Raw genomic sequence first — 53,924 nt, 5'->3', positions numbered from 1 at the left:
TGGCCAGACACGCGTACGCGACCAGGGTCGGGGTGACCCTGTCCTACCTGGAGCACGAGGTCGCGTTGGACGTACGTGACGACGGCAAGGGCTTTGATCCCGCGGGCCTCGAGGCCGGCACGGCCACGGACGGCGGTTCGCCGCCGCCGGCCCGCGGCGGCGGATTCGGCCTGACCATCATGCGTCAGCGCGTCGAAGGACTGTCCGGGACCCTGCAGATCGAGTCCGAGCCCGGCGCCGGCACCGGGATCTCGGCCCGCATCCCCACCCTGCCGGCCGGGAGCCACCCATGACCGACCGCGCGGCCGAGACCCCGATCCGGTTGTTGATCGCGGACGACCATCCCGTCGTCAGGGATGGGCTGACCAGCATGTTCGCCTCCGCGCCCGGATTCGAGGTCCTGGGCGAGGCGGCGGACGGCGCCGCGGCCGTACGGCTCGCGCAGCGGCTCCGGCCCGACGTGATCCTGATGGACCTGCGCATGCCGGGCATGGACGGGCTGGCCGCGATCACCGAGCTGGCCAGGCTCGGCGTCACCGCGCGCGTCCTGGTTCTGACCACCTACGACACCGACACCGACGTGCTGCCGGCCATCGCGGCGGGCGCGACCGGCTACCTGCTCAAGGACTCTCCCCGGGAGGACCTGCTCCGCGGTGCCCGGGCCGCTGCCAAGGGCGAGAGCGTCCTTTCCCCTTCGGTGGCGGCACGGCTGATGAACCGGGTCAGGACACCCGCGCCGCAGCTGCTCAGCCAGCGGGAACTCGAGGTCCTCGGTCTCGTGGCGGCCGGGAACACCAACCGTGAGGCGGCCGCCCGGTTGTTCATCACCGAGGCCACGGTCAAGAGCCACCTTCTGAACATCTACGCCAAGCTGGGCGTCGGAGACCGGGCCGCCGCCGTCACGGAGGCGTTCAACCGAGGTCTGCTCGTCCCGCGGAGCCCGGGACAGTCCTGACCCCCGGCTCGTCAGTTCATGGAGATGTGGACATGGTCGTAGTGGTTCTCGGTGATGCTGCCTCGGTCGGACATCGCGCGCCAGCCGGAGCCCATGTTGATGCGCTGCTTCCAGATCACGTACTTGACGCCTAGTTTGCTCTGGTTCTGCAGGGCCCAGGCGGCGATGCGGTCGCCCAGGGCGTTGTTGGCCGCGCTGGGCATGGTGCCGCCGGAGCTCATCATGAAGTCGCAGGCGCGGCCGAGCGGGTGCTCGCCGCTGGAGCCGGAGCGGAAGCAGCCCACCGAGAACGGCAGGGCGAAGTTCTTCGTCACCTGCTCGCGCATGAGCCGGGTGCGCGCGGTGATGTTGTCCGCGCCGGACGGCAGTTGGGGGGCCCAGCTGCCGTCGGAGTTGCGGCCGGTGCTGTACGGGACCAGGTCGGCCAGCTTGTCCTTGATGTCGTCGATGACGTCCTCGGCCTCGTCGCGCTGCTTCGCGACCGACGCCGCGTCCGCGCGGATCTTGACCGCCAGCGCCTCGGCCTCGGCGGCGGCCTTCTTCTTCTCGTCGCGGGCCGTGGCCACGCCCTGCACGAGCGCCTGCTGCTCGGCGGTGAGCTGGTCGAGCACGGCCGCGCCGGCGGCGTTCGGCATGAAGCCGGGCACCGGGAGGTCGCCGTTCTGGTAGCGGAGGCGGGCGAGCTCGGCGACGCGCTGCTCGGAGGCGGCGAGCGTACGCTCGGCGGTGGCCAGGCGTTCCTTGGCGGTCTTGGCGGTCTCCTGTGCCTTGGCCAGCTCGACGCGCTTGAGGTTGTACTGCTCGATGAGCTTGTCGACCTTGGTGTTGAGCCGCTTGAGCTGGGCGCGCAGCTGTGACTCGGTCGGCTTGGGCGCGGTCGCCTGCGCGGGGGAAGGCGTGGACAGGAGGACTGCGGCGGCGGTGACGAGGCCGATGGCGAAGGGCACGGGGGACGAAGCCGCCACGTACTGGGTTCCTCTCCCTCTGCCGGCCGGGTTAGCTGACGGGTTCGGGCGTGAGAGTGCGTCCCTACCACCGAAGTGGATTCACCCCAGGTGCGTGGGTCCCCGGCTCCCGGGCGACGCGCCCGGGATTAGGCGTGCGACGACTGGTACGGCCGTTGCTTATGGGGATATTAGTGGTAGATCCCAAGTAATGCGACCTTAAGTAGAAATCTATTAGTGATCAAGTTGTGATCGCAGCATGCGTGCCGCCTCCTCCGGCAGCACGTCGTTGACGAAGGCCCCCATCGCCGACTCCGACCCTGCCAGGTACTTCAGCTTCTCCGGCGCCCGCCTGATGCTGAACAGTTCAAGCCGCAGGTGGGCGAGGTCCCGCCCCTCGCGTACGGGCGCCTGGTGCCAGGCCGCGATATAGGGCATCACGGCCCCGAACAACCCGTCGAAGGCCCGCAGCACCAAGGTGTAGAGCGGCGCGAACGCGGCCCGCTCCGCCTCCGTCAGCGCCGGCAGATCAGGCACCTGCCGGTGGGGGTAGACGTGAACCTCGAACGGCCAGCGCGCGGCGGCCGGCACGAACGCCGTCCAGTGCTCGTTGGAGGTCACGACCCGCGTGCCCGCCGCGCGCTCGGCGGCGAGGACGTCGGCGAACAGGTTGCCTGGACCCTTGTGCCGGGAGGCCGCGCCGAGGTTGAGCTTGGTCCGCGGGGTGACGTACGGGTAGGCGTAGATCTGGCCGTGCGGGTGCGCGAGCGTGATGCCGATCTCCGAGCCCCGGTTCTCGAAGCAGAACACCTGCTCCACGCCCTCGATGGCGGACAGCTCTGCGGTGCGGTCGGCCCACGCCTCCATGACCAGCTCGACCCGGTCGTCGGAGAGGCGGGAGAAGCTGGAGTCGTGGTCGGAGGTGAAGCAGACGACCTCGCAGCGGCCGGCGCCGGGGCGGGCCTCGCTCAGGCCGCCCACATCCTCGTACGTACCGAAATTTCGGGAGAAGGATGGGAAACGGTTCTCGAACACCACGACGTCGTAGTCGTACGCGGGGATCTCCGTGTCGCGGCCGGGCGCCGACGGGCACAGCGGGCACTCGGCCGCCGTCCCCTTGGGCTGGAACGTACGCGTCTGGCGGTGCCCCGCGATCGCGATCCACTCCTCCGTCAGCGGGTCGTAGCGCAGCTCGGAGGCCACCGGCCGGGGGCCGAGCTCGCGCCGGTCCGCCGCGCTCCGGTCGGCGTCGTCCCGCCGGTCGAAGTAGATGAGCTCCCGGCCGTCGGCCAGCTGGGTGATGGTGCGCTTCACAGCGTGCCCTCTTCCGCGATGATGAGTTCGCCGGCCCGGTCGGCCAGCTCCGTGCGTGCGTCCTCCGGCAGCCCCGCGTCGCTGATGACCAGGTCGGCCTCGCTCAGCTCGGCGATGGTGCTGATGCCGACCGTGTTCCACTTGGTGTGGTCGGCGGGCACCACCAGGCGGCCGGCGGCGCTCACCAGCTCCCTGTCGGTCTCGGACTCCAGCAGGTTGGGCGTGGTGAAGCCGGCCCGGACGCTCATGCCGTGGACGCCGAGGAAGAGCGTGTCCACGTGCAGGCGGCGGATCGCGGCCACGGCGACAGGGCCCACCAGGGCGTCCGAGGGCGTACGTACGCCGCCGGTCAGCACCACCGTGCGATCGGCGCGCGGGTTGCGGTGGAAGACGTCGGCGACCGGGATCGAGTTGGTGATCACGGTCAGCTCGGGCACGGCGATCAGGTGATGGGCGAGGGCCCACGTGGTGGTGCCCGCCGACAGCGCGACGGCGGTGCCCGGCCGGACGAGCTGCGCGGCGCGGCGCGCGATGGCCTGCTTCTCCGGCTGCTGGCGGGCGGACTTGGCGGTGAAGCCCGGCTCCTCGGTCGAACCGGGGCCGAGGGCGGTCGCGCCGCCGTGCACCTTCTCCAGCAGGCCGCGCTCGGCCAGCACCTCGAGGTCGCGACGGATGGTCATGTCGGAGACCCCGAGCTCGCGCACGAGGTCGGCCACGCGCACGCCGCCGTTGCTGCGTACGCGTTCGAGGATCGCCTGCTGACGCTGCTGTGCGAGCACCCTTGCCCCTTCCAACAGATTCCACCAAATTATGACACGAGAATGTTGGGGAATGTTAGTTCGCGAGGATCACTTGCCTGGTCGGCGCGGTGGGAGGACTGTGGGGATCCATGCCGGACCCCGAACGCGGGAGGCGAGCTTCATGGCCAGACGGGCACGCAAAGGCAAAGCGCGCAAGAAGAAGAAGGCGAACCACGGCAAGCGCCCCACCGCACGCTAGGAACCACCGGGTGGCCGCCTGCCGCGCGGCCACCCGCTCACGTCGTGATCAGGTCGGCAGCTCCGTGAGCGCCTGGTCGATGCGCTCCTGCGGCAGCGTGTAGTCCTCCATCTCGCCGCCCAGGTGCCGGTCGTAGGCCGCGAGGTCGAAGTGCCCGTGCCCGCACAGCGCGGTGAGGATGACCTTCTCCTCGCCGCTCTCCTTGCAGCGCAACGCCTCCGCGATCGTCTCGGCCAGCGCGTGCGTCGGCTCGGGGGCCGGCACGATGCCCTCGGTACGGGCGAAGCGGACGCCGGCCTCGAAACACTCGCTCTGGGCGCGGGTGACTGCCTCGAACAGGCCCAGGTCGTACATGTGGGACAGCAGCGGCGACATGCCGTGATAGCGCAGGCCACCCGCGTGGATCGGGTCCGGCACGAACGAGTGCCCCAGCGTGTGCATCTTGAGCAGCGGCGTCAGGCCGGCGGTGTCGCCGAAGTCGTAGGCGTACACGCCGCGGGTGAACGACGGACAGGCGGCCGGCTCCACCGCGCGGAACACCGTGTCCAGGCGGCCCGCCAGCTTCTCCCGCAGGAACGGGAACATCAGCCCGGCGAAGTTGGAGCCGCCGCCCGTACAGCCGATGACCAGGTCGGGCAGCTCCGGGAGCTGCTCCAGGGCCTCCTCGCCGATGACCGTCTGGTGCATGAGCACGTGGTTGAGCACCGAGCCGAGTGCGTAACGGGCGTCGGGGGTCGCGGCGGCCACCTCGACGGCCTCGCTGATCGCGATGCCGAGGCTGCCCGGCGAGCCGGGGTCGCCGGCCAGGACCTTGCTGCCCGCGCCGGTTACAGGGGACGGGCTGGCGTGCACCGTCGCCCCGTACACCTGCATGAGCGAGCGGCGGTAGGGCTTCTGGTCGTAGGAGGCGCGCACCATCCAGACCTGGCACTCCAGACCGAACTGGGCGCAGGCGAAGGCCAGCGACGATCCCCACTGCCCCGCGCCGGTCTCGGTCGTGAGCAGCCGGACGCCTTCCTTGGCGTTGTAGTACGCCTGCGGAACGGCGGTGTTCGGCTTGTGGGAGCCGGCCGGGGAGACGCCCTCGTACTTGTAGTAGATCCTGGCCGGCGTGCCGAGGGCACGTTCCAGGCGGTGGGCCCGGATCAGCGGCGTCGGCCGCCAGAGCCGGTAGACCTCCATGACCTCCTGCGGGATCGGGACGAACCGCTCGACGCCGACCTCCTGCGCGATCAGCTCCATCGGGAACAGCGGGGCCAGGTCGTCCGGCCCGACGGGCTCGCGGGTGGCTGGGTGCAGCGGTGGCGGCGGAAGAGCGGGCAGGTCGGGAACGATGTTGTACCAGTTGCTCGGGATCACTCTTGCAGTCTGCGCCCGTCACGCACGGCGATCCAGTAACTCTCAGCTACCGATCAGCACCGCCAGCCGATGGGGATGGTCGGCCCTGACGACGACGTCGGCCCGGCGCTGGGGGTGGGCCTCGCGCTCGTAACGCTCGTACGCGGGCAGCCGCCACCGCTCCTCCTCCGGCGTGCCGCGGCTCAGCGCGCCCGGCGACAGCCACAGGTGCACGCTCACGTCGAACGGCAGCCCGTGCCCCAGCAGCAACGTCCCGTCGACCAGCGCCACCCCGCCTGGCGGCAGCTCCTCGTACGGCGACCGGTAGGCGCGGTCCACCCTGCTGTCCCACAGCGCCGGCAGCACCCGGCCCGAACCGCCCGCGTCAAGCGGCTCCAGCACCTCCCGCCGCAACGCCTTGACGTCCAGCCAGTCCTCGTAGAAGGCGTCGGGATCGGTCCTGCCGTGCTCCAGCCGCAGCGACGCGGGACGCAGGAAGTCGCCGACCGACACCCGCAGCACCGGCCTCCCGCGCAACCGCAGCGGCGCGACCAGCTCGTCGGCCAGCGCCTCCGGCCGCGTGGCGGGAGCGCCGTCCACGGCCACCCGCACCCACGCCTCCCGCGGCCGGCCGGCGATCAGCTCGGCCAGCTCCTCGACCAGGACGTCACGGGAGATAGGTCGCGCGCGCATCATCCCTCTCAGCTTACGATCGCCCGCCCGCGAGCCGTGGATCCCGGATCAGGCCGTCCAGGCGGTGATCCGCACTAGCAGCATCCCGCCGAACCAGCAGGCGAACATCAGAATGATCGCCGTACGGAGCTGCCGGCGATCCTGTGCGGTCCTGCCGCGCCGACGCGCTCTCATGATCAGCGTTATGGCCACGGACACGAGGGCAAGCGTCTGCACGATCTCGACCCAGGTCATGAGGCGACGCTACTCCCGGCCGCACAGGCACGTCGATCACGAAAAAGGCGAGGCCAGGCAGCCGCATGCGACTGACCTGGCCTTTCGCCTGTTGGAGCGGACGACGGGAATCGAACCCGCGTAGCTAGTTTGGAAGACTAGGGCTCTACCATTGAGCTACGTCCGCGCGAACCGGTCGAACTCTGGTCTAGACTTCATCCGGTCGTCAGAGCGTAAGCGTACCGGAGTCCCGGGGCGCATGCGCACTCGGCGAAGCGGGGCGTGGCGCAGCTTGGCAGCGCGCTTGCTTTGGGAGCAAGAAGTCGCAGGTTCAAATCCTGTCGCCCCGACCAGCTCGAAGGCCCCTCCCGAATCGGGCGGGGCCTTCTGCGTGACCAAGTGAGTGACTACCGGGTTTCTTCATCCTCCGGTGCAGCGAAGATGCGGTCCATGGCGACGGCGCCGGCCTGGAGGACCGGGCGGATCTGCTTGCGGTAGACGGCTTCGGTCACTGCCGTGCTGCTGTGCCCGACCAGTCGTGAGATCTCCTCCAGCGGGATGCCGTTGTCCGAGAGCAGCGAGACGAAGCTGTGGCGCAGTTCGCGGGGTGTCCACGCGGCGGCGTCCAGCCCTTCGGCGTTCCTGATCACGTTGCGGAACGCTCGTCTCACGTTGGAGGCGTCGAGCGGCGTTCCCGCCGTCGAGGCGAAGACGAGCCCGGCAGCAACCCAGGTCTCCCCCAGCTCTTGACGCTGTCGCTCTCTTTGCGCACGCAGCACGTCCACGCACCGCCGAGGTAGAGCGAGAGTACGCCGGGACTTGCGGGTCTTGGTGTCCCCTCCCGCCCGGACAGAGCGCCACACCGCCACGTGCGGAGGGACGGGCGGGATTGCGCGCGGATTCCCTTCCAGATCCACGTGATCCCAGGTCAGAGCCCTGAGTTCTTCTGTACGGGCACCGGTGAGCAGGGACACCACGACGTAGGCATGCATCCAAGATCCCTCTGCTGCCTTGAGCACGGCGCCGGCTTGGGCGAATGTGAGCGCCTTCGACGGGCGGCCCTTCCTGCCGACCGGGATCGAGCAGAGTTCGACCACATTCCGCTTGACCTTGTCCCGCGCCATTGCCCGCTTGATCGAGCGGTTCAGGCACGACCTGATGATCTGGAGAGTCCGGCTGCTGAGAGTCCTGGACTTGTCGGCGAGCCACTTGTCCACGTCCTCGGCACTGAGGTCGCGGAGTTTCCGCTTGCCCAGGGCCGGGATGACGTGGGTTCGGCACAAAGTCGTGTAGGACGCCACCGTGCCTGCGCTCCGGCCGCTGAGCCCGTAAGTCAGCCAGTCGGAGACGGCCCGCTCGACGGTGTAGTCCGATGGAGCGATGGCGAGCCCGTCTTCGTAGTCCCGGACGATCTGCTTGAGCTTGTCCTTGGCAGCGGTCTTGGTCTTGCCGCTGGCCTTCTTGACGATCCGCTTCCCAGCAGGGGTGTAGCCGACCGTCAACGACGCGATCCAGCGTTGACGGGACTCGTCCCAGTGCAGGCCGCCCTCCCCGCGGCTGCGGCGCTTGGTCATGACGCCTCCCGCTGCAACAGGGCGATGTACTCGGCCAGGGCGCTGGCGGGGATGAGGCGGCAGCGACCCTGCTTGACCGAGCGGAGACGGCCGGAGCGGATCTGCTCGTAGATGACGCTGCGGCTCATGCGGAGCTTGGCCATGGCGTCGGGGACGCGGTAGAGCTGGGTGTCATCGGCCATGGTCATCTCCTTCGTGGATGGAGGCGGCGAGGGCCTGTTCGCCGGGCGTGAAGCCCTGCCCCGCGTACTGCCAATGGCCGAGGACGAAGGTGGTGTCCGGGTCGTAGGGCAGGCGGGCGCGGGTCCAGTCGATGCGGGCCTGGCGGAGGTCGCCGAGGGTGGTGGAGTAGGCGCGGCTCTTGGTGGAGAAGTGGCCCCGGAAGCCGAGCATGTGGGCCCAGTCGCGGAGCCTGAGGTGGGCGAGGTCGGGGTGAGCTGACGGGTTGCCGAGCGTCCAGGCGGTACGGATCAGGCGGGCCGGGTGGTCGGCGATGTCCAGGCGGGCGAGCTGGTGGATGGTGGCGTGCGTGAGCGGCCGGTCGAGGGTGCCCGAGGTCTCGGCGGCCTTGGTGGCGTACTTGGCGATGTAGCCCGCGACCTTCTCCTCGGTCATGTCGCCGTCGTCTGCGGCGGCAGGAGGGATGTGCTTGACGTCGATCTGGTGACCCCAGACCAGGTGGCGGGTGGGCTGGCCGAGGTCGGGCGCGGGCAGACGGACGGCTCGGGCAGCCGAGTGGATGGCGTCGTCCAGGAGTCCGGCGGTCGCCCACGCGGGCGGCGGGACGGGCGTGTTGTCGTCGGTGCGGCTGTCGAGGCGGATGACGGCGTGGAAGTGGACGACGCCTCGGGCCTGGTACTCGGCGACCTTGGCGAAGGAGATGCGGACGGTCTCGTTGAAGGTCTTGCGGGACAGTCCGGCGGCGGCGGCCAGGTGCCGGCGGAGGTAGATGGTGAAGCGGCGCCAGAGGTCTCCGGCGTGGGCGTTCCACAGGACGTGGCCGATGTAGTCGTAGGTGCCCGGGTCGAGTGGTTGGCCGATGGCCGGGTCTCCTTGCTGGTGGCGGGTGAAGCAGGACGGTCCGTTGCGGCGCGGATGGCATATCGGAGCCTTGCCGTCCTTGGCGGGGCCTCGGTGGACCGGGCCGAAGGTGGGCGCGGTGAAGGTGGCCAGCACGCGCGGGTGAGTGCGGACGGTGGACGGGACGCCCTTGTCGCCGCCGAGCAGGCCCGCGCGGATGAGGTGGAAGGTGTCACGGCGGTAGGTCTCAGCGCAGGCCGGGCAGCGGGTGGCGCGGCGGTTGCCACAGCGGACGAGAAGTTGGCCGTGGGGTTCGTCGGCGGTGGTGTAGTGGCTGAGCAGTTCGCCCGTACGGTGGTCAATGGTGGCGGACTCGCCGGACAGGCGGATCGGTTCACGGCAGCCGCGAAGGCGATCCACCTGGCGAAGCCAGCGACTGATGTCGTGGCCGGACCGGCGAGTCAGATCGCGAATGACCGGGCCGAGCAGGTCGGCGGGTGCGGGGCGTTCGGGAGCCTCGGTCATGAGGCGTCCGTTCCGGAGCCTTCGCAGCACGGGCAGTAAATCGTGATCAGTCGGTGGGTACGGACGGAGCGGACGCGGACGGAGCCGTAGCCGGCGCATTCCGGGCAGGGCCGTTGGCGCATACTGGAGTTCCTTCGTTGAGTGCGGAGGGTGACGCCCCACGGGGGCGGCGTGGCTGCCAGGCTTGAGCCGTCCCGTGGTGGCGTCGTTGCTGTTCAGTTGTGGTTGTCGATGCCGGTGCCGGAGCAGTCGCGGCAGGTGTCGTCGTCGTACAGGCCGGTGCCGTTACAGGTGGCGCAGGCGTAGGCGCGGATCTCGTCGGCGTTCACTTGGCGTCTCCGCCGCAGCAGTCCAGGCAGAAGGCCCAGGTGTCGATGCGGACGGCGTTCTTGCCGCGCCCGACGATCTCCCTGGTCTCCACCTGGCCTTCTCCGTGGCAGGTCGAGCAGGTGTCCTTGGTGCGGCGTCGCTTCGTGGTCACCGGATTCGCCTCCTTCGGCAGGTGGTGCAGCTCTCGGCGACGGTTGGGTCGGGACGGGTTGGCGGGTAGTAGCTGGTGACGGTGCCGGAGCCGAGGCAGCGGCGGCAGTAGAGCTGGTTCATGCCGGGCCGCCCTGTACCGGAATCCACGCGGCCCGGTTGCCGTTGGCGTGGCGGACAGCGGCGACGACGTGCCCGAGGTTGATCGCGTCCAGGCAGGTGAGAGCCGGGCTGAGTTCGACGGGCAGCGCGTAGGCGATGCTCAGGGCGATGCGAAGCATGGCGGCCTCTCCGCCGGAGCAGGGCAGGTGGCCCGCGGTGAGCGCGTCGTGGGCGGCCTGCCAGTCGATGACCGCGAACGGTTCCTCCAGGTCCACGGCGAGGGCTTGGAAGTCCGGTCGGCGTAGCCAGGTGCCGTGGTGGATCAGCAGTTCCACGGCGGCTTCCATCGGGTAGGAGCCGTGGGCCCAGGAGCGGGCGGCCTCGATGAGGTCGTGGTGGTTCATGCGACGACGGGTTCCCTTCGGAGTAGGGCAAGCAGGTCGTTGGCCACGTCGGCCGAGACGTGCATGCGGGTGGCGAGTTGATCGCCGGTGATGGGCTTGCGGTGCTTGGTGTGGTGGTCGTCGGCCAGGCGACGGGCGTAGGCCAGCAGGCCGGGGGACACAGCGGACTCGGGCACGGGTTCGGCCGAGGGCAGTTCGACGGGCTCGACCTGGACGACCTCGGGAGTCTCGGTGTCGGTCTCTACGGCATCGGTTTCGGCCGGCACCGGGGGTTGATGGGATGCGCGGCGCTCCAGCATCGACACCGAGACCAGGAACGCCACGGCCGGAGTCGCGGCGGTGATCCAGCCCCACACCGTGGGCCGGGCGGTGGCCAGGTTCGCCGCCAAGGTGAGGACGATGCCGCCGGTCAGCACGAGCGCGGGCCAGGTGACCCGTCCGCGTCGACGGCGGCCGGTGCGTTTGTCGCGCTGCAGTTCGCGGGCGGCCATGACGCACATCAGGTCGATGCACACGGCGACCGCCCAGGACTGCCAGCCGAGTTGGCCGTGCCGCGCGGCCAGCTCGCTGATGTGGGTGAAAGACCCGACAGCGGCGATGACCGCCAGGACGAGTACGGGTGCGGTGTCGCAGATGGTGGAGCGAATGCGGTCCATCCGGAGCCGCCTCCCTTCGGTTTCAGGCATGGGTCGGGTAGGGGCCTGGCGACAATAAGCTCGTGCCAGTCCTTGGGCGGACAGGTGATTAGGTGGGTTCGCCTTCGCGGGCCAGGGCTTCCAGCTCCGCATCGGTCACGGTGAGCAGGTCGGCGGCAGTGAGCAGATCGGCCCACTTCGGGGCGAGGTCGGCGTGCGCCTGGGCGGCGGCCTCAGCGACCTCTTCGCTGACGTACACGGAGCGGGCCCGGTACCAGCGGCCGTCCTCGCCGACGACAATGGCTGTGCCAGGCATGTTGGCCGGGATCTGCCGGGCCGCGTCCAGGGCGGCCGGGTCGCTGTCGCCGAGGGTCATGGTCGCGGTCTCGGGGTCGTTGACTCGGTGACAGACGCGGCCGGAGAGCTGGGAACGCAGGGCGGTGACGCCGGGGCCGAGGTCGGAGCCGACCCGCTGTCCGCAGACGAACAGGTAGACGCCGAACGCGCGGCCGAGCTGGGCCAGCCGCAGGAGTGCGGTGGCGGTGGAGGCGATCTCGTCCTTCTCACCCTTGTGGGCCATCAGGAACAGCTCGGCGACCTCGTCCACCAGGACCACGACCGGCGTCGGCCGCAGGTCTTCCGGCAGCTTCCAGACGTTGCGGGCCTTGTTGGTGCGGCACAGCGCCATCCGGGTCTTGACCAGGCAGATGAGGTCGTCGAGCAGGCCGAGGCATTCGGCCCGTTCGGTGGCGATGGCGGACAGACGCCGGCCGTAGGAGGTCAGCTCGACGCCGCCCTTGAGGTCGAAGCCGACCAGGGCCACCGGCTGTGCGGACAGGCCGGTGATCAGGGCGTTGAGGAGCGTGGACTTGCCGGATTGGGTGGCTCCGGTGTTGAGCCAGTGCGGAACGGTGCGGAAGTCGAGCACCCAGGGCGCGCCGGTCTCCAGCAGACCGACACGTACCCGCAGCAACCCTTCTGACAGGACTGGCGTGGCCACTGTCGCGAGTGGATCGCCGTTCGTGGCCAGCAGGGTGACGCGGCCTGGTTTCCAAGAGATGAGGCGGACGGAGTGCACCCGCCAGGCGTGCGCGAGATTGGACAGGCGTGCGGCATAGTCGTCGGGCGTCTGGCCATCCATCAGCTTGACGTTGACTCGGAAGCCGAGACGGCACGGACGGATGATGCCCAGCCGGGGCGGCTTGTCGATGTCCACGCGGCGGATCTTCCGCTTCCGGGACAGCGTGATGCTTGCATGTCCAAGGACCGGAAGGCCGTCGAGGGTGTAGCGCCAGCGGCGGCGCTTTCGGGTGAGCGTGCAGCCGTGGGCGACGTTGCCCCAGGTGAAGTAAACGTGCAGGGCCTTGAGCGGGTAGCCCACAGCCAGCCAGAGCGAGACGGAGTGCAGCTTGCGCCACGCCAGCAGGACCGTGCAGGCCGTGGCCACGGTGATGGCCAGCGGGATCAGCCAGTCGGACATAATCGGACTGTCCTTTCGAACCCTCGAAGGGAAGGCCCCGGAGCGGGCGGTTAGCTGCCAGGCGATGCGCCCGCTCCAGGGGTGCTACAGGTGCGGCTAGGCCGCCTTGGGGTTGGCCAGGCTGATGGCCTCGGCGCGAAAGCCGAGCCCGGACCGGCCGTTCATCGACCAGAAGAACGCGGCCAGGCCGATCGGCCGGACCTGCACGCCCTCGGGGATCTGCGGGAACGTCTCGCTCGGGAACGTCACCACGATCACCGGGTTGCGTCGGTCGTCGTTCGGCTTGGGCAGGAGCGGGATGGTGTAGAGCTCCCGTCCCTCCGCGTCCCTCTTCACCTCGCCCGTGGCGCGGTCCACGATCTTCGGCTCGGGCTCGCCAGCAACGGTGAAGGCCAGGGCGGAGATGTCGACGGGGATGTTGCGCATGGTGGTCCTCCAGACCTCAGGTCCTCAACTCCTAATGAGGACTTGCAACACGATGATTACCCGCAGTGCTCCTGTCGTCAACTCCTAATGAGGAGTAGAGTTCGTGGCGAGAGCAGTTTTTACTGTTCGGACATCAGCGAGGCGGAACAGTGACATCAGGTCTGGGCGGATTCGCCCCGAAATACCAGCAAATCGCGGAGGCCCTGCGGCGCGACATCCAGGAAGGCCGCTACCAACCTGGAGAACGGCTCCCCGCGGAAACGGCACTGGCAGAGCGCTTCAAGGTCAGCCTGCCGACCATCCGCCAGGCCGTAGGAGTCCTGCGGTCCCAGGGCATCGTGGAGTCCAAGCACGGCATCGGCACCTTCGTACGGCAGGACCACCGGCTCGAACGCCGCTCCCGATGCCGCTACGGCCGAGCCCGCAGCGATGGCAAGCTCCTCACCTCACACCTCCGGCACGACATCGTGTTCGCCGGGACGGAGCAGGCGCCGGCACGCATCGCCGAAGCCATGGGGATCTCCGAAGGCACCGAAGTCATCACTCGCCGCCGCGTGCTCTACGACAAGGAGACCAACACTCCCGAGGAGATCGGCGCCAGCTACATCCCGGCCGACATCGCCCGAGGCACCTTCCTGGAGAAGCGCGACGTCGTACCCAAGGCACTGTTCCTCTGCGTCGAAGACCTCAGCGGCAAGCGGTACCACCATGCTCGCGACCAGTGGATCGCCCGCAGCGCCACACCGGAGGAGATCGTCACCCTCGGCCTGCCGCAAGGCGGCCACGTCATGCACGTCATCCACACCGCCCGCGCCGAAGATGACACGGTGTTGGAGGTGTCGGAGTCGATCTGGCCGGCGGACCGGGTAACCATCATCGATGAGTACCTGATCGACCAGGAAGCGAACGTCCCGGACGTTCCCTCCCAGATCTGAGGTAGGCCGATGACCCTACAGAACGCGGACGAGGTGCGCTCCCACTGGTGGCCACGGGAAGGCTGGCGGCCGGGCCGTCTGGTCTACACCTGGCACCTGACCTTCGAGCATGCACCGCAGCTCCACCGACTCGCCGAGCGCTACCAACAGGCGCTGGCGACGATTAACGGACACAACCCGGTACCCGCCCAATGGCTCCACCTCACCGTGCAAGGCATCGGCTTCGCTGACGAGGTACCCGACGAGAGGCTTGAGGAGATCACCCAGGCCGTGGCCGTACGGCTGGGCAAGCTTGCGCCAGCAGAACTGACCTTTGCCCGGCCGGTCATCCTCAATGAAGCTGTCGTATTGGCGCCTACACCAGCGGAGCCGCTGCACGAGATCTGGGGCGAGATCAGGAACGGCATCGCCGAGGTGACAGGCGAGGCACCTACGGCGGCCGAGCAGGTCAAGGGGTTCCGCCCACACGTGAGCTTGACCTACATCAACACGCCAGGACCCGCGCAGCCCTACGTGACGGCGCTGAGTGGTGTCGAAGCCGAGCCGGTCAAGGTGGAGGTGGATCGCGTCGCCCTAATCGTGCAGAATCGCGTCCTTGAGCCGGAATGGGTGTACCGCTGGAAAACTCAAACGGTTTCACCTCTGGGAGCCAACAGAGGCATCTGAGCAGCGGTAGGGCAGTGCGGTCCGGCCTGGCGGCGGCTGAGTGGTTACAACCTTCTGTACGGGTTCAAGCCGCCGCCCGATGGGCGGCGGGCGGCCGGGCGGTCCGGGCGGGCGTGCGGCCTCTCCGGGCCGGTCCCGCCCGGCCACCCCGCCGCACCAACGAGCGCAGGCAGAAGACGCATGCAGGACGTTCACAAGCACCATGCGAGATGCTGGCTCCCGGACTGAGCCGACAAGGTCAAAGCACGCCTCCGGCGGGAGCACTCCGGCACCGAGGTGATCGCCACACGGCACTGTACGTTGATGGGTGGCTGGGGGCTGATCACCTCGCACACCATCGACTCAGGCAAGCCCAGCAGACCGGCTCCTCCGTATCAAGCCCGGCTCTGACCGCAGGACAACGCATGATCGAGGAACAGCGACCGGTGAACGTACACGCGAAGCCGAGCTTGACACTCCGGCTCCGGCCCGCTGCCGCTACGCGGTGAGTCGACGGCGTACGAGGTGATCAGGGTGGGACGCGCGGGCTGGAACAAGTTCTGCAAACCTCATGCACGGACGCCCGCCATTCGGAATCATTGCCGCCCATGGGCTGGTTTGAGTTCATTGACAAGATCCTTGGCCACCTGCTGTCTTGGCCAGTCCTGGCCCTGATCGCGGTCTTCCTCTTCAGGAAGCCTCTCACTGACCTGATCAAGCGGATCAAGACGTACGAGGGTCTAGGCCAAACGATCACCTTTGGTGAGGAACTGGCTCAGCTCGAGCAGGAAGCAGAGTCTCTCGGCGAGGTACCCGCCCTTGGTGATGGCCGAACTCCTGAGGAGGCCGATGACGAGGCAGAGCCTGTGTCAGGTATCCCCGCCGAGGAGAGGGCGGCTATCGACCGCTTCGTGATGCTGGCCGAGCAGGCGCCGTCCGCTGCGATCATCGATGCTTGGTTGAAGATCGAGCTATCGCTACATCGACTGGTCAAACTCGCTGGCCTTCCCAGCGATGGACGGAATCGAAGCGCACAGGCTGCTGCTCGGGCGTTGGTCGGTGCTGATGTTCTGCCCAGGGACATCTTGCGACAACTGGATAGCTTCAGGAGTCTTCGAAATCGTGTGGCGCATGGTGACCACGTGCCGACTCCTGGCGAAGCCCTCGCCTATGCGGATGCTGCTTATAGCGTCTGGAAATTCCTGGAGCATGTCGGTGACGAGTGGGAACAGCGCCGCTAGAAGTGCTGGATCGGCGCCGCATCTGAGTGACTAACTGGGTGGCAACCGGAGTGGATGCGGCGGGACGTTCGCGGACGCCAGAGCACTCCCGCCGCTGGCCGTAGCCGGAGAGTCGCTGCTGAGACGCGCCCCGCTCAGGATTTGGGAGCAAGAAGTCGCAGGTTCAAATCCTGTCGCCCCGACCAGCTCAGAAGGCCCCTTCCGATTCCGAAGGGGCCTTCTGCGTGACCAAGGCTCGGAGCCGCACCATCAGCCGCGAGATCGAGCTATCACCACCGGGGCTTGTGCAGCGGTGCCACCGCGGTCGGCCGGCCAGCCGCACCTAAGATCACGTCATGCCCAGCTCCGGCGCTCTGCTCTCCGCCGTCTTCGTGGGGAGCTTCGTCCTGATCTTCTTCTCGTTATGGATCCTCTTCTTCGTGAAACTGGTCCAGTCCTTCCGGCAGCGTCGCGTACTCAAGTACACCGACGCTGTGAGGGCCACGGAACTCGTGGGCTGCGTTCGCCAGCTCAAGGTGCGCGGTCACGAAGAGCAGGCGATCCAGCTCGTCCAGGACGAACTCGCCATGCCGCCCAAGGCGGCTCGCTCTTGGGTGAAGTCCATCTAGTGCAGTGACCGTAAACGATCATCGGCGCACAAGAACCGGCGCATCCGCGGCTGGGCCACCAAGAACAAGGACCGTTGCGCCAGTCCACCCTGGCCAACTCCGACCATCGAGGCGCTGCACGCCTACGATCACCATCGCGGACACACCGCGCTGAACGGCTTGGCACCCTCCAGCCGCGTGCCCAACCTCATGGGACAGAACAACTAGCCTTCCAGCAGTCTGAGGCCCACCACGCCAATGAGGATGAGGAGGAGGCAGACCAGACGCGCCGCGGACGCGCTCTCGCCCAAGATGAGGATTCCGGCGAGCGCGACGCCGAGGGCGCCGAGCCCGACCCAGACCGCGTACGCGGTGCCTACCGGGAGCACGCGAAGCGCGAAGGCCAGCAGGACGAAGCTGAGCGCGGCGGCGATCACGCCGACCGCCGCGGGGCCGGGTCTGGTGAATCCGTCGGACCTGGCGAGGGCTAAGCCCACACGATCTCCAGCAGGGCGGCGGCAATCACTAGCAGCCATGCCATCGCGGTCAGGCCGTGGTCCCGGCGTCCACGGTGATGGACGTCCCGGTGATGTTGCGCGCGCCCGGTCCGGCCAGGTGCGCCACGGTCGCGGCGATGTCGTCAGGATCGCAGTAGCGATCCAGCGCCGTGTAGGAGCGTTCCTGAGGCGCGTCCGGCCCGTCGGCCGGGTTCATATCGGTATCGGTCGAACCGGGGTGGACGAGGTTGGCGGTGATGCCCCGAGAGCCGAGATCGCGGGCCAGCCCTTTGGTGAGCCCGATGAGCGCGGACTTGCTCATCGAGTACAGGGCCCAGCCCGGTGATGGCACGCGCTCGGCCAGGCTGCTGCCGATGCTGATGATCCGCCCGCCGTCTCCCATGTGCCGCGCGGCGGCTTGGGCGAGCACGAAAGCCGCCCTGGCATGGATGGCCAGCGTTCGGTCCACGTCCTCCAATGTGACGTCCTCGATCGGGCCGTATGGGGCGATGCCGGCATTGTTGATCAGAATGTCCAGCCCTCCCAGCGCGGCTACGGTGCGCTCGACCGCCTCGGTCAGTGCTGCAGCGTCAGTCGCTTCTGCCTGTATGGCGAGCCCGCGGGCGCCCATCGTCTCGATCTCCGTCACCACGGCCCTCGCCTGTTCGGGGGAGCGTGCGTAAGTGATGGCGACGTGCGCGCCCTCGCCTGCCAGCCGGCGTGCGATCGCCGCGCCGATGCCGCGGCTGCCTCCGGTGACGAGCGCCACCCGTCCATAGAGCATGGTGTTCATCCTTCCACTTATGCGGAACCGATTCCGGATAGAAAGTAACGGAACCGATTCCGGATAGCAACTCGATAAGATTGCGGCGTGACGCAGAGCCGGCGACCCTCGACACAGGACGGCGCGGGCGACCAGGCCGTTGATCAGCGCAGTGACGAGCGCGCGGACGCGGCTCGCAACCGCGCGAAGATCCTCGCCGCGGCGGAGGAGATCATGGCCGCCCGTGGCGTGGAAGCGCTGGCCATGGCGGACGTGGCAGCCGCGGCGGGCGTGGGGGTCGGCACGCTGTACCGCCGATTCGGCGACCGGGCCGGGCTCGCCCACGCGCTCATCGATCGGCGCGAGCGCGAGTTCCAGGCGGCATATCTGAACGGGCCGCCGCCACTCGGTCCTGGCGCGCCTGCCGCCGAGCGGATCCGCGCGTTCTTGCACGCGCTGGCCAGCCGTACCGTGGACCAGCTCGATCTACTGCTCGTAGCGGAGACCGCAGGGCCGTTCGCCCGCTTCGGCGGGGCCTATCACGCCTACCACCGCCACCTGGCAATCCTGGTCGCCGAGGCCCGGCCGGGCCGCGAGGCGTCCTACCTGGCCGACGCCTTGCTCGCCCCACTGGCCGCGAACCTGCTGGCCTACCGGATCGGCGGGGAGCAGGAGCTCGCCTTGGACGCCATCCGGGCAGGGCTCGACGATCTTCTGACCGGCGTGACAGGGCCGGGCGGGCGACTCGCCGACGGCGAAGGGTGACGCGCGGGCCGCGCCGAAGTTGGCCACCGGCCGGCCCATCACCCGTCATTGATCGCCTACGACCACCGACACGTACTCGTCCAGTGCGTGAACAGCGGCCTGACCTTGTTCTCGGCGGCCCTGCCATGGACGCCGACCCAGTGATCGTTTCCGGTCACAGCACCAGGAACGACCACGCCGGGAGGGGTCAGCCGGTCAGGGTGAGCGGGTTGACCAGGTCGGCGTAGACCAGGAGCCCGGCCATCACCATCATGACGAGCGCGATCGCGTACGTCAGCGGCAGCACCTTCGCGATGTCCACGTACTTCGGCTCCGGCCGCCGCATGATCTTCGCGTACGCCCGCTTGATGCCCTCCCAGATCCCGCCGGCGATGTGGCCGCCGTCCAGGGGCAGCAGCGGGATGAGGTTGAACATGCCGATCGCCAGGTTGAAGCCGGCCAGCAGGTTGACGAAGATGGCGATCTTCTTCTCGTTGGTCAGGTCGCTGGCCAGGATCTCGCCGCCCATGCGGCCCGCGCCCACGACGCCGACCGGGCCCTCGGGGTCGCGCTTCTCGCCGGAGAAGGCCGCGTGCCAGACGCCGACCATCTTGTCCGGCAGGTTGAGCAGGGAGCCCGCCACGCGGCCGGTCAGCTCGCCCATGTAGCCGACGACCTGGCCCATGCTCTGGCGCTGCATGACCTCGGTGGGCAGGACGCCGAGGAAGCCGACGTTCCTGTCGATCTTGTTCGGGTCCTGGAGGTTGGGGCGGTCCTGGGCGATGAGGGTGACGTCGAGCGTCAGCGGCTTGCCGTCGCGTACGACGCCGAGCTCGACCGGGCCGGGGCCGTGCGAGCGGATGAGCCGGGTGGCGTCCTCCCACGTGGTGATCTTCTGGCCGTCGAAGGTGACCATCCGGTCGCCGGGCTTGAGCCCGGCCTGCGCGGCCGGGGTGGGCTGGTCGCCGGCCTGGCAGGTCTTGCGCTGCTCGGTGACCGGGATCACGCAGGTGGAGGTCTCGGGCGAGACGACCGGGGCCCAGGCGGGCAGGCCGATGCCGACCAGCAGGATGCTGAAGAAGACGAACGCGAGCACGAAGTTCATCAGCGGCCCGCCGGACATGATGATGATCTTCTGCCACCACTTCTTGCGGTAGAAGACGCGGTCCTCGTCGCCGGGCCGCACCTCCTCCTGTGCGGCGTCCCTGGCCGACTCGATGAGGCCCTGCCAGGGGCCGGTGGCGGTGTTGCGCAGTTTGTTGGGGTCGTCACCGGGGCGCGGCGGCAACATGCCGATCATGCGGATGTAGCCGCCGAACGGGATCCACTTGATGCCGTATTCGGTCTCGCCTTTGCGCCTGGACCAGGCGGTCGATCCGAAGCCGACCATGTATTGGGTGACCTTGACGCCGAAGAGCTTGGCGGGGATGAGGTGACCGATCTCGTGCAGCGCGATGGAGAACATCAACCCGAGTAGGAAGAGGATGATTCCCACCAGATAGAGCCAGTTCATCTATGCGCGCTCCAGGGCAAGGCGGACGGTCCAGACAGATTCAGGGTAGTCGACTTCCCCGGTCCTCAAGGGCTTGTGGCATTTTGGGCAGGCATTGACAGTGCGCGCGGACCTGCCGGGCCTGGGCGTGGCGGCGGAGCTGGCGGTGGCCGCGTTGCGACGGGAACGCGACCCGCTCACCCGGCGGGAGCTCGACGTGCTGCGCGCATCGCGGCCGAGGGCGCAGATGCAGGACGGGGGCGCGCAACCGGGTCGGTGCCGTCATTCAGAGGATCGCAGCAGGCCCGCGCCGCCTGCCGGTGACCCTTCTCACGACCTGACCCGTGTCGGTCGTCACGGTCACGGCCGCCAGATGAGCACCAGCGCGCAGTCGTCGTTGTGCCCCGAGGCCATGGCGTTGACCAGCGCGCGGGCGCCGTCGCGGAACCCCGAGGGCAGCAGCCGCTCGGCCTCGCCGAGCAGCCGGTCGAGCCCGGCGTCGATGTCGCGGCCGGGCTGCTCGATGAGCCCGTCGGTGAACAGCAGCAGCGCGTCGCCCTTGCGCAGGGTGCCGCTGTCGGGCTCGCAGTGCAGGTCGGGCACCACGCCGAGCACGACGCCTTTGGCCGAGGCGACCTGCCAGCTCCCGGTGCCCGCGTCGAACTTCACCACCGGCGGATGCCCGGCCGAGGTGATCGTGTAGTCGCCGGTCGCGAGGTCGAGGCGCAGGTGGACGGCGGTCACGAAGCCCTCGTCGCCCCGCTGGCGGTGGAGGTAGGCGTTGCAGGCGGGCAGGAAGTCGTCGACCGAGCCGAGCAGGCCGCCGAACGTCCCCGACAGCAGCAGCGCTCTGGTGCCCGCGTCCACGCCCTTGCCGGAGACGTCGACCAGGGCGATCTCGACGCTGTCGCCGTCACGCATGGACACGAGGAAGTCGCCGCCGAAGGAGGACCCGCCGGCCTGCTTGAGCACCACCTTGGCGCCCCAGTCCTTGGGCAGCGGCGGCAGCTCGCCCTGTCTCTTGAGCCGGTCGCGCAGCTCCAGCAGCATCGCGTCACCGCGCAGCCCCTGTACGCCGAGCTTGCCGCGGGTGCGCGCCATGAGCACGGCGAGCACGGTGGTGAACCCGATCGTCACCAGGAGCCCCACCCCGACCCGGCCCGCGCCGAGCGTGATCGCGACGTAGCCGAGCGCCGCGCCCACGGCCACGAGCAGCGTGACCAGGCTGCGCAGCCGCAACTGCAGCCCGCCGACCAGCGTGACGAGGATGAGCAGCGACGGCGAGAACCACTCGGTGGAGACCTCGGCGGCCAGCACGCCGATGAGCAGCGCGAGCACGGCGAGGGTGATGAGCAGGTTGCGGTCGCGGGCGAGCGGCCCTCTGCGGACGAAGCGGACGACGGACACGAGGAAGGGCACCCGCGCCAGCGCGGCGCGGACCCGTGGCGGGATCAGCGGCGCCGGACGGGAACTCATGATGGGCCTGACTGTATCGGTCCGCATCCCGTTTGGGCAGTCCACTTGACCAAGGCCTTGATCATTACGTGCGGATATTCGGTAGCTCCCCCCCTTTGCCCGCTCCTACCGTGGACGGATGAGCTTCCCCATCCGTCCGATCGCCGAGCCCGAGTGGGCGGCGTACGTCAACGTCATGAACGAGGGCTTCGGCTGGACAGCGCCGCCCGAGTTGACCGAGCGGTTCAAGGCCGAGACCGAGTTCGACCGGACGCTGGCCGTCTTCGACGGCGAGGTCATGGTGGGCACCACCGGTGTGTTCAGCCTCAGCATGGCCGTTCCTGGCGGACGGCTGCTGCCCGTGGGCGGGGTGACGTCCGTGAGCGTGCTGCCCTCGCACCGGCGCCGCGGCGTGTTGTCGCAGATGATGCGCCGCCAGCTCGCCGACATCCGCGAGCGCGGGGAGGCGGTGGCCGCGCTGTACGCCTCCGAGTCCGGCATCTACGGCCGCTTCGGCTACGGCCGGGCCGCGAGCCAGCTGTCCTTCCGCGTCACCAAGCGCGCCGCGGCGTTCGTGGCGGACGCGCCCGCGGACCCGTCGCTGCGGATCAGGGTGGCGCCGCCGGCCGAGGTGCGGGCCGAGCTGGAGGCCCTGTTCGCGTCCGTGGTGACCGCCCGGCCCGGCCGCTACGCGCGGCACGCCGCCTTCTGGGACGGCAACCTCGCCGACGACGAGTTCGACCGGGGCGGGATGGGCGCCCTGCGCTGCGTGCTGGCGGAGGACGACGGTGGCGTGCGCGGCTACGCGCTGTTCCGGGTCAGCTCGTCCTGGGGCGACGACGGGCTGCCGAAGGGCGAGGTGCGGCTCCACGAGCTGGAGGCGGCGGATCCGGCGGCGTACGCGCTGCTGTGGCGCCACCTGCTGGACCGGGACCTGACGGACACGCTGCGGGCGGGCAGCCGTCCGGTGGACGACCCGCTGCAGGCGCTCCTCGCCGACCCGCGCCAGCTCCGCGCGACCTATGGTGACGAGCTGTGGGTACGCCTGGTCGAGGTGGACCGCGCGCTGACCGCCCGCGCCTACGCGGCCCCGGTGGACCTGGTGATCGAGGTGGCCGACGACGTGTGCCCGTGGAACGCGGGCCGCTGGCGGCTCACCGCGGACCCGTCGGGCGCGGAGTGCAAGCAGGTCGAGGACGAGCCGGACCTCACGGTGCCGGTGGCGGCCCTGGGATCGGCGTATATGGGCGACGGGCAGCTCGGCCCGATGCTCGGCGCGGGGCTGCTGCGCGAGCACACCCCGGGCGCGGTGCGCGGGCTCGCCACCGCGATGTCCTGGAGCCCCAGGCCGTGGGCCGGCCGGGTCTTCTAGGGCCCGGTCGTCCTTGCCCCGAGCTTCTGGAGCCGGGGCTCCGGACGTACGCTCGGGGCATGGCCTTGCAGAGCTTGCAGATCACCGCGACGATCGCGATGCGCGCCCGCGACGTGTCGCGGCCGGCGAAGGAGCAGCAGGAGGCCGCCGACCGGCGGCCCCTGCGTGACGAGATGCCGAAGCGCGAGACCCGGCGCAAGGGACAGAACGGCTAGCCAGGGGCCTGGCGGCCGTCAGGGCAGCGGCGGGAGCTGGCCGATCGTCTCGTACGAGGCCAGCTGCGCGATGCGCCGGCTGTGGCGCTCGCTGCCGGAGAAGGGCGTGCCCAGGAAGACCTCGACGAAGCGGGTGGCCTCGTCGAGGGAGTGCATGCGCGCCCCGATGCTGACGACGTTGGCGTTGTTGTGCTCGCGGGCCAGGCGCGCGGTGTCCTCGCTCCAGGCCAGGGCCGCGCGGATGCCGCGCACCTTGTTGGCGGCGATCTGCTCGCCGTTGCCCGAGCCGCCGATGACGATGCCGAGGCTCGCCGGGTCGCCCGCGACGCCCTCGGCGGCGCGCAGCACGAACGCCGGATAGTCGTCCTCGGCGTCGTAGACGAAGGGACCGCAGTCGGTCACCTCGTGCCCGTGGTCCTTCAGCCAGGACACGAGATGGTTCTTGAGCTCATAGCCGGCATGGTCGGCACCGATGTAGACACGCACCTGCCCAGTCTTCCACAGCCCCGGGGTGGCGGCTCGCGCACTAGAGTAAGGATCACTTCTGAGCACCAGTCCTTACGGAGGCAGGGATCATGCGAGAGATCCGCGTCATCGGCGACCCCGTGCTGCGCACGCCCGCCGAGCCGGTCACGGACTTCGACCGCGAGCTGCGCCGCCTGATCGAGGAGATGTTCGAGGCGATGTACGCGGTCGACGGGGTGGGCCTGGCGGCCCCGCAGATCGGCGTGTCGCGGCGGCTGTTCGTCTACGACATCAACAAGCGCAAAGGCCACGTGATCAACCCCGTGCTGACGGTGGACGACCCGGAGGAGATCGCCGACGAGGAGGGCTGCCTGTCGGTGCCCGACCGGGGCACCGGACGGCCGATCTACGCCTCCGTCGCGCGGGCGGCGGGCGTGACCGTGGAGGGGGTGGACCGGCTGCGGCGGCCGGTGCGCGTGCGCGCCCGGGGCTCGCTGGCGCGCTGCTTCCAGCACGAGACCGAGCACCTCGACGGCCGCCTGTACGTCGACCGCCTGCCGCGCGACGAGGCCCGCGGGATCATGTCGCGCGCCTGACCCGGGGGCGTAGCTTGGCGGCATGACTGTGCTTTCCGGCAAAGGGCTTTCCGGCAAGGGCGCGTTGGTCACGGGAGGCTCCCGCGGCATCGGCAGGGCGATCGTGGAGCGGTTGCGGCAGGACGGCGCGGAGGTCGTCTTCTGCTACGAGCGGTCGGAGGAGGCCGCGCTGCGGGTCGCCGAGGAGACGGGCGCGACGGCGGTGCGCGCGGACCTCGGCGTCAAGGAGGACCTGGAGCGGCTGTTCGCCGAGGCGGAGGCCCGGCTGCCCGGGGTGGACATCCTCGTCAACAACGCGGCCACCACCACCGGGCAGAAGCTGCTCACGGACCTCACCGACGACGACTTCGAGCGCTCGTTCGCGGTGAACGTGCGCGCCGTCCTGCTCGCCATGCGCTGGGCCGCCGGGGTGATGCGCGACGGCGGGCGCATCGTCACCGTCTCCTCGCTCAACACCCGGGTGCCCGCCCCGACGCTCACGCTCTACTGCGGCGGCAAGGGCGCGGTCGAGCAGTTCGCCAAGGTGGCGGCGCGGGAGCTGGGCGGGCGCGGCATCACCGTCAACGTCGTCTCCTCGGGCGCGACCGACACCGACATGCTGCGCGGCGCCAACCCGCCCGAGGCGCTGGAGCGCACGCTCGGGTTCACGGCGCTCGGGCGGCTGGGGCGGCCGGACGACATCGCCTCGGTGGTGGCGTTCCTGGCCGGGCCCGACGGGCGGTGGATCACCGGCCAGAACCTGATCGCCAGCGGGGGCCTGCTGGTCTGAGCCACCAGGCCCACGCGAAGGCGTCAGAGCTGGAGCGACTTGATCTCCAGGTATTCCTCCAGGCCGTACTCGCCGAGCTCGCGGCCGACGCCCGACTGCTTGTAGCCGCCGAACGGGGCCAGCGGGTTGAACCGGCCGCCGTTGACGGCGACCTGGCCGGTGCGCAGGCGCCGGGCCAGCCCCAGGGCGCGCTCCTCGGTGCCCGCCCAGACGGCGCCGGCCAGGCCGTAGCGGGTGCCGTTGGCGATGGAGACGGCCTGGTCCTCGGTGGTGTAGGGGATCACGGACAGCACCGGCCCGAAGATCTCCTCCTGCTCGATCGCCATGCCGGGCTCGACGCCCGCGAACACCGTGGGCTCGACGTAGAAGCCGCGCTCGTGCGGCCGCTCGGTGCCGCCGGCCACCAGCCGGGCGCCCTCCTCCTGGCCGCGGTTGATGTAGCGGATCACCCGGTCGCGCTGGACCTGCGAGACCAGCGGGCCGATGCGGGTGGACTCGTCGAAGGGGTCGCCGACGGTGTAGCCGCGGGCGGCCTCGACGGCCAGGCGGACGGCCTCGTCGTACTGGTCGCGGTGGACGATCATGCGGGTCCAGGCCGAGCAGGTCTGCCCGGCGTTGACGAAGCAGTTGGCCACGCCGACCTTGACGGCGAGCTTGAGGTCGGCGTCGGGGAGGATGACGTTGGCGGACTTGCCGCCGAGTTCGAGCGCCACCCGCTTGACGGTCTCGGCGGCGAGCGCGGCCACCCGGCGACCGGCGGCGGTGGAGCCGGTGAAGGAGACCATGTCGACCTCGGGGTGGGCGGCCATGGCCTCGCCGACGACCGGCCCGCGCCCGCTGACGAGGTTGAACACGCCCGGCGGCAGGCCCACCTCGTCGAGGATGGCGGCCAGTTCGTACGCCGCCAGCGGCGCGACCTCGCTCGGCTTGAGCACGACGGTGCACCCGGCGGCCAGCGCCGCGCCCACCTTGCAGACGATCTGGTGCAGCGGGTAGTTCCAAGGCGTGATGGCCGCGACCACCCCGATGGGCTCCTTGACGACCAGGGAGCTGCCGACGCGCTGCTCGCGCGGGTGGCTCTCGGCCAGCTGGGCGAAGGAGGCGAGGACCCCCGCGGGCATCAGGGTCTGCACCTTGAGCGCGAAGCCCAGCGGCGATCCCATGTCGGTGGCGATCGCCGCGGCGACGTCGTCGGCGCGCTGCCGCAGGAGCTCGGCCGCGGCGGCGAGCAGCTTGCCGCGTTCGGCCGGCGCGGTGCGCGACCAGGACGGGAACGCTCTTCGCGCCGCGGCCACGGCCGACTCCACGTCGTCCGGGGAGCCGGCGGGCACGTGGTCGATGACCTCTTCGGTGGCCGGGTTGACGACCTCTATGGACTCGTCGGACGCTGAGGCGGTCCAGGAGCCGCCGATGTACAGCTGACGCATGTCCCCATCCTGACAGCGCATCCCGACGTTCGCGAGGGAGCTTCACGGAGCCGGGGATAAGGATTCTCCACCGCGATCAGGGTGTTTCCTCCCCGCGGGGTATCCGAAATGCGCTGACGGCGGGTTTTCAGGTGAATTGCGGGCGGCGGGTGCGCGTGCGCTTCAGCTCGAAGAAGTCGTCGAACTCCGTCACCGCGACGACGCCGTCCCAGAGGCGACCGGCGTCCTCGCCCCTGATGATCCTGGTGATGACCGGCCCGAAGAAGGCGTTGGCGCCGACGCGGATGATCGGCGTGCCGACCTCCTGGCCGACGAGCGTGATGCCCTCGTCGTGCGAGGCCCGGATGCCGGCGTCCCACTCGTCCGACTCCATGGCGTCGGCGAGCTGCGGGTCGAGTCCCACGGCCTCCAGGGCGGCCTCGTTGATCCCGCGCAGCTCGCCGGGGTCCTTGCCGAGTCCCTCGTTGTGCAGGCGGGTGCCGAGCTCGGTGTAGAGCCGGCCGATGTACTCCTCGCCGTGCTTGGCTGCGGCGGCCGCCACGACCCGGACCGATCCGTGCGCCTTGAGTGCCCGCTCCTTGTATTCGGCGGGCACGTCCTTGTCCTCATTGAGGTAGTGGAGCGACATGAAGCGGAAGCGGGGCTCGATGGGCCGAACCTTCTCGACTTCGAGCAGCCATCGTGACGTTACCCATGCGAAGGGACAGGAAGGATCGAACCAGAGGTCCACGGGAATCTTCTCAGCCATGTGGGGCCATAACCTGAGGTGGCTCGGATCCTATTCCCGCCGTGACAGGATACCGACAACCCCGACGAAGCGGTTGAAAAGGAGCGGAACTTGGCAGGCAACCTGACCAGGGACGAAGCGCGCGAACGCGCCCGACTGTTGAAGGTCGAGTCGTACGAGGTCGCCCTCGATCTGACGGAAGGTGAGGAGCGCTTCGAAAGCGTCACCACGGTCCGCTTCTCCGGCCTGGTCCCCGGTTCGTCCACCTTCATCGACCTGCACGGCGCGCACCTCCGCCAGGTCACCCTGAACGGCGAGGACCTCGACGTGTCGGCCTACGACGCGGAGAAGGGCCGCTTCCCGCTCCCCTCCATCGCCGGGTCGAACGAGCTGCGCGTGGACGCCGACTGCTCCTACATGCGCACCGGCGAGGGCCTGCACCGTTTCGTCGACCCGGTCGACCAGGGCGTCTACCTGCACTCGCAGTTCGAGACGGCCGACGCCCACCGGATGTACGCATGCTTCGACCAGCCCGACCTCAAGGCCACCTTCCAGCTCACCGTGCTGGCCCCGGCCGACTGGGAGGTCGTCTCCAACGCCGCCCCCACGAACGTCGAGGACCTGCCCGAGCAGGCCGGGCGGCACGGCACCGTGCAGGCGGCCAAGCGGTGGACGTTCGACACCACTCCGGTCATGTCCACCTACATCACCGCGCTCGTGGCCGGGCCATATCACAAGGCGACCTCCGAGCACGACGGCATCCCGCTCGGGATCTACTGCCGCGCCTCGCTCGCCGAGCACCTCGACGCGGACAACATCTTCGAGGTCACCCGGCAGGGCTTCGACTTCTTCCACAAGGTCTTCGGGGTGCGCTACCCCTTCGGCAAGTACGACCAGCTCTTCGTGCCCGAGTTCAACGCCGGCGCGATGGAGAACGCGGGCTGCGTGACGTTCCTGGAGGACTACGTCTTCCGCTCCCGCGTCACCGACGCCCTGGTCGAGCGGCGCGCCGAGACGATCCTGCACGAGATGGCGCACATGTGGTTCGGCGACCTCGTCACCATGCGCTGGTGGGACGACCTGTGGCTCAACGAGTCGTTCGCCACCTACATGTCGGTGCTCTGCCAGGCCGAGGCCACGCGGTGGGGCACGGGGGCCTGGACGACGTTCGCGAACGTGGAGAAGGCCTGGGCCTACCGCCAGGACCAGCTCCCCTCCACCCACCCCATCGCCGCCGACATCCCGGACATGCAGGCGGTCGAGGTCAACTTCGACGGCATCACGTACGCCAAGGGCGCCTCGGTGCTCAAGCAGCTCGTCGCGTACGTGGGGCTGGAGAACTTCCTCGCCGGCGTGCGCGACTACTTCGCCGACCACGCCTGGGGCAACACCGAGCTGAAGGACCTGCTCGACGCCCTGGAGCGCACCTCGGGCCGGGACCTGTCCGCCTGGTCGAAGGACTGGCTGGAGACCGCCTGGGTCAACACGCTGCGCCCGTCGTTCGACGTCGAGGACGGCCGTTTCACCCGCTTCGAGGTGCTGCAGGAGGCTCCCGCCGACTACCCGACGCTGCGCTCGCACCGCATCGCCGTCGGCCTGTACTCGCTGGTGGACGGGGCGCTGACCCGTACCAAGCGGGTCGAGCTGGACGTCGTCGGCGCCCGGACGCCCGTGGCCGAGCTCGTCGGCGCGGAGCGGCCCGACCTGGTGCTGCTCAACGACGACGACCTCACCTACGCCAAGATCCGCCTGGACGACGACTCGCTGCGGACGCTGGTCAACGGCGGCATCGCCGCGTTCACCGACTCGCTGCCGCGGGCGCTGTGCTGGTCGGCGGCCTGGGACATGACCCGCGACGGCGAGCTGCCGGCCCGCGACTACGTCCGGCTGGTCATCTCGGGCGCGAGCGTGGTCACCGACATCACCGTGCTCCAGGCGATCCTGCGGCAGGCCCGCCAGTCCGTCCAGCAGTACGCCGACCCGGCCTGGCGGGCCGAGGGCCTGCGACTGCTGGCCGACGAGCTGCGCTCGCTGCTCGCCGCCGCCGCGCCCGGCTCGGACCAGCAGCTCGCCTACCTGCACGCGTTCGCGCCGGCGGCCACCTCCGCCGAGGACCTCGACCTGCTGGCCGGCATCCTCGACGGCACCGCCGTGCCCGAGGGCCTGACCGTGGACGCCGACCTGCGCTGGAGCCTGGTGCACGCACTGGTCGTCGGCGGCCGGATCGACGAGGCGGGCATCGCGGCCGAGCTGGAGCGCGACCCCACGGCGACCGGCGAGCGCTCGGCCGCGCAGTGCCGGGCCTCGCTGCCGACCGCCGAGGCCAAGGCGGCGGCGTGGGGGCGCATCCTGGGCGGCGAGCTCGCCAACCACATCGCCCGCGCCACGATCGGCGGGTTCCAGGACCCGCACCACCCCGAGCTGCTCGCGCCGTACCGGGAGAAGTACTTCGACGAGGTCGGGCGCGTCTACAAGGAGTGGACGTTCGACCAGGCGTCGTCGTTCGCGGTGGGCTGCTTCCCCGCGCTGCTCATCGAGGAGGCGACCGTACGGGCCGCCGAGGACTACCTCGCGGCCGAGCAGCCGCCGCAGGCGCTGCGCCGGCTGATCCTGGAGGGCGCCGACGGCGTCCGCCGCGCCCTGCGCAACCAGGAGAAGGACGCGGCGGCCTCCTGACCCCGCGCGCCGGGCGGAGGACCGCTCCGCCCGGCGCACCATAGCCATGGGGTGACAGTTCTCTACCGGGGCGGGCGGCGCGCCGCCCGGACCCGCCGGGGCGCCCGACACCTGCGCCGACTTGGCCTTGCCACCTCGGAGCCGGTGTTAGCCTCGACTACGTGCTAGGCGCCGGGACCACGCTCAACGACCGCTACGTGCTGGCCGGTCGCCTCGGCGGCGGCGGCATGGGCGAGGTCTGGCGTGCCGAGGACAACGTGCTCGGCCGCTCCGTCGCGGTGAAGGTGATGACGCCCGCGCTGACCGAGAACGCCACCTTCGCCCAGCGCTTCCAGAACGAAGCCAGGGCCATGGCCACGCTCACCCACCCCGGCGTGGTCGACGTCTACGACTACGGCACCTGCGAGATCTCAGGCCGCCAGGTCACCTTCCTCGTCATGGAGCACGTGCGGGGCGAGTCGCTCGACCGGGTGCTGCGCCGCGGCCCGCTCGACCCGGCCGCCGCCATGCGGCTGGTCGCCGAGGTCGGCGACGCGCTCGCCGCCGCGCACGCGCAGGGGATCGTGCACCGTGACGTCAAGCCGGCCAACCTCATGGTCCGCGAGGGCGGCGGGGTGGCGCTCACCGACTTCGGCATCGCGCACTCGGTCTCGGCCGGGCACCTCACGGCGACCGGGCAGATGTTGTGCTCGGCGGGCTACTGCGCGCCGGAGATGGCGACCTCCAGCGAGGTCACCCCGGCGGTCGACGTCTACGCGCTCGGCGTGGTGGCGTACGAGTGCCTGACCGGGAAGCCGCCCTTCCAGGGCGAGACGCCCGTACAGATCATCTTCAAGCACCTCAACTCGCCGGTGCCGGAGCTGCCCGGCGAGGTGCCCGCGGGACCGCGGGCCGTGGTGACGCGGGCGCTGCAGAAGACGCCCGAGCAGCGCTGGGAGTCGGCCGCCGCCATGGCCGCCGCCGCCCGCCAGGCCCTGGCCTCCCCGGGCGTCGCGCCGCACGGGGCCGGCGACACCGGGCCCACGGCGGCGCCGGGCACCGGCGTCGCGGGCACGGTCACGGCCGGCCCTTCAACCGGCCCAGTGACCGGCCCTGCAGGTTTTCCCGGCGTCGACGGGACCGCTTCCGGAGCGCTGCCCGGCGCGGCGGACGCGACTGCCGCGGGAACGGCCGCCGGCACTCTGCCCGCGCGTCCCGAGCGGCGCGGGCGGCGTACGGCGCGGGTGGCGCTCACCGTCGCCGCCGCGGTGCTGGTGTCGGCCGGCGTCGCCGGAGCGGTGTGGCTGCGCCCTGATCAGTCGTCGGGCGAGGCCACCGTGGCGCCGACCAGCGTGGCCGACACCACGGCCACCACCGGCCCCAAGACCCCGCCCACCTCGCGGCAGCAGAACGTGCCCCCGGTCCGGCAGAGTCCCACCGCCGTGCCGACGAAGGGCGTCACCCCGCGGCCCACCCCCTCGGTGACGGTCACGCCCACCGCGCCGGTCACGCAGACGCCCACCGCCGCGCCGACCACGCCCGAGCCGAGCAAGGAGCCGACGAAGGAGCCCACCCCCGAGCCCACGCAGCCCGGCCCCGAGCCGCCCGCGACGGAGCCGCCGAGCGACCCGCCGGGCGACATCCAGTGCGTCCGCGAGCCGTGCCCGTAGCCGGGTGCCCGTAATCGGCTGCCCGCGCGTTTTGCTGGTGTACGCGAACACTCGGCGATCGTGAGAAGGTCGTCCCGTGGATACGACTCGTGACCTGCTCATCGCCCTGGCCCGCCGCTACGCCTTCGCCGACCTCGGCGCGCTCGCGCCGGCGGCGGAGATCGCGGAGGTGTGCGAGTTCGGGCAGCGGCTGCTCTCCCTCGACGCGGAGGACTTCGCGGCCGAGGCCAGGGTGGTGCCCGCCGAGCTGAGGCGCCGGGCGCGGGCCTGCCACATGCCGCAGACGCCGCGCGAGCAGCCGAGGGGGGCGCTGGAGTCGCTGCGGCCGGCGTACGGGCTGCTGCTGGAGGCCATCGCGGTGCGGTGGCACCGGCGGGAGCTGAGCCCCATGATCGCCGCCGTGCACATCGCCAGCGAATACCTGCCGCTGCTGGCATTCGAGCCGCATCTCGGCCACGCCGGCGATCCGGCCCGCTGGCCCGCAGGGCTGAGCGCGCCGGGGAGCCGGTTCGGGGTGATCGGCGACCGGGAGTGCGACCACACCAAGTCCGAGCAGTCCGCCACCAACCGCACCCTGCGGGTGTCGGTGGAGCCGGCGGAGGGCTGGCGGGCCTACTTCGACCGGCAGCACAGCCAGGTCGCCGGGGCTCTGGCGGTGTGCGCGGCCACCTGCCGCAACCCCTGCACGTCGATGGACTGGATCGATCCCGAGCCCCGGGCCGACCTGCAACTGCGCGCCCGTACGGCGCTGGCCTTCGCCGAGACCCCGCTGGTGCGGCTGCGGCACGCCGCGCCCGTGGGGCACGGGTTCGGGGTGCCGTCGCCGGAGGAGGTGCTCGACGCCTGGGAGCGCAGCCGCCTCGCGCTGGACAAGAACGCCGTCGGCGCCGCGGCCTCCAAGGACGACGGGTTCCCGCTGCCGGGGCTGCCCTCCCTGTTCGCCGCCATCGCCGACGCCCCCATCGAGCCCTCCACGCTCCTGCGCGGCGTCAGCGAGCACGTCGTACGGCTGCTCGAACGGCACGAGGCCGCCTGACCCCCCGCTCGCGCCGCGTCAGCGGCGGGCGGTCGCCTGCTCGCCGAGGGCGTTGACGCCGTAGAGCAGGCCGCCGATGAGGTCGCCGGCGCTGAAGGCCGTCGCCATGGACATCGCGGTCAGCCGGCAGGCGGCGTCGGTGAGGCGAGGGCGGGCGCTCTCGCCGGTGACGATCTCGATGCCGCGCCCGCGCGGGTCCACCAGCACCACCACCGCGTGGGCGGCCTCCGCGCCGAGCGCGGCGTGCAGGCGTTCGGCGAAGTGCCGCCGGCCGCCGGCGGCGGGCTCGCCGAGGAAGAGGCCGAAGCGCAGCCCGCTCCGCCGTTCGGCGATGCGCAGGGCCTGGCGGAGGTCGTCGGCCTGGGCGCTGGTCAGTGCGCTCATCCCGGTGCTCCCATCGTCACCTCACCACCCGGCGGAGGCGCCGCCGACGTGCCGGCTCGGCTCCGCCGTCTCGGCCGCGGCCACCCAGTCGTTCTCGGGGACCTCCGCCCAGTGCGCCACCCGGTCGGCGAGGACGAGCCCCGACGTGCTCACGCCGCGCTCGCTGCGGGACGGCCCGCCGAGCCACACCGGCCCCGCCTCCGCGCGCCGCTGGGCGCCGCGACCAGGCACCATCACCAGCAGGCTGATCAGTACGAACAGCCCCAAGGACACCCCGAAGAGGTAAAGCAGGATCTCTGCCGCGCTGTTCACACCACGAACGTAGACCTCGTGCGCGAGTCCGGCCAGACCCGGGCGCGGGCGGGAGTTATGATCATGGGAGAGCCGTGCACATCTCTAGAGAAGAACATAGTTAATACCCCGAAAACGGGCGTGGAACACGATGAGCTGGGCCATAAAACTATGGACAGGGCAACACTAGGATTCGGCAAGATTTCCGGGCTACGGTGAGTCACGTGGACACCGACAACCAGCGAGAAGACGGTCACAACGCGTCACCGATCTGGGTGAGCGACCGGCCGGAGAGCGAGCAGACCGCCGCCTCGACGCCATCGGCGCCCACCTCCACGTACGCGCCCGTGCCACGCGCGTCCGTGCGCGATCTGCTGGCACAACCGCGTTTCCGCCGGCTGCGCACGCGCCTGCTGGTGGGCGTCGCCGCGGCGATCGTGGTGGGTTTCCTGGCGCAGGACTGGCGCATCGGCGTGACCGCGGGCGTGGTCGCGGCCATTCTGGAGGCGGCCTACCGGGCACGTTCCAACTCGTCCGTGCCCGCGTGGCGGCGCGCCTCCGTGGCGGAGCGGCGCACCGAGGCACAACTACGCAAGCTGGAACGCCTGGGCTACCGCACGTTGCACGCCCGCGCGATCCCCGACACCGAGCAGCAGATCGACCACCTCGTGGTCGGCCCGACCGGCGTCTACGCCGTCGACTCCGAGAAGTGGGACAAACGCCTTCCGGTCCGCGTGCAGATGGCCAAGAAGCTCTACCACGGGCCGTTCGACCAGAAGGAGCGGCTGACCCACGCCAAGTTCGAGGCGTCGAGGGCGAGCGAGCTGATCAGCGCGGCGTTCGGGCGCGAGGTGCCTGTCGTGCCCTCGCTCGCGATCTACGGGCCGCCCGTGCCGTGGAAGATCATGACGATCCGGGGCGTGGACGTCTACCAGGGCGACCGGGCCCGTAAGTGGATCACCAAGCGGGAGCGGGCGCTGACCGACGCCGAGATCGAGAAGATCTTCGAGATCGCCGGCAAGGTGCTGCCGCCCCGCTACGGCGAGGGCTGACGGACGACCGGTAGCGCCGCACGCCGCCTCATTCGGGCGGGCGTGCGGCGCTTTCGCGCGCTCTCCCGCCGGGTCGTCGCCTCGTCCGAGGCGTGGACGTTTGTCTCAGCAACCGGGCGGTGGCCGTACGATGTGAAGACTCGACAGCGATGGGAGAAGCGCGATGCCCGCCCTCAGGTCACGTACGGTCACCCACGGCAGGAACATGGTCGGTGCCCGGGCCCTGCTCCGGGCGACCGGCGTAGCCGGGAGCGATTTCGGCAAGCCGATCGTGGCCATTGCCAACAGCTTCACGCAGTTCGTCCCCGGTCACGTGCACCTGCGCGAGGTCGGCGACGTCGTCGCCGGCGCGGTGCGCGAGGCGGGCGCCATCCCCCGCGAGTTCAACACGATCGCGGTCGACGACGGCATCGCGATGGGCCACGGCGGCATGCTCTACTCGCTGCCGTCCCGCGAGCTGATCGCCGACGCGGTCGAATACATGGTCAACGCCCACTGCGCGGACGCGCTCATCTGCGTCTCCAACTGTGACAAGATCACGCCGGGCATGCTGCTCGCCGCCTTCCGGCTCAACATCCCGACGGTCTTCGTCTCCGGCGGCCCGATGGAGGCCGGCAAGACCCCGGGCCGCAAGCTCGACCTCATCGACCCGATGATCGCCTCCGCCGACGCGTCGGTCTCCGACGAGGAGCTGCTGGAGATGGAGGAGAGCGCCTGCCCGACCTGCGGCTCGTGCTCCGGCATGTTCACCGCCAACTCCATGAACTGCCTGACCGAGGCGATGGGCCTGGCGCTGCCCGGCAACGGCACCACCCTGGCCACGCACAAGGCGCGCAAGCAGCTCTTCGAGGACGCCGGCCGCGCGCTGGTCGAGATCACCCGCCGCTACTACGAGGAGGGCGACGAGTCGGTGCTGCCGCGCTCGATCGCCACCCGCGAGGCGTTCGAGAACGCCATGGCGCTCGACGTCGCCATGGGCGGCTCCACCAACACGATCCTGCACATCCTGGCCGCGGCCCGTGAGGCCGAGGTCGACTTCGGCCTCAAGGAGATCAACGAGATCTCGCTGCGGGTGCCGTGCCTGTGCAAGGTCGCCCCGGCGACCAGCAAATACCATGTCGAGGACGTCCACCGGGCCGGCGGCATCCCCGCCATCCTGGGCGAGCTCGACCGAGCCGGGCTGCTGCACCGCGACGTGCCCACGGTCAACGGCGGCACGCTGGCCGACCTGCTGGCCGGCTGGGACGTCAAGTCGCCCGCCGTCCGGCCGGAGGCCGTCGAGCTCTGGCACGCCGCGCCCGGCAACGTGCGCACGGTCAAGGCGTACTCCCAGGGCAACCGCTGGGACGACCTCGACCTCGACCGGGCCGAGGGCTGCATCCGCGACCTGGAGCACGCCTACACCGCCGACGGCGGCCTCGCGGTGCTCTACGGCAACATCTCGCGCGACGGCGCCGTGGTGAAGACCGCCGGGGTTGACGAGTCGATCTGGCGTTTCAGCGGCCCGGCGGTGGTGTTCGAGTCGCAGGAGGAGGCCGTCGAGGGCATCCTCGGCGGGCGGGTCAAGGAGGGCGACGTCGTCGTCATCCGCTACGAGGGCCCCAAGGGCGGTCCCGGCATGCAGGAGATGCTCTACCCGACCTCGTTCCTCAAGGGCAAGGGCCTCGGCAAGGCGTGCGCGCTGGTCACCGACGGCCGCTTCTCCGGCGGCACCTCGGGCCTGTCCATCGGCCACGCCTCCCCCGAGGCGGCCGAGGGCGGCACGATCGCGCTGGTCGAGGACGGCGACCTCATCGAGATCGACATCCCCGGCCGGTCGATGGAGCTGCGGGTCCCCGAGGCGGAGCTGGCGGCGCGGCGCGAGCGGCTGCTGGCCGACCTGGGCGGCTACCGGCCGCGCGAGCGCAACCGGCCGGTGAGCGTGGCGTTGCAGGCCTACGCCGCGATGACGACCTCCGCCTCGACGGGGGCCTCGCGGGACCTGTCACAACTGTCGAAGTAGCGCGGCTTCCCGGGGCGGCGGCGGCGGGGTTTCCCTCCGCCGCTCCGGCGCTTTCCGGCACCTGTCCTTCCGGACAGGTTTTCGAAAAATGTCGGTCGCGGTCCGTATTCTTTGGGTATGACGACAGTCGTGAAGCACGATACTCGCCCGCTGACGACCGCCGAGATCGCCGCCCTCGCACTCTCCCTCGCCCACCTCGGCGCGGGGCCCCAGGCCGTCACCGCCCGGCGCGGCCTGCAGCACGCGCTCCAGCACCTGGAGCTCGACGACGACGTCATCGCCGCCACGCTCACCACCCTGACCGAGCCGCTGCCCCTGGAGATCGCCTCCCGGGCCAGGCTGATGGCCGACGCCATCACCAGCCGGCTCATGATCCGCCTGCACTATCGCGACGCCGGGGGCAACGTCACCGTCCGCGACGTCGAGCCGGTGACCTGCCTGGTGCACCGCGAATACTGGTATCTCGTCGGCGTGTGCCGGATGCGCCGCGGGATCAGGGCCTTCCGGTTCGACCGCATCCTCGCGGTCGAGCCCACGCTCACGCCTGCGCGGCCGCATCTGGCCGACCGGTTCCTGCCGTTCCAGCGCCGCAAGCGGGTCAGGGCCGGAGCGGCGTAGGACTCCGGGGCGGCCGGCTCACCGCCGCCCCGGCCTGACACCCGGCGGGGTCAGGAGGAGCAGCAGCCCCCGCCGCAGCAGCCGCCGCCACCACCGCTGGGGCGGGGTGCGGCGGCGCCGCCGGTCATGGCGACGGTGGACAGCAGCTTGACCGTGTCCTCGTGGCCCTCGGGGCAGGCCGCCGGCGCGTCGGAGGCCGACATCGGGCGGGACACCTCGAACGTGGAGCCGCACGCGCGGCAGCGGAAGTCGTAACGGGGCATGGCCTAAGCGTAGGTGATGTGCGCGTAGTCGGACACGGGCTCGTACCCGATGGCCTGGTAGATGGCGTTGCTGGTGGGGTTGGCCAGGTCGGTGAAGAGCACGACCTCCTCGCCCCGCTCCGCGAGTGCGGCCTGGCTGACGTGGGCGGTGATCGCGGAGCCGTAGCCGCGACGGCGGCGCGAGGGCGGCGTGTAGACCGGCCCGACCCGGCAGACCCCGCCCGCCGCCTGCGACAGCGCCGCGAGGGCGACCGGCGCGCCGCCGTCCTCCCACACGAACAGCTCGCGCCTGGTCAGCCGCTGGGCCACTCGCTCGGCCGGGTCGCCCTCGCCGAGCCCGGCCTCCTCGCCGAACGCGTGGTACCAGCTCACCAGCAGCGGGAAGTCGGCGGGCGCGGCGAGCCTGCCCCGCCCCGGCACCTCGGGGACGCTCAGTGTGCCGAGCCGGTAGAGCCGCTCGGCGACGGTCCGCGCGGGCGGCCCCATCAGGCGGACGACCTCGTCGGTCAGCTCGACCCGGCCGACCATCGCGGGGATGCTCCTGCCGAGCGCCTCGACCAGGGGCGCGACCGCCTCCACCGGCATGACGGCGAGCCCGATCGGATAGGGCGGCGTACGGAAGGCCGCCCCGCGCACCTGCCCGTCCACCGTCCACCAGCCGAACCGCGGGTCCTTCGCCGGCGTGCCCGCGCGCAGGTCGGCCAGCACGGTCAGCGGGACGGTGTTGCCCACCGGGTCGCCGAGCAGGAAGGGCTCGGCGACCGCGGCGTACTCCTCGGGGTCCGAGGTGAAGGTCCACATGCCTGGCATGGTGCCAGGCACCGGCCTGCCCGGACAAAGCAGGCGGTCAGGCCGCCGCCTCCAGGTAGGGCGCCCATTGGGGGTCGCCGACGAGGGAGGCGCCGATCAGCCGCCAGTGTGCCCCGCGCGGCACCGCCGGGAGGACGCGGAGCGTCCACCCCAGCTCTTCCAGGTATTTGTCGGCCTTGCTGTGGTTGCAGGGGGTGCAGGACGCCACGCAGTTCTCCCACGTGTGCGTGCCGCCCCGCGAGCGCGGGATTACGTGGTCGATGGTCTCGGCCCGCTGGCCGCAGTAGGCGCAGCGGTAGTTGTCACGGCGCATGAGCGCCGCCCTGGTCAGGGGGATGCGCGACCGGTAGGGGATGCGGACATATCTGCGGAGCCTGATCACCGAGGGCACGTCGAGCGTGCAGCTGGCGGAGCGCAGCACGGCGCCCCTGCCGTCGCGGTGCACGACGTCGGCCTTCCCCCGGAGCACCAGCACGACGGCGCGGTGCAGGGAGAGGGTGGTGAGCGGCTCGTAAGTGGCGTTCAGCAGCAGGACCTGGCGCGTCATCGGGCCGCTCCCCGCTGCTTGCGTATGAGAGGGGACATGCCGTGGCATGTCCCGGCTATCGGCCCCTCCTGGGGCACTCGTGCTTCCGTCACGTGGACCTCCGCCGGACGGCCCAGCGGATGGTCACCACGGCACCGTCCTGTCAGCAAGTCTGGCGTTAGCCGCGCTGTCCCCGCCACCCCATAACCACTCACCGGACTGACCAAAGGGACGCACGGTACGTTTTATGCCCGCTTCACCTGCGTTTTACGCCTGCTCCGTGGCAGTAGGGTTCCCTGCATGACCCGAGAGCCGTACCCGACCGCGCGCCGCGAAGACATCATCGACGAACTGCACGGAACGCCCGTGCCGGACCCTTATCGATGGCTGGAGGATCCCGACAGTCCAGAGACGAAGGGGTGGCTGCTCGCGCAGGGCGAGCTGTTCAGCCGGAGCAGGGGCCCGCAACGGTTCAAGAGCCGCATCGCCGAGCTGCTGCGGTCCGGTTCGGTCGGCGTGCCCGCCTGGCGCGGCGAGCGCTACTTCTTCAGCCGCCGCACGCCCGACCAGGAGCACGCGGTCTACTACGTCGTCGAGGCCGACGGCACCGAGCGGGCGCTGATCGACCCGATGGCCATCGACCCGTCCGGGCTGACCACGCTCGACGCCGTCCAGCCCGACAAGGAAGGGCGACTGCTGGCCTACCAGCTCTCGGTGGGCGGCAACGAGGAGTCCGTCCTCTACATCATGGACGTGGCGACGGGTGTCCGGGTCGAGGGGCCGATCGACCGCTGCCGCTACTCCCCCGTCGCCTGGCTGCCCGGCGGCGAGGCGTTCTACTACGTACGCCGGCTGCCGAGCACCGAGGTGCCGGAGAACGAGAGCCAGTTCCACCGCCGCGTCTACCTGCACCGCGTCGGCACCTCCACGGAGGACGACGTCATGATCTTCGGCCAGGGGCTGAAGATGACCAACTACTACGGCGTCGGGGTCTCCCGCGACGGCCGCTGGCTGCAGGTCTCGGCGCACGAGGGCACCGCGCCGCGCAACGACCTCTGGGTGGCCGACCTGACGGCCTCCCCGGCAGACCGCCCCGACCTCAGGGTCGTCCAGGAGGGCGTGGACGCGCAGGTGGGGCTGGTCTTCGGCCGCGACGGCCGGCTGTACGTCCACACCGACCGCGACGCCTCCCGCGGCCGGGTGTGCGTCACCGACCCGGCCGAGCCCGGCTACGACACCTGGCGCGACCTGATCCCCGAGGACCCCGAGGCGGTGCTCAACGACTTCGCCATCCTCGACGACCTGGAGCGCCCGGTGCTGCTGGTGGGCTGGACCCGCCACGCGATCAGCGAGATCAGCCTGCACGACCTGGAGACCGGCGAGCGCCTCGGCGAGGTGCCCACGCCCGGCCTGGGCTCGATCGGCGGGATCGCCGAGCGCCCCGAGGGCGGCCACGAGGCCTGGTTCGGCTACACCGACAACACCACCCCGCCCACCATCCAGCGCTACGACGCCCGCACCGGCGAGACCACGCTGTGGGCGGCCTCGCCGGGCGCCGTCGAGGTGCCGGACGTACGCACCGAGCAGGTCGTCTACCGCTCCGCGGACGGCACCGACGTCCGGATGCTGGTCATCTCGCCGCCCGGCGAGGCGAGCGGCCCCCGCCCGACGATCCTCTACGGCTACGGCGGCTTCGGCATCTCCATGACCCCCGGCTACTCCGCCTCGATCCTCGCGTGGGTGGAGGCTGGCGGCGTCTACGCCATCGCCAACCTGCGCGGCGGCGGCGAGGAGGGCGAGCAGTGGCACCGCGACGGCATGCTGGCCAACAAGCAGAACGTCTTCGACGACTTCCACGCCGCGGCCGAGCACCTGATCGCCACCGGGGTGACCACGGCCGGTCAGCTCGGCATCTCCGGAGGCTCCAACGGCGGCCTGCTCGTGGGCGCGGCGCTCACCCAGCGGCCCGACCTGTACGCCGCCGTGGTCTGCTCGGCCCCGCTGCTCGACATGGTCAGGTACGAGCTGTTCGGCCTGGGCGCGACCTGGAACGTCGAGTACGGCTCCGCCGAGGACCCCGAGCAGTTCGGCTGGCTCTGGGGCTACTCGCCCTATCACCACGTCAAGGAGGGCGTCGCATACCCGGCGACGCTGTTCACCGTCTTCCAGTCCGACACCCGGGTGCACCCGCTGCACGCCTGGAAGATGTGCGCGGCGCTGCAGCACGCGACGGCCTCCGACCGGCCGGTGCTGCTGCGCAACGAGACCGAGGTGGGCCACGGCGCCCGCTCGGTCAGCCGCTCGGTCGACCTGTCGGCCGACACGCTGACCTTCCTCGCCGCCTACACCGGGCTCTAGAGTCGGGAGAGTGAGCGCGCTGGGGCTGGCCATGGTCGAGGCCGTCCCCAGCGCTGCCCTGCGCCCCTACGTCACCCGCCTGACCGCCTACCGCGAGCGCCCCGGCGCGCCGGTGACGCGGGCGGAGCCGGCGATGCCCGGGGCCGTGCTCATCCTCGCCTTCGGCACGCCGATGGAGGTGGACGGGCAGCGGCTCACGGCGTTCGCCGGCGGGCTCGGCGACCGGTTCACCGTCACCCGCACGGCGGGGCCGACGGAGGGCGTGCAGGTGTTCCTCACGCCGTTCGGCGCCCGGCGGCTGCACGGGCTGCCGATGCGTCATCTGACCAACCGGGTCCTGCCGGCCGGCGAGCTGCTGGGTCCGTGGGCGGAGGCCGCCGTGGAGCGGCTGGCCGCCACGCCGTCCTGGCGGGATCGGCTGGCGCTGGCCGACCGGCTGCTGCTGGCCCGGCTCCGGCAGGGGCCCGAGGTGGGTCCGGAGGTGCCGTGGGCGTGGGCGCGGCTGCTGGAGTCGGGCGGGCGGGTCCGCGCGCCCGAGCTCGCCGCCGCGCTCGGCTGGAGCCACCGGCACCTGGTGGCGCGGTTCCAGGACCAGGTGGGGCTGCCGCCGAAGACGGCGGCCCGGGTGATCAGGTTCGGGCGGGCGGCGCGGCTGCTGCGCTCGGGCGCGGCTCCGGCGCTGGTGGCCGCCGAGTGCGGCTTCTACGACCAGGCGCACCTCAACAGGGAGTTCCGGGCGCTCGGCGGCGTCACGCCCGGTCAGATTTCTCCAAGACCCCGGGGCGGCCGGGCGGCATCCTGAGCCCATGCGAACCGTGTACGCGCTCGCCCGCTACCAGGACTGCGGGGCGGCGCTCGACTTCCTGACGGAGGCGTTCGGATTCCGGGCGCACGAGGTGTCCAAGAACGACGAGGGCGTGGTCCACCACGCCGAGCTGCTGGTGGGCGACGACCTCGTCATGATCGGCCAGGGCCGGCCGGGCGGGCCGGGGATCTACGTCGCGGTGGACGACGTGGACGCCCACCACGACCGCGCGGTGGCGGCGGGGGCCCGGGTCACCATGGCGCTGGTGGACCAGCCGTACGGGTCCAGGGAGTACGGCTGCGCGGACCCCGAGGGCAACACCTGGTGGTTCGGGACCTACCGTCCCTGACCGGCAGGGCCCTGACCCCGCGCGGGTTCAGCGCGGGAACACCACCGTCTTGTGGCCGTCGAGCAGGACCCGCTGCTCGGCGTGCCACTTGACCGCCCGCGCCAGCGTCACGCACTCGACGTCGCGCCCGATGGCAACGAGGTCCTCGGGCGAGTGACTGTGGTTGACCCTGGCCACCTCCTGCTCGATGATCGGCCCCTCGTCGAGGTCGGAGGTGACGTAGTGGGCGGTGGCGCCGATCAGCTTGACGCCGCGGTCGTGCGCCTGGTGGTAGGGCTTGGCGCCCTTGAACGACGGCAGGAACGAGTGGTGGATGTTGATCGCCCGTCCGGCCAGCTTCTCGCAGAGGTCCTGGGAGAGCACCTGCATGTAGCGGGCGAGCACCACGAGGTCGACCTGGTAGTGCTCGACCAGGGCCAGCACCTCGGCCTCCTGCCTGGGCTTGGTCTCCGGGGTGACCGGCAGGTGGTGGTAGTCGATGCCGTGCGACTGGGTGAGCGGGCGCAAGTCGGGGTGGTTGGAGACGACGGCGGCCACGTCGATGTCGAGCGTCCTGGCCTTGACCCGGTAGAGCAGGTCGTTGAGGCAGTGGTCGAACTTGCTGACCATGATCAGCACGCGTGGCTTGCGCGCGACGTCCCGCACCGTGAACTCCATGGCGAAGTCGGGGGCGAGCGCGGCGAAGGCCGCCTTGATGTCGTCCTCGGCCGGCTCCCCGGCGAACTGCACGCGCATGAAGAAGCGCTCCGCCTCCCGGTCGCCGAACTGCTGGCTCTCGATGATGTTGCATCCGTGGCGGGCGAGCAGGCCGGAGACGGCGGCCACGACGCCGGGGCGGTCGGGGCAGGAGAGCGTCAGGATGTATTCGGCTGGGCTGGTCATGCGGTCACTCTCGCGCTTAGGGTCGTGGACGTGGATCGGGCGTCACGTCGAGCGTACCGGCGTGAGGAGTGTCGCCGGGGACACGCTGGGCGATCGAATATGGGGTAGTTATCCACCATTACGGACGATTTGGATAACACGGCCGGGTCCCGCCTCATCGTCCTGAGCCGACGGGGGTGGAGCACGTGCCTTTGGACGCCGTCGTCCTGGTCGTGGTCGCGGCGTTGTTCGCGATCGTGTCCGGGATCAACGACGGCGGCGCGCTGCTCGCCACCGGGCTCAAGCTGCCCACGGTGCGGCCGGCGGCCGGTGTCCTCGGGCTGATCGTCACGGTGGCGGCCGTGCCGCTGCTGTCCTACCAGGTGGCGCTGACGTTCGTGGACCGGCTGGCGCACTTCGACCAGCCCGGCGGGCGGATCGCGACGTCGGCGGCCGTGCTCGCGGCGCTCGGCGTGGTCGTCACGCTCAGCGTCAAGGGCCGCCCGACCAGCCTCACCCTCGCCGTCGTGGGCGGGCTCACCGGGGCGGGCCTCGGCTGGGGGCTGCCGGTGTCGGGGGCGACGGTGGCGCAGGTGCTCGCGTTCGGCGTCGCCGCCCCGATCGCGGGCGGGCTGCTGGCGTGGGTGATCATCCGGCTGCTCACGCTGGTCGTGGGCTCCCGGGGGCTCGGGCGGTGGCACCGGCTGGGCTACCTGCTGCAGACCGTCGCCTACGCCGCCAACGACGCCCAGAAGATGCTCGCCCTCTTCATGATCGCCATCGGCTTCCGTGGCGCGCCGGTCGCGTACACGTCGCTGGTGGCCGTGCTCTTCGGGGTCGGCGTCCTCTACGGACTGCCGAGGGCCGGCCGCACGCTGAGCCGGGAGATCATCGTCTCCAGGCCCGCGCACGGCGTGGCCGCCGAGCTGGCGTCGGGGCTGGCGGTCATCGGCTGCGCGGCCGTCGGGATGCCGGTGAGCATGACCCAGGCCATCGCGGGCGGCCTGATCGGCGCGGGCGTCGCGCGGGGCAGCAGCCGGGTGCGCTGGTACGCGGCGATCAAGATCGCGACGGCCTGGCTGCTGACCCTGCCGGCCAGCGCGCTGGCGGGATGGGTCCTGGCCCTGGCGGTGAAAGGACTGAGAGCGTTGTGAAGCGGCTGCGGAGGATCAGGGACCTCATCTCCGGGCGGATGGACGCCGGGGTGACCGAGGCGCTGCTCGGCCAGCTCGAGGCCACCAAGGAGGGCGCCTGGCTGGCCATGGCCATGATCGGCGGCGAGGTCGGGCGCACGGGGGCGCACGAGCGGATGCGCTCCATCGAGCACCTGGGCGACGAGGAGCGGGCCCGCCTCGTGGACGAGCTCCAGTCCGCCCTGGTGACGCCGATCGACAGGGAGGACCTGTTCCGGCTGTCGCGCTCGATCGACGACGTGCTGGACTCGCTGCGGGACTTCGTGCGCGAGTCCCATCTGTACCGGGTGCCGGAGCAGATCCGCTTCACGCCCATGCTGGACCAGGTCATCGTCGGCATCGACGCCCTTGAGCAGGCCGTACGCGACCTGGCCGCGAGCCCATCGGCGGTCGAGGTGGACGCGCTGGAGGCGAAGAAGGCGGGCGGGGCGATCCGGCGGATGTACCAGTACGAGATCTCGCGCATCTTCTCCGGCGACGAGCTGACCCCGGAGAAGATGAAGGAGCGGGAGCTGGTGCGGCGGCTGGAGATCGTCGGGGTGGCGATCGGCGAGGCGGCGGACGCCATCGCGGACGGCGCCATGAAGCGCTGACCGGCTCGCCTGCCAGCCTTGAATGAGAACATGGAGGTCATGGCGGGGCGAATGGGGCGGGCGGCCGCGGTGTGCGCCGTCCTCGGGGTGCTGTGGTGGGCCACCGTCCGCGTCGCCTGGCTCGGCGTGGGCTGCGAGGACTGGGGGTGCCTCGCGCCGTCCGTCGGCCTGCTCGTGGTGATCAGCCTGGCGCTGCTCGCCGGGTCCGTACGGGTGCTGGAGCGGGTGGACGTACGGCCCGCGCGGCGGGTGGCGCTGGTGGCCGCCGGGGCGCTGGTGGTGTTCCGGCTGGCCGGGGAGGCGCTGCCCTCGTGGACGTCGCGGTGGGCGGATCTGGCGGCGGCCGGGGCGGCGTTCGCGGTGGCGGGGGCCGTGGCGGCGTTCGTGACCGAGTCGCGGGTCCACCGGGGGTGGCGGGTGGCGGCGGCGCTGACGCTGGTCGCGCTGCCGCCGCTCGCCCTGGCGCTGGCCCTGGCCAGGTCACCGGTCTGAGAGCCCGTTGTCTGAGAGCCCGGTCAGGGCACCAGCAGGGTCTTGCCGACGACCGTCCTCGCCTCGATGGCCGCGTGGGCGGACGCCGCGGACTCCAGGGGGACGACCGCGCCGATCACCGGGCGGAGGCGACCGGCCGCGGCCTCGGCCAGCGCCGCCCTGGACAGCTCGCGCAGGTCCGTGTCCGGCCAGGCGACGGCCTTGACGCGCGGGTCGGGGGTGGTCATGGGGCCGCCGGCCATGCCGTACACGCTGATCCGGCCACCGTCCTTCAGCAGCCCCTGCGCCGCCGCGCCGACGTCGCCGCCCACGCCGTCGAAGACGAGGTCGAGCCCGCCGGTCGCGGCGCGCACCTCGGCGGTCCAGCCCGGCCGCGTGTAGTCCACGGTCAGCTCGGCACCCAGGCTCGCGGCCAGCTCACGCTTGGCGGCGGATCCCGCCGCCACCACGCGCGCCCCCGCGGCGCTCGCGAGCTGCACGAGCAGGCTGCCCACGCCGCCGCCCGCGGCCTCCACGAGCACCCACTCCCCCGGCGCCGGGGCGGCGGCGCTCACCAGGCCGAGCGCGGTGCGCCCGTCGGCCAGCAGCGCGACGGCGTGCTCGGGTGACAGCCCCTCGGGCACGGGGATGACGTCCGCGGCGCGGGCCACCGCCAGCTCCGCGTAGCCGCCCTGGCCGCCGAGGGTGGTGACGACGAGCGTGCCGGTCAGCGCCTGGTCCACGCCCTCCCCCACCGCGAGCACGGTGCCCGCCACCCCGTTGCCGAGGACGACGGGCAGCTCGGCCCGCCGGGGGCCCCGGTCGGCGCGCACCTGCGTCTCCACGAACGTCACGCCCGCCACCGCGACCCGCACCAGCACCTGCCCGGGCCCGGCGACCGGGTCCGGCACCTCCTCGGCGACCAGTTCCTCCGGCCCGCCGTACCGCCTCAGGACCACCGCGCGCATGTCCCAGCCTTTCCGTTATTCGGAGCGCTACGCTCCGAAATCTATATCGGAGCGCAGCGCTCCGCAATTCGGCTATCGTGGTCCCCATGTCCGGACGCGGCAGGCAGGCCGAGGCGGCGCGCAACGATCTGCGCCTGCTGCGGGCGGCCCACGAGGTGTTCACCACGCAGGGGTTCGACGCGCCGGTCTCGGCGATCGCCCGGCAGGCGGGCGTGGGCATGGGCAGCCTCTACCGCCGCTACCGCACCAAGGAGGAGCTGCTCCAGCGGCTGTGCCTCATCGCCATGGAACGCGTCGCCGAGGCCGCCGAGACGGCCCTGGCCGACGACGACCCCTGGTCCGGCCTGGAGGCGTACGTACGCGCCTGCGTGGACCTGCGCTCCGGCGCGCTCGCCCCCGTCGCGGGCACCATCGAGGTCACCCCCGAGATGTGGCGCGCCTCGCAGCGCGCCACCGAGCTGGCCGGCCGGCTCGTCGCGCGGGCGCACGCGGCCGGCGTGCTCAGGCAGGACGTGACCACCCTCGACCTCCCGCTGCTCATCGAGCAGTTCAGCCGCCCCGCGCCCGGCCCGCCCGACCCCGTGCACGAGCACGTCAGGCGGCGGCTGCTCGCCATCGCGCTCGACGGCCTGCGCGCCCCGGGCCGCACCCCGCTGCCCGGCGATCCACCGGGCGCCGAGTGGTACGAAGGCCGCTGGGGAGAGCGCCCCTAGGGTCTACGGTGGGGTGCGTGGCGTTCAACGACCTGCTCGACGACCTTGACCCAAGCGCCGCGGCCCAGGCCGCCGGGATCCGGCGCGGCTACGGCGGGCCGCCGCCCCGCACGGTGTCCGCGTGCGCCGGCTTCACCCGGCTGCGCTGCGCGTCGCTGCTGAAACCCCTCTACGCGTGGGTGGCCGCGGACCGCATCCCCGACCGGGAGCGCTGGCGCCGGCACGCCGAGCCCGCGGTCGTGGTCTCCTCCAACTCCGACACGCTCAACCTGTGGCTCGGCGTCGGGCCGGGCGTCATCCTCGACGACCTGCGCGAGCGCACCGGCGTGTCCTGGGCCCCGCCCAACGGCGACCCCTCGCGCTTCGGCTCGGTCGAGGTCGCCGCCGAGGAGGTCGCGACCGCGTACGCGGTGCTCGCCCAGTCCGCCGCGGCCGGCGACCCGGTGGCCGCCGAGGTGCTCGAATGGATGCGGCAGGTGGAGGGCGAGCAGACGTTCGGGATCCGGGAGGCGCTCGGCTCGGCCGAGGCGGCGATCAAGTGCGGCTGGTACGGCGCCCCCGACGAGACCTGCCTGCGCACCCACGCCGTCGCCCTGCTGCCGCGCGGCGGCACCCGGGTGAGCGTCGTCGTCGGCATGACCGCGCTGCCCTTCCCCGACCCCGCCGCCCGCGAGGACTACCGCAAGCGGGTGGGCAAGGGCCTGCCGGTGGAGCAGGTGCACGACCAGCTGTCCGGCGCGCTGCTGCGCGAGCTGATGGCGACGACGCTGACCGAGCTGGGCGGCGCGAAGCCCCGCCGGGCTACCGTCCCGGGTCGGTGAGGCGGCGGACGACCTCCGCCAGGCCCGGCGGCTCCAGCCCCAGGACGGGCAGCTCCTCGGCCCAGATGTATCCGAGGTACGCCTCCCGCTCCTCCTGCGTCAGCCCGTCCGGCCTGACCACCGGCCGGGCCCCGGCGAACCTGGCAAGGTAGAACGACTCGTCCTTGACGTAGCGGACGCCCAGCCAGAAGAAGTCGCGGGCCACCTCGACCCGCCGGTCGAGCACCGCCGAGCCGGGCAAACCGGTCTCCTCGGTCAGCTCGCGCCGGGCGGCGTCGAGGGCCGTCTCTCCCGGGTCGATGCCGCCCCCGGGCGGCTCCCACACGTCGGCGTGGGCGACGCGGTCGTACCAGTGCAGCAGCAGGACCCGGCCGTCGCCGTCGAGGCAGACGACGCGGGCGGCGGGGCGGGCGCTCACGTGCTCCATCCCACCGAGGCTAGCTACCCGGGAGCCGGCACGTGGTTGCGCAACCGCAGGTCGTCCGGGTAGGGCGAGAAGTAGGTCTGGTCGCGGACGTACTCGGCCGCCTCGCCCCGCGCGTGATGGCGCAGCAGCGTCGTCGGGACGCTCAGCGGCACCAGGCCGGCCCGGTACGACTCGATCACCTCGACCAGGTCGGCGCGCCGGGTCGGGTCGAGGGCGAGCATGCCCATGGCGTGCTGCAGCACGTTGACGTTCCTGCCCAGCGTGGCCTTGCTCGCCAGCGCCTCGCGGAAGATCGCGGCGTAGGCGGCGGCCACCTCCTCATGAGGCCGGACGCCCGCCTCGGCGACCACCCGCCCGGCCTGCCGGTAGCGGAGCGGGTCGTGGGCGAGGAGCTGCATCTTGTGCCGGGCGTGGAAGGCGACCAGGTCACGTGGCCGCCAGTCGCCGGCGAGCAGCGCCCGCAGCCGGGCGTGCGCGAACACCCGCTCCACGAAGCTCTCGCGCAGCAGCGCGTCGTGCAGGCGGCCCTCGTCCTCGACGGGCAGCAGCGGATGGGTCGCGATGATCGTCTCGGCGAACAGGCCCCGGTTGCGCCGGTCGGCCGGCATCCCGTCGGCGCGGTGGACGGGCACGCCGTGGATGCCGCAGGTGGGGCTCTTGGCCTTGAAGACGTACCCGTCGACGTCGAGCGTGGCGGCCCGCTCGGCGGCGAGCGCGCGCATCCGGTCGGTCAGGTCGGCGTGGGTGGTGCGGGTCATCAGCCGGGGGCCGTCGTCGGCTGCCTCCAGCCGCAGGGTCTCGCGGGGCGTGCCGAGGCCCGCCTCCATCTCGGGGCAGATGCGGACCCAGTCGACGTACGGGTCGAGCGCGTCGGTGAGGAAGCGGTCGCGGCTGTGGCCTCCGTTGTATCTGACCAGCTCGCCCAGCAGGCAGCTCGACACCGCCACCCGCGGTCGCGCGTCCGTCCTGCCCGTGATCATCTTTCCATCCAATCCCGTGCGGGCGAGCGCGGGCAACCAAGGCCGGGGAGATCAGTCGCAAGGCCGCCCGTACTGCTGCGAGGGCTCAGGAGAACGCGCCGGCGCGCCGCTCGTCGGCCTCGGCCTCGGCGGTACGGCCCAGGGCGCGCAGCGCGACCGCGCGGTTGCCGAACAGGTCGGGCTGGGGCTGGAGGTCGATGGCCCGGCTCAGGTCCTCGACCGCGCCTTCGAGGTCGCCGGTCGCGTACCGCAGCACTCCGCGGTTCCCCCACGCCGCCGCCAGGCCGGGCGCGGCCGACACGGCCTCGTCCAGCGCCGCCGCGGCCGTGGCGAACCGGCCCGCCGACGTCTCCAGCTGCCCCAGCACGGTCAGCAGGTGCGGGTTGCCCGGCGCGAGGGCTAGCCCGGCGGCCACGTCGGCCGCGGCCTCCTCGTCGCGGCCCCAGGCGGCCAGCAGCCCGGCCCGGTTGATGCGGGCGTCCAGGTGGCCGGGGTCGAGCTCGATGACCCGGGCGAGGTCGGCGAGCGCGCCCGCGGTGTCGCCGCGCGTCACGCGCAGCTCGGCCCGGTTGTAGTACGCCTCCGGCAGCGGCGGCCCGGCCCGCATGGCCCGCTCGTAGTCGGCCAGCGCCTCCTCGTGCTGCCCGAGCCTGAGCAGCAGGTTGCCGCGGTCCAGGTAGTGGTCGGGGAAGGCGGGGTCGAGGGCGATGGCGGCCCCGTAGTCGTCCAGGGCCTCCTTGTCGCGGCCGAGCGCGGCGAGGAGCTGGGCCCGGTTGGCCAGCAGCACCATGCGGTGCAGCGGATGCCGCTCCCCCAGCTCGCGGGCCAGCTCGATGGCCGACTCCACCAGCGCCAGCGCGGCCTCGGGCCGCTGCCTGCGCAGCTCGATCAGGGCCAGGCCGTTGCGGTCGAAGCCGAGCTTGAAGGCCCGTTCGGCGGGGTCGGGCAGGAGGGAGGAGACGGCGATGGCCAGGTTGATCCAGCGCTGGGCGCGGCCGAGGTCGCGGCGGGCGGGGTCGGGGTGGCGGGCGTCCAGCATGGCGGTGCCGTACGCCGCCGCCGCGTGCATCTTCGGGTCCTGGCTGACCTCGCGCACCCGGTCCCAGAGCGCCCGCGCCTCGGCGGTGCGGCCGAGCCCGCCGAGCGCGGTCGCGGTGCGCTGCGCGAAACGCCACCACGAGGCGCCGCCCGGCTCGGTTTTGGCGAGGCCGCGCTCCCCCAGCTCGGCGACGGTGTGCAGGAAGCCCTCGCGCATGGAGCGGTCCACGACGGCCCAGAGCGCGGCGGCGTCCCGCGTGTCGGGAGGGGGCTCCGGGCCGCCGGTGCAGAGGAGGAGGGTGAGCGTGCCGGGCGGTACGCGGCGGGCCAGGACGTCGAGCAGTTCGAGGTCGGTGGGGTCGGCCTCGGCGAGGTTGCACACGGCCAGCGCCCGTCCTGGCGGCACGGCGTCGCGGACGAACTCGGCGAGACCGTTGGCCAGCCGCAGCGTGCGGCGCGGCGCGGGCACGAGGATGCGCTCGTCGTCGCTCAGCCCGGCGTCGATCGTCACCCGCCGGGCCGGGACCAGCTCGGCGAGCTCGGGAGCCGCCGCCCGGATCTCGATGTCGTGGGCCGCCACCAGCTCCGCCGAGCGGTCGAGGGTCTCCGGCACCAGCCGGCGCAGCAGCGCCGCCGCCACGGTGTAGGGGCCGCGCGCCCGCCGGTGCGCGTCGATCATCGGCCTCAGCAGCCGCGCGGCCCGCCAGCTCTCGGGCGGTGGACCCTCGACCTTGAGGTGGGACCCGCCCTCGGTCACCCCTTGTGGATGACGCTGGAGGTCCCGGCCAGCCTCACGGGTCCAGGCTTGCGGACGACGATGCGTTTCATGACGTGCCTCTCCACTCGCGGGGGGTGATGCCCTATCAGTAGGGCAACCCCACGAATATCAAGGTTCGCGGTGAATAAGCCGGAGGGGCGGGGATAAGAAGTAGTTGCCTTTTGACTGGTTTCTCTAACCTATTTGGTGCCGAACCACCGGGGACTCGACTCCATGCGCCTGCGTTCGGATTCTTCCATCAGCTCGCACAGGCAGCGGCCCAGCAGCGTGACCGATCGGCAGCAGCCGGGGCCGGGGAGGCTCCTGGCGCGCACGATGAGGGTGGCGCGCTCGATGAGGCGTTCGAGGCTGGGCTCGCCACCGCCCTTGAGCGACCGGGTGTGCCAGGGGCAGGAGGCGGTGTCCACGCAGGCGCTCTTGGCGATGATCGGCGTCGGCCCGGCACAGGGGGGCGGTGACTCATCGCGCTTGACGCGGAGGTCGCTCAGCACCCTCGCGGCCCTGCGGGACAGGTCGAGCAGCTCGCGGCGGCCCGGCCCACGCCGCTTGTCCGGCGCGTCGGCCCGCTCCGGCGCGTCGGCCCGCTTGTCCGCTGTGGCGCGCGCGGGGACGGCGAGCAGCATCGCGGCCGCCATGAGCCCGCCGCCCACCACCATGCTCCAGCCGACCTGCTCGTGGAACCAGATCACCGCGATGAGGGCGACGAAGACGGGCTGCGACGACATGAGGACGGCGCTCGGGATGGCCGGCACGTGCGCCTGGCCGTACGAGCGGGCGAGGAACCCCAGCGCGCACGACACCACCGACAGGTGCGCCAGCAGCAGCCAGTCGGGCCCGCTCGACGGGAGCGTGATGCCGTCCCTGGCGCCGGCGACGCCCGTGGTCAGCCCGATGGTGGCGAGCTGGATCGCGGTCAGCGCGTACGGCTGGAAGACCCGATGCTTGGAGATCTGCCCGAGCATGAGCGTGTGGCCGGAGTAGAGCGCCGCCGCGGCGAGGGTGGCCGCGAGTGCGATCAGCGAGATCTCGTGCTCCTCGACCCCGCGCATCAGCGTGAACGCGGTCATCCCGGCGAGCGCGAAGACGACTCCGTACCAGATGCGGGTCTGCACCCGGGCCTTGTGGATCAGGAGCGCCAGGATGGGCGTGATCACCACGCTGCACCCCACGGCGAACCCCGACACCGCCGACGGCAGCCCGTGCAGCGCCACGGCCTGCGCGGTCTGCCCGACGCCGAACATGATGCCCAGGATCACTCCGTTGATCCACGTCTCGCGCGGCAGCCCCCGAAGGCAGCGCGGCCGGATCAGGAGGAGCGTCAGCGCAGCGAGCAGATAGCGCTCGGCGAGGAGGTCCTCGACCGGTAACCGATGGATGAGGTCCTTCATCAGCGGGAACGCCGACCCCCAAGCGGCGCTGACGAACAACAGAAGCACGGCTCCCAGGAGGGGTCGGGGAGCGGGCACGCCTGCCATGTCAGAAGCATCTCACTACTATTTGCAGCCACAGATGTACAGGCAGCGAGCCAGGCAGGTTCCTCTACCACTTGGAGTGAAGACACTCACCCGCGGGTTCGTACATCCCTACCTCGCCCGCACCGGAGGTCGCCTCATCTCCTCACTTATCCCGTTTCACGGAAATGGCGGGGTCCTGTCCGCAACAAGGCGAAAATTCGGGAGGATCGGCGGAGCGGTCACGCCGGACGAGGCCGGAGGGGGATGGCCTCAGGAGGGGGAAACGCGACCGGGCCGCGCTAGAGCGCGCCGGACGCCGCGTCGAGGACCGCGGGAGGCTCCAGGCGTTTCTCGCCGTAGACGACGGTCAGGTCGCCCACGCGTTCCCTGGACAGCTCTTGCCAACCCTGACGCCGGTAGAGGGACAGCGCCGCGCCCTGGTTGAGCGTGGTGTCTCCTCGGACGCGGCGGAACCCGAGCTCCGCCGCGCGCTGTTCGAGCGCGCGCAGCATGGCCGCGCCGAAGCCGCGCCGCTGGAACTCGGGATGGACGCGCAACCGGCAGACCTCGGCCGTGCCGGTGTCGACGGGTCTCAGCCCGCCCATCGCGATGACCCGCCCGCCGGTCTCCCCGACGAGGAAGTCACCTCCGCAGGCCAGGTAGAGCTCCTGGATGCGGGGGAAGTCGTCGTCGTAGTAGACGCCGTCGCCGGGGAACAGGCCCACCTGGGCGAGGCAGATCTGGTGGAGCGCGAGAATGGTGTCGAGATCGGACCAGCGATAGCGCCGAATCGTCAGCTTCACGCACCGCCCCCTTTCAGCTTCGCCCTCGGACGCCGCAGCGCGGCCCTGAACTCCTCCAGCCCGGGGGCGTGCGGGTCCTGGGCCACGATCGCCTGCTCCAGCGCCGTGGCCGGGCGCACGATGAAGTCGGTCAGATATTCGTTGCCCACCAGGTGGAGCGCCTTGGTCGCGACGGACACCGCCTCGGCGACGTCGCCGTCGATCAGCCGGCACTGCGCCTGGTCCAGCCGGATCAGCGTCTGGTCGAGTATGTGGTCCTCGTAGGCGCTGAGCGCCTGGTCGAGCACCACCTCGGCCTCCAGCGTCTGGCCGAGCTTGGTGAGCACGTCGCCTTGGTAGAAGTAGAGCTGCTTCTCGGTGTAGCCGAAGGCGAGGTCCTCCTTGTCCCCCTCCTGCATGTGGGTGAAGGCGTTCCTGGCCCGCGCGAGCGCCCGCTTGGCCTGGTCGACGATCTCCTTCTTGCTGTCGATGCCCGACATCATGGCGAGCGCCCTGGCCTCGACGACCGGGGCCATGGCCTGGGCCACGCACGGGGTGTTGCCGGCCAGGTCGCGGCTCTTCTTCGCGAGGTGGAGGGCCTCGCGGGCGTCGCCGAAGTAGAGGGGGACGAGGGACTCGCGGGCGCAGATCCAGGCCCGCAGCGCGCGGTCGCCGGTCTCGTCGGCCGCCACCCGCCCGGTGCGGAAGAACGCGCGGGCCAGGCGGTGGTCGCCGAGGTTGATGAGGATCATGCCGCTCAGCCCGGAGAGCTGGGCGGCCATCCGGCACAACCGCTCCGTCAGGTCGATGGGCTGGCGGCGGGACATCGCCGTGCGCACCGCGCTCAGCTCCAGCAGCACGTCGCACAGCAGCCGCAGCGGGGCCGTCGTGGTGTATTGGCGGCCGAAACTGACCGTCGCCTCCTCCCACTGGTCGAGCATCTGGGCGGAGACGGTGGCCGACACGAGCGTCTCGTCCATGCGGCGCCTGATGC

The 53,924-nt window shown here is 71.2% G+C and carries 60 protein-coding genes, 2 tRNA genes and 1 riboswitch (2 of these 63 running past the window's edge); of the genes, 27 read left to right on the top strand and 35 right to left on the bottom strand.

Annotated features, from left to right (window positions below; all coding sequences use genetic code 11):
- Positions 1 to 293 carry the 3' end of a sensor histidine kinase gene (locus tag BMW85_RS45455; protein ID WP_091093947.1) on the top strand. It extends 988 nt beyond the left edge of the window, so the window shows 293 of its 1,281 coding nt (coding positions 989-1,281); its start codon lies beyond the left edge, outside the window; the stop codon is at positions 291 to 293.
- Positions 290 to 955: a response regulator transcription factor gene (locus tag BMW85_RS45450; protein WP_091093945.1), complete on the top strand. Its 666-nt coding sequence runs from the start codon at positions 290 to 292 to the stop codon at positions 953 to 955. Before BMW85_RS45455 ends, BMW85_RS45450 begins: the two co-directional genes overlap by 4 nt.
- 11 nt (positions 956 to 966) lie before the next feature.
- On the opposite strand, the gene BMW85_RS45445 is transcribed toward BMW85_RS45450, so the two are convergent.
- The 3 genes from BMW85_RS45445 to BMW85_RS45435 all read right to left on the bottom strand — a co-directional run bounded on the left by BMW85_RS45445 (position 967) and on the right by BMW85_RS45435 (position 3,992).
- Entirely contained in the window at positions 967 to 1,920 is a 954-nt protein-coding gene (locus BMW85_RS45445; protein ID WP_091093943.1) for a coiled-coil domain-containing protein, read from the bottom strand.
- Positions 1,921 to 1,926: 6 nt separating this feature from the next.
- Positions 1,927 to 2,065, bottom strand: a riboswitch (cyclic di-AMP (ydaO/yuaA leader).
- Positions 2,066 to 2,133: 68 nt separating this feature from the next.
- Positions 2,134 to 3,213, bottom strand: a complete 1,080-nt coding sequence (gene galT, locus BMW85_RS45440) for a galactose-1-phosphate uridylyltransferase (RefSeq protein WP_091093942.1) — start codon at positions 3,211 to 3,213, stop codon at positions 2,134 to 2,136.
- On the bottom strand, positions 3,210 to 3,992 hold the full coding sequence (locus BMW85_RS45435; protein ID WP_091093940.1) for a DeoR/GlpR family DNA-binding transcription regulator: 783 nt from the start codon (positions 3,990 to 3,992) through the stop codon (positions 3,210 to 3,212). The genes galT and BMW85_RS45435 overlap by 4 nt, the downstream gene beginning before the upstream one ends.
- Positions 3,993 to 4,134: 142 nt before the next feature.
- Between BMW85_RS45435 and BMW85_RS52735 the strand changes: the two genes are divergently transcribed.
- Complete coding sequence (locus BMW85_RS52735) at positions 4,135 to 4,212, top strand: 50S ribosomal protein bL37 (RefSeq protein WP_371252575.1); 78 nt, start codon at positions 4,135 to 4,137, stop codon at positions 4,210 to 4,212.
- 48 nt (positions 4,213 to 4,260) lie between these two features.
- On the opposite strand, the gene BMW85_RS45430 is transcribed toward BMW85_RS52735, so the two are convergent.
- The 4 genes from BMW85_RS45430 to BMW85_RS45415 form a co-directional block, all read right to left on the bottom strand.
- Positions 4,261 to 5,571 carry a TrpB-like pyridoxal phosphate-dependent enzyme gene (locus BMW85_RS45430; RefSeq protein ID WP_091093939.1) on the bottom strand — a complete coding sequence of 437 codons (1,311 nt, stop codon included), beginning with the start codon at positions 5,569 to 5,571 and terminating at the stop codon, positions 4,261 to 4,263.
- Positions 5,572 to 5,613: 42 nt separating this feature from the next.
- Positions 5,614 to 6,246, bottom strand: coding sequence for a nucleoside/nucleotide kinase family protein (locus tag BMW85_RS45425; RefSeq protein ID WP_218156225.1), 633 nt, complete (start codon positions 6,244 to 6,246; stop codon positions 5,614 to 5,616).
- Between the two features lie 45 nt (positions 6,247 to 6,291).
- Complete coding sequence (locus BMW85_RS45420) at positions 6,292 to 6,477, bottom strand: hypothetical protein (protein ID WP_091093937.1); 186 nt, start codon at positions 6,475 to 6,477, stop codon at positions 6,292 to 6,294.
- Positions 6,478 to 6,569: 92 nt separating this feature from the next.
- Positions 6,570 to 6,643 (bottom strand) — tRNA-Gly (locus BMW85_RS45415).
- An 89-nt stretch (positions 6,644 to 6,732) separates the two neighbouring features.
- Here BMW85_RS45415 and BMW85_RS45410 point away from each other — a divergent pair.
- Positions 6,733 to 6,809: transfer RNA gene (locus BMW85_RS45410), tRNA-Pro, on the top strand.
- Between the two features lie 54 nt (positions 6,810 to 6,863).
- Here the strand turns inward: BMW85_RS45410 and BMW85_RS45405 are convergent.
- From BMW85_RS45405 to BMW85_RS45375, 8 genes are all read right to left on the bottom strand, one after another.
- A complete protein-coding gene (locus BMW85_RS45405) occupies positions 6,864 to 8,030 on the bottom strand; it encodes a tyrosine-type recombinase/integrase (RefSeq protein ID WP_091093936.1) in 1,167 nt (388 codons plus the stop codon).
- On the bottom strand, positions 8,027 to 8,212 hold the full coding sequence (locus BMW85_RS45400; RefSeq protein ID WP_245775469.1) for a helix-turn-helix domain-containing protein: 186 nt from the start codon (positions 8,210 to 8,212) through the stop codon (positions 8,027 to 8,029). The genes BMW85_RS45405 and BMW85_RS45400 overlap by 4 nt, the downstream gene beginning before the upstream one ends.
- Entirely contained in the window at positions 8,202 to 9,575 is a 1,374-nt protein-coding gene (locus BMW85_RS45395) for a replication initiator (RefSeq protein WP_091093933.1), read from the bottom strand. The genes BMW85_RS45400 and BMW85_RS45395 overlap by 11 nt, the downstream gene beginning before the upstream one ends.
- Before the next feature lie 325 nt (positions 9,576 to 9,900).
- Positions 9,901 to 10,056 carry a hypothetical protein gene (locus BMW85_RS50130; RefSeq protein WP_177241220.1) on the bottom strand — a complete coding sequence of 52 codons (156 nt, stop codon included), beginning with the start codon at positions 10,054 to 10,056 and terminating at the stop codon, positions 9,901 to 9,903.
- Positions 10,057 to 10,174: 118 nt separating this feature from the next.
- Positions 10,175 to 10,561 carry a hypothetical protein gene (locus BMW85_RS45390; protein ID WP_091093931.1) on the bottom strand — a complete coding sequence of 129 codons (387 nt, stop codon included), beginning with the start codon at positions 10,559 to 10,561 and terminating at the stop codon, positions 10,175 to 10,177.
- Positions 10,558 to 11,217: a DUF2637 domain-containing protein gene (locus BMW85_RS45385; protein ID WP_091093930.1), complete on the bottom strand. Its 660-nt coding sequence runs from the start codon at positions 11,215 to 11,217 to the stop codon at positions 10,558 to 10,560. Before BMW85_RS45385 ends, BMW85_RS45390 begins: the two co-directional genes overlap by 4 nt.
- Before the next feature lie 88 nt (positions 11,218 to 11,305).
- The gene (locus BMW85_RS45380) at positions 11,306 to 12,676 is read right to left on the bottom strand and encodes an FtsK/SpoIIIE domain-containing protein (protein ID WP_091093928.1); all 1,371 of its coding nucleotides are present in this window, start codon (positions 12,674 to 12,676) and stop codon (positions 11,306 to 11,308) included.
- A gap of 96 nt (positions 12,677 to 12,772) precedes the next feature.
- Positions 12,773 to 13,102, bottom strand: a complete 330-nt coding sequence (locus tag BMW85_RS45375) for an SCO3933 family regulatory protein (protein WP_091093926.1) — start codon at positions 13,100 to 13,102, stop codon at positions 12,773 to 12,775.
- A 149-nt stretch (positions 13,103 to 13,251) separates the two neighbouring features.
- Here BMW85_RS45375 and BMW85_RS45370 point away from each other — a divergent pair, with 149 nt between their 5' ends.
- From BMW85_RS45370 to BMW85_RS45355, 4 genes are all read left to right on the top strand, one after another.
- Entirely contained in the window at positions 13,252 to 14,037 is a 786-nt protein-coding gene (locus BMW85_RS45370; protein ID WP_091093925.1) for a GntR family transcriptional regulator, read from the top strand.
- Between the two features lie 9 nt (positions 14,038 to 14,046).
- Positions 14,047 to 14,703 carry a 2'-5' RNA ligase family protein gene (locus BMW85_RS45365; RefSeq protein WP_091093923.1) on the top strand — a complete coding sequence of 219 codons (657 nt, stop codon included), beginning with the start codon at positions 14,047 to 14,049 and terminating at the stop codon, positions 14,701 to 14,703.
- A gap of 587 nt (positions 14,704 to 15,290) precedes the next feature.
- Positions 15,291 to 15,923 (top strand): hypothetical protein, encoded by a 633-nt coding sequence (locus BMW85_RS45360; protein ID WP_091093922.1) that lies wholly within the window; start codon positions 15,291 to 15,293, stop codon positions 15,921 to 15,923.
- A gap of 335 nt (positions 15,924 to 16,258) precedes the next feature.
- Positions 16,259 to 16,531 (top strand): hypothetical protein, encoded by a 273-nt coding sequence (locus BMW85_RS45355; protein WP_091093920.1) that lies wholly within the window; start codon positions 16,259 to 16,261, stop codon positions 16,529 to 16,531.
- Positions 16,532 to 16,734: 203 nt separating this feature from the next.
- Here BMW85_RS45355 and BMW85_RS45350 read toward each other — a convergent pair whose 3' ends face one another.
- Both BMW85_RS45350 and BMW85_RS45345 read right to left on the bottom strand, forming a co-directional pair.
- The gene (locus BMW85_RS45350; protein ID WP_342743509.1) at positions 16,735 to 17,007 is read right to left on the bottom strand and encodes a DMT family transporter; all 273 of its coding nucleotides are present in this window, start codon (positions 17,005 to 17,007) and stop codon (positions 16,735 to 16,737) included.
- Between the two features lie 49 nt (positions 17,008 to 17,056).
- Positions 17,057 to 17,800, bottom strand: a complete 744-nt coding sequence (locus tag BMW85_RS45345; protein ID WP_091093919.1) for an SDR family NAD(P)-dependent oxidoreductase — start codon at positions 17,798 to 17,800, stop codon at positions 17,057 to 17,059.
- 78 nt (positions 17,801 to 17,878) lie between these two features.
- Between BMW85_RS45345 and BMW85_RS45340 the strand changes: the two genes are divergently transcribed.
- Positions 17,879 to 18,535, top strand: a complete 657-nt coding sequence (locus BMW85_RS45340) for a TetR family transcriptional regulator (RefSeq protein ID WP_091093917.1) — start codon at positions 17,879 to 17,881, stop codon at positions 18,533 to 18,535.
- A 187-nt stretch (positions 18,536 to 18,722) separates the two neighbouring features.
- On the opposite strand, the gene BMW85_RS45335 is transcribed toward BMW85_RS45340, so the two are convergent.
- Both BMW85_RS45335 and BMW85_RS45330 read right to left on the bottom strand, forming a co-directional pair.
- The gene (locus tag BMW85_RS45335) at positions 18,723 to 20,027 is read right to left on the bottom strand and encodes a M50 family metallopeptidase (protein WP_091093916.1); all 1,305 of its coding nucleotides are present in this window, start codon (positions 20,025 to 20,027) and stop codon (positions 18,723 to 18,725) included.
- 339 nt (positions 20,028 to 20,366) lie between these two features.
- Positions 20,367 to 21,482 carry a PP2C family protein-serine/threonine phosphatase gene (locus tag BMW85_RS45330; RefSeq protein ID WP_177241219.1) on the bottom strand — a complete coding sequence of 372 codons (1,116 nt, stop codon included), beginning with the start codon at positions 21,480 to 21,482 and terminating at the stop codon, positions 20,367 to 20,369.
- 118 nt (positions 21,483 to 21,600) lie between these two features.
- On the opposite strand from BMW85_RS45330, the gene BMW85_RS45325 reads away from it, so the two are divergent.
- Both BMW85_RS45325 and BMW85_RS50125 read left to right on the top strand, forming a co-directional pair.
- Positions 21,601 to 22,833 carry a GNAT family N-acetyltransferase gene (locus BMW85_RS45325; RefSeq protein ID WP_091093914.1) on the top strand — a complete coding sequence of 411 codons (1,233 nt, stop codon included), beginning with the start codon at positions 21,601 to 21,603 and terminating at the stop codon, positions 22,831 to 22,833.
- A 59-nt stretch (positions 22,834 to 22,892) separates the two neighbouring features.
- Complete coding sequence (locus BMW85_RS50125; RefSeq protein WP_177241218.1) at positions 22,893 to 23,048, top strand: hypothetical protein; 156 nt, start codon at positions 22,893 to 22,895, stop codon at positions 23,046 to 23,048.
- Positions 23,049 to 23,066: 18 nt separating this feature from the next.
- On the opposite strand, the gene BMW85_RS45320 is transcribed toward BMW85_RS50125, so the two are convergent.
- Positions 23,067 to 23,534 carry a ribose-5-phosphate isomerase gene (locus tag BMW85_RS45320; RefSeq protein ID WP_091093912.1) on the bottom strand — a complete coding sequence of 156 codons (468 nt, stop codon included), beginning with the start codon at positions 23,532 to 23,534 and terminating at the stop codon, positions 23,067 to 23,069.
- An 89-nt stretch (positions 23,535 to 23,623) separates the two neighbouring features.
- Here BMW85_RS45320 and def point away from each other — a divergent pair, with 89 nt between their 5' ends.
- The gene (def, locus tag BMW85_RS45315; RefSeq protein WP_091093911.1) at positions 23,624 to 24,109 is read left to right on the top strand and encodes a peptide deformylase; all 486 of its coding nucleotides are present in this window, start codon (positions 23,624 to 23,626) and stop codon (positions 24,107 to 24,109) included.
- Between the two features lie 22 nt (positions 24,110 to 24,131).
- Positions 24,132 to 24,878 carry an SDR family oxidoreductase gene (locus BMW85_RS45310; protein WP_091093909.1) on the top strand — a complete coding sequence of 249 codons (747 nt, stop codon included), beginning with the start codon at positions 24,132 to 24,134 and terminating at the stop codon, positions 24,876 to 24,878.
- A gap of 23 nt (positions 24,879 to 24,901) precedes the next feature.
- Here BMW85_RS45310 and BMW85_RS45305 read toward each other — a convergent pair whose 3' ends face one another.
- Both BMW85_RS45305 and BMW85_RS45300 read right to left on the bottom strand, forming a co-directional pair.
- Positions 24,902 to 26,305 (bottom strand): aldehyde dehydrogenase family protein, encoded by a 1,404-nt coding sequence (locus BMW85_RS45305; RefSeq protein WP_091093908.1) that lies wholly within the window; start codon positions 26,303 to 26,305, stop codon positions 24,902 to 24,904.
- A gap of 127 nt (positions 26,306 to 26,432) precedes the next feature.
- On the bottom strand, positions 26,433 to 27,053 hold the full coding sequence (locus tag BMW85_RS45300; protein ID WP_091093907.1) for a mycothiol-dependent nitroreductase Rv2466c family protein: 621 nt from the start codon (positions 27,051 to 27,053) through the stop codon (positions 26,433 to 26,435).
- A gap of 90 nt (positions 27,054 to 27,143) precedes the next feature.
- Between BMW85_RS45300 and pepN the strand changes: the two genes are divergently transcribed.
- From pepN to BMW85_RS45285, 3 genes are all read left to right on the top strand, one after another.
- Complete coding sequence (pepN, locus tag BMW85_RS45295) at positions 27,144 to 29,708, top strand: aminopeptidase N (RefSeq protein WP_091093905.1); 2,565 nt, start codon at positions 27,144 to 27,146, stop codon at positions 29,706 to 29,708.
- Positions 29,709 to 29,869: 161 nt separating this feature from the next.
- Entirely contained in the window at positions 29,870 to 31,357 is a 1,488-nt protein-coding gene (locus tag BMW85_RS45290) for a serine/threonine-protein kinase (RefSeq protein ID WP_091093903.1), read from the top strand.
- 76 nt (positions 31,358 to 31,433) lie between these two features.
- Positions 31,434 to 32,393, top strand: coding sequence for a hypothetical protein (locus BMW85_RS45285; RefSeq protein WP_091093902.1), 960 nt, complete (start codon positions 31,434 to 31,436; stop codon positions 32,391 to 32,393).
- 18 nt (positions 32,394 to 32,411) lie between these two features.
- Here the strand turns inward: BMW85_RS45285 and BMW85_RS45280 are convergent, their stop codons facing one another.
- Positions 32,412 to 32,777: a DUF5130 family protein gene (locus BMW85_RS45280; RefSeq protein WP_091093900.1), complete on the bottom strand. Its 366-nt coding sequence runs from the start codon at positions 32,775 to 32,777 to the stop codon at positions 32,412 to 32,414.
- Between the two features lie 21 nt (positions 32,778 to 32,798).
- Positions 32,799 to 33,089, bottom strand: coding sequence for a hypothetical protein (locus BMW85_RS45275; protein ID WP_091093898.1), 291 nt, complete (start codon positions 33,087 to 33,089; stop codon positions 32,799 to 32,801).
- A gap of 203 nt (positions 33,090 to 33,292) precedes the next feature.
- On the opposite strand from BMW85_RS45275, the gene BMW85_RS45270 reads away from it, so the two are divergent.
- The 3 genes from BMW85_RS45270 to BMW85_RS45260 all read left to right on the top strand — a co-directional run bounded on the left by BMW85_RS45270 (position 33,293) and on the right by BMW85_RS45260 (position 36,740).
- Positions 33,293 to 34,120 (top strand): nuclease-related domain-containing protein, encoded by an 828-nt coding sequence (locus BMW85_RS45270; protein WP_091093896.1) that lies wholly within the window; start codon positions 33,293 to 33,295, stop codon positions 34,118 to 34,120.
- Positions 34,121 to 34,283: 163 nt separating this feature from the next.
- Positions 34,284 to 36,122 (top strand): dihydroxy-acid dehydratase, encoded by a 1,839-nt coding sequence (gene ilvD / locus BMW85_RS45265; RefSeq protein ID WP_091093895.1) that lies wholly within the window; start codon positions 34,284 to 34,286, stop codon positions 36,120 to 36,122.
- 129 nt (positions 36,123 to 36,251) lie between these two features.
- Positions 36,252 to 36,740 carry a WYL domain-containing protein gene (locus tag BMW85_RS45260; protein WP_091093893.1) on the top strand — a complete coding sequence of 163 codons (489 nt, stop codon included), beginning with the start codon at positions 36,252 to 36,254 and terminating at the stop codon, positions 36,738 to 36,740.
- Positions 36,741 to 36,790: 50 nt separating this feature from the next.
- On the opposite strand, the gene BMW85_RS45255 is transcribed toward BMW85_RS45260, so the two are convergent.
- Genes BMW85_RS45255 through BMW85_RS45245 form a run of 3 tightly spaced genes read right to left on the bottom strand, consistent with a single transcriptional unit; the run spans position 36,791 to position 38,360 of the window.
- Positions 36,791 to 37,003: an FmdB family zinc ribbon protein gene (locus tag BMW85_RS45255; RefSeq protein WP_091093892.1), complete on the bottom strand. Its 213-nt coding sequence runs from the start codon at positions 37,001 to 37,003 to the stop codon at positions 36,791 to 36,793.
- A gap of 3 nt (positions 37,004 to 37,006) precedes the next feature.
- Positions 37,007 to 37,804 (bottom strand): GNAT family N-acetyltransferase, encoded by a 798-nt coding sequence (locus BMW85_RS45250; RefSeq protein ID WP_091093890.1) that lies wholly within the window; start codon positions 37,802 to 37,804, stop codon positions 37,007 to 37,009.
- A gap of 46 nt (positions 37,805 to 37,850) precedes the next feature.
- Positions 37,851 to 38,360 (bottom strand): HNH endonuclease, encoded by a 510-nt coding sequence (locus BMW85_RS45245; RefSeq protein ID WP_091093888.1) that lies wholly within the window; start codon positions 38,358 to 38,360, stop codon positions 37,851 to 37,853.
- A 279-nt stretch (positions 38,361 to 38,639) separates the two neighbouring features.
- On the opposite strand from BMW85_RS45245, the gene BMW85_RS45240 reads away from it, so the two are divergent.
- The 3 genes from BMW85_RS45240 to BMW85_RS45230 are packed head-to-tail and all read left to right on the top strand — an operon-like array spanning position 38,640 to position 41,851.
- Positions 38,640 to 40,697, top strand: a complete 2,058-nt coding sequence (locus BMW85_RS45240) for a prolyl oligopeptidase family serine peptidase (protein ID WP_091093887.1) — start codon at positions 38,640 to 38,642, stop codon at positions 40,695 to 40,697.
- 10 nt (positions 40,698 to 40,707) lie between these two features.
- Complete coding sequence (locus BMW85_RS45235) at positions 40,708 to 41,499, top strand: helix-turn-helix domain-containing protein (RefSeq protein ID WP_091093886.1); 792 nt, start codon at positions 40,708 to 40,710, stop codon at positions 41,497 to 41,499.
- Between the two features lie 4 nt (positions 41,500 to 41,503).
- Complete coding sequence (locus BMW85_RS45230) at positions 41,504 to 41,851, top strand: VOC family protein (protein ID WP_091093883.1); 348 nt, start codon at positions 41,504 to 41,506, stop codon at positions 41,849 to 41,851.
- A 27-nt stretch (positions 41,852 to 41,878) separates the two neighbouring features.
- On the opposite strand, the gene purU is transcribed toward BMW85_RS45230, so the two are convergent.
- Entirely contained in the window at positions 41,879 to 42,733 is an 855-nt protein-coding gene (gene purU, locus BMW85_RS45225) for a formyltetrahydrofolate deformylase (RefSeq protein ID WP_091093872.1), read from the bottom strand.
- Positions 42,734 to 42,918: 185 nt separating this feature from the next.
- Between purU and BMW85_RS45220 the strand changes: the two genes are divergently transcribed.
- From BMW85_RS45220 to BMW85_RS50120, 3 genes are read left to right on the top strand one after another with little or no spacing between them, the layout of a single operon-like run.
- Entirely contained in the window at positions 42,919 to 43,866 is a 948-nt protein-coding gene (locus BMW85_RS45220) for an inorganic phosphate transporter (protein ID WP_245775468.1), read from the top strand.
- Positions 43,863 to 44,498 (top strand): DUF47 domain-containing protein, encoded by a 636-nt coding sequence (locus BMW85_RS45215; protein ID WP_091093869.1) that lies wholly within the window; start codon positions 43,863 to 43,865, stop codon positions 44,496 to 44,498. The genes BMW85_RS45220 and BMW85_RS45215 overlap by 4 nt, the downstream gene beginning before the upstream one ends.
- A gap of 39 nt (positions 44,499 to 44,537) precedes the next feature.
- Positions 44,538 to 44,990 (top strand): hypothetical protein, encoded by a 453-nt coding sequence (locus BMW85_RS50120; protein WP_177241216.1) that lies wholly within the window; start codon positions 44,538 to 44,540, stop codon positions 44,988 to 44,990.
- A gap of 23 nt (positions 44,991 to 45,013) precedes the next feature.
- On the opposite strand, the gene BMW85_RS45205 is transcribed toward BMW85_RS50120, so the two are convergent.
- Positions 45,014 to 45,937, bottom strand: coding sequence for a zinc-binding dehydrogenase (locus tag BMW85_RS45205; protein WP_091093865.1), 924 nt, complete (start codon positions 45,935 to 45,937; stop codon positions 45,014 to 45,016).
- 86 nt (positions 45,938 to 46,023) lie between these two features.
- On the opposite strand from BMW85_RS45205, the gene BMW85_RS45200 reads away from it, so the two are divergent.
- A complete protein-coding gene (locus BMW85_RS45200) occupies positions 46,024 to 46,650 on the top strand; it encodes a TetR/AcrR family transcriptional regulator (protein ID WP_177241215.1) in 627 nt (208 codons plus the stop codon).
- Positions 46,651 to 46,667: 17 nt separating this feature from the next.
- Positions 46,668 to 47,471, top strand: a complete 804-nt coding sequence (locus BMW85_RS45195; protein ID WP_091093863.1) for a hypothetical protein — start codon at positions 46,668 to 46,670, stop codon at positions 47,469 to 47,471.
- Here BMW85_RS45195 and BMW85_RS45190 read toward each other — a convergent pair.
- The 6 genes from BMW85_RS45190 to BMW85_RS45165 form a co-directional block, all read right to left on the bottom strand.
- Positions 47,452 to 47,898, bottom strand: a complete 447-nt coding sequence (locus BMW85_RS45190) for an NUDIX domain-containing protein (RefSeq protein ID WP_091093862.1) — start codon at positions 47,896 to 47,898, stop codon at positions 47,452 to 47,454. The two genes, BMW85_RS45195 and BMW85_RS45190, sit on opposite strands and share 20 nt — an antisense overlap.
- A 14-nt stretch (positions 47,899 to 47,912) precedes the next feature.
- Positions 47,913 to 48,878, bottom strand: coding sequence for a YbgA family protein (locus tag BMW85_RS45185; RefSeq protein ID WP_091093860.1), 966 nt, complete (start codon positions 48,876 to 48,878; stop codon positions 47,913 to 47,915).
- 85 nt (positions 48,879 to 48,963) lie between these two features.
- Entirely contained in the window at positions 48,964 to 50,673 is a 1,710-nt protein-coding gene (locus tag BMW85_RS45180) for a tetratricopeptide repeat protein (protein ID WP_245775467.1), read from the bottom strand.
- A gap of 200 nt (positions 50,674 to 50,873) precedes the next feature.
- The gene (locus tag BMW85_RS45175; protein WP_177241214.1) at positions 50,874 to 52,130 is read right to left on the bottom strand and encodes a DMT family transporter; all 1,257 of its coding nucleotides are present in this window, start codon (positions 52,128 to 52,130) and stop codon (positions 50,874 to 50,876) included.
- 317 nt (positions 52,131 to 52,447) lie between these two features.
- Positions 52,448 to 52,951, bottom strand: coding sequence for a GNAT family N-acetyltransferase (locus tag BMW85_RS45170; RefSeq protein ID WP_091093857.1), 504 nt, complete (start codon positions 52,949 to 52,951; stop codon positions 52,448 to 52,450).
- Positions 52,948 to 53,924 carry the 3' portion of an NsdA family TPR-like regulatory protein gene (locus BMW85_RS45165; RefSeq protein ID WP_091093855.1) on the bottom strand. It continues 574 nt past the right edge of the window, so only the last 977 of its 1,551 coding nucleotides appear in the window; the start codon falls outside the window, past its right edge; the stop codon is at positions 52,948 to 52,950. The genes BMW85_RS45170 and BMW85_RS45165 overlap by 4 nt, the downstream gene beginning before the upstream one ends.

This window comes from Nonomuraea wenchangensis, assembly GCF_900111685.1.
In the GTDB taxonomy this organism is placed as follows: domain Bacteria; phylum Actinomycetota; class Actinomycetes; order Streptosporangiales; family Streptosporangiaceae; genus Nonomuraea; species Nonomuraea wenchangensis.
Note: the sequence above shows the minus strand (reverse complement) of the source record. Positions and strands in the feature narration are given on the sequence as shown.

Excerpts from the sequence above, each read along its gene's own strand:
- BMW85_RS45450 (WP_091093945.1), top strand. The coding sequence starts at position 290 with ATGACCGACCGCGCGGCCGAGACCCCGATCCGGTTGTTGATCGCGGAC.
- BMW85_RS52735 (WP_371252575.1), top strand. The coding sequence starts at position 4,135 with ATGGCCAGACGGGCACGCAAAGGCAAAGCGCGCAAGAAGAAGAAGGCG.
- BMW85_RS45425 (WP_218156225.1), bottom strand. The coding sequence starts at position 6,246 with ATGATGCGCGCGCGACCTATCTCCCGTGACGTCCTGGTCGAGGAGCTG.
- BMW85_RS45420 (WP_091093937.1), bottom strand. The coding sequence starts at position 6,477 with ATGACCTGGGTCGAGATCGTGCAGACGCTTGCCCTCGTGTCCGTGGCC.
- BMW85_RS45405 (WP_091093936.1), bottom strand. The coding sequence starts at position 8,030 with ATGACCAAGCGCCGCAGCCGCGGGGAGGGCGGCCTGCACTGGGACGAG.
- BMW85_RS45400 (WP_245775469.1), bottom strand. The coding sequence starts at position 8,212 with ATGGCCGATGACACCCAGCTCTACCGCGTCCCCGACGCCATGGCCAAG.
- BMW85_RS45395 (WP_091093933.1), bottom strand. The coding sequence starts at position 9,575 with ATGACCGAGGCTCCCGAACGCCCCGCACCCGCCGACCTGCTCGGCCCG.
- BMW85_RS45390 (WP_091093931.1), bottom strand. The coding sequence starts at position 10,561 with ATGAACCACCACGACCTCATCGAGGCCGCCCGCTCCTGGGCCCACGGC.
- BMW85_RS45385 (WP_091093930.1), bottom strand. The coding sequence starts at position 11,217 with ATGGACCGCATTCGCTCCACCATCTGCGACACCGCACCCGTACTCGTC.
- BMW85_RS45380 (WP_091093928.1), bottom strand. The coding sequence starts at position 12,676 with ATGTCCGACTGGCTGATCCCGCTGGCCATCACCGTGGCCACGGCCTGC.
- BMW85_RS45375 (WP_091093926.1), bottom strand. The coding sequence starts at position 13,102 with ATGCGCAACATCCCCGTCGACATCTCCGCCCTGGCCTTCACCGTTGCT.
- BMW85_RS45365 (WP_091093923.1), top strand. The coding sequence starts at position 14,047 with ATGACCCTACAGAACGCGGACGAGGTGCGCTCCCACTGGTGGCCACGG.
- BMW85_RS45360 (WP_091093922.1), top strand. The coding sequence starts at position 15,291 with ATGGGCTGGTTTGAGTTCATTGACAAGATCCTTGGCCACCTGCTGTCT.
- BMW85_RS45355 (WP_091093920.1), top strand. The coding sequence starts at position 16,259 with ATGCCCAGCTCCGGCGCTCTGCTCTCCGCCGTCTTCGTGGGGAGCTTC.
- BMW85_RS45345 (WP_091093919.1), bottom strand. The coding sequence starts at position 17,800 with ATGAACACCATGCTCTATGGACGGGTGGCGCTCGTCACCGGAGGCAGC.
- BMW85_RS45335 (WP_091093916.1), bottom strand. The coding sequence starts at position 20,027 with ATGAACTGGCTCTATCTGGTGGGAATCATCCTCTTCCTACTCGGGTTG.
- BMW85_RS45330 (WP_177241219.1), bottom strand. The coding sequence starts at position 21,482 with ATGAGTTCCCGTCCGGCGCCGCTGATCCCGCCACGGGTCCGCGCCGCG.
- BMW85_RS45325 (WP_091093914.1), top strand. The coding sequence starts at position 21,601 with ATGAGCTTCCCCATCCGTCCGATCGCCGAGCCCGAGTGGGCGGCGTAC.
- BMW85_RS50125 (WP_177241218.1), top strand. The coding sequence starts at position 22,893 with ATGGCCTTGCAGAGCTTGCAGATCACCGCGACGATCGCGATGCGCGCC.
- def (WP_091093911.1), top strand. The coding sequence starts at position 23,624 with ATGCGAGAGATCCGCGTCATCGGCGACCCCGTGCTGCGCACGCCCGCC.
- BMW85_RS45310 (WP_091093909.1), top strand. The coding sequence starts at position 24,132 with ATGACTGTGCTTTCCGGCAAAGGGCTTTCCGGCAAGGGCGCGTTGGTC.
- BMW85_RS45305 (WP_091093908.1), bottom strand. The coding sequence starts at position 26,305 with ATGCGTCAGCTGTACATCGGCGGCTCCTGGACCGCCTCAGCGTCCGAC.
- BMW85_RS45300 (WP_091093907.1), bottom strand. The coding sequence starts at position 27,053 with ATGGCTGAGAAGATTCCCGTGGACCTCTGGTTCGATCCTTCCTGTCCC.
- BMW85_RS45280 (WP_091093900.1), bottom strand. The coding sequence starts at position 32,777 with ATGAGCGCACTGACCAGCGCCCAGGCCGACGACCTCCGCCAGGCCCTG.
- ilvD (WP_091093895.1), top strand. The coding sequence starts at position 34,284 with ATGCCCGCCCTCAGGTCACGTACGGTCACCCACGGCAGGAACATGGTC.
- BMW85_RS45255 (WP_091093892.1), bottom strand. The coding sequence starts at position 37,003 with ATGCCCCGTTACGACTTCCGCTGCCGCGCGTGCGGCTCCACGTTCGAG.
- BMW85_RS45250 (WP_091093890.1), bottom strand. The coding sequence starts at position 37,804 with ATGTGGACCTTCACCTCGGACCCCGAGGAGTACGCCGCGGTCGCCGAG.
- BMW85_RS45245 (WP_091093888.1), bottom strand. The coding sequence starts at position 38,360 with ATGACGCGCCAGGTCCTGCTGCTGAACGCCACTTACGAGCCGCTCACC.
- BMW85_RS45240 (WP_091093887.1), top strand. The coding sequence starts at position 38,640 with ATGACCCGAGAGCCGTACCCGACCGCGCGCCGCGAAGACATCATCGAC.
- BMW85_RS45230 (WP_091093883.1), top strand. The coding sequence starts at position 41,504 with ATGCGAACCGTGTACGCGCTCGCCCGCTACCAGGACTGCGGGGCGGCG.
- purU (WP_091093872.1), bottom strand. The coding sequence starts at position 42,733 with ATGACCAGCCCAGCCGAATACATCCTGACGCTCTCCTGCCCCGACCGC.
- BMW85_RS50120 (WP_177241216.1), top strand. The coding sequence starts at position 44,538 with ATGGCGGGGCGAATGGGGCGGGCGGCCGCGGTGTGCGCCGTCCTCGGG.
- BMW85_RS45205 (WP_091093865.1), bottom strand. The coding sequence starts at position 45,937 with ATGCGCGCGGTGGTCCTGAGGCGGTACGGCGGGCCGGAGGAACTGGTC.
- BMW85_RS45200 (WP_177241215.1), top strand. The coding sequence starts at position 46,024 with ATGTCCGGACGCGGCAGGCAGGCCGAGGCGGCGCGCAACGATCTGCGC.
- BMW85_RS45190 (WP_091093862.1), bottom strand. The coding sequence starts at position 47,898 with ATGGAGCACGTGAGCGCCCGCCCCGCCGCCCGCGTCGTCTGCCTCGAC.
- BMW85_RS45185 (WP_091093860.1), bottom strand. The coding sequence starts at position 48,878 with ATGATCACGGGCAGGACGGACGCGCGACCGCGGGTGGCGGTGTCGAGC.